General features: G+C 68.3%; 46 protein-coding genes (2 of these 46 cut by a window edge). 22 read left to right on the top strand and 24 right to left on the bottom strand.

Annotation, left to right across the window (positions count from 1 at the left end; translation table 11 throughout):
• The 7 genes from AC5P7U_RS06570 to glnA form a co-directional block, all read right to left on the bottom strand.
• Positions 1–1,831, bottom strand: partial view of a TonB-dependent receptor gene (locus AC5P7U_RS06570; protein ID WP_495220895.1) — the 5' portion only. It extends 215 nt beyond the left edge of the window; 1,831 of the gene's 2,046 nt are visible here — the first part of the coding sequence; it begins with the start codon at positions 1,829–1,831; the stop codon falls past the left edge of the window.
• A 105-nt stretch (positions 1,832–1,936) separates the two neighbouring features.
• Positions 1,937–2,251, bottom strand: a complete 315-nt coding sequence (locus AC5P7U_RS06565) for a hypothetical protein (RefSeq protein ID WP_197563701.1) — start codon at positions 2,249–2,251, stop codon at positions 1,937–1,939.
• Positions 2,252–2,333: 82 nt separating this feature from the next.
• Positions 2,334–3,500 carry a murein transglycosylase A gene (gene mltA, locus AC5P7U_RS06560; RefSeq protein ID WP_495220894.1) on the bottom strand — a complete coding sequence of 389 codons (1,167 nt, stop codon included), beginning with the start codon at positions 3,498–3,500 and terminating at the stop codon, positions 2,334–2,336.
• A 67-nt stretch (positions 3,501–3,567) separates the two neighbouring features.
• Positions 3,568–4,314, bottom strand: coding sequence for an N-acetylmuramoyl-L-alanine amidase (locus tag AC5P7U_RS06555; RefSeq protein WP_312560593.1), 747 nt, complete (start codon positions 4,312–4,314; stop codon positions 3,568–3,570).
• A 215-nt stretch (positions 4,315–4,529) separates the two neighbouring features.
• Positions 4,530–5,960, bottom strand: a complete 1,431-nt coding sequence (locus AC5P7U_RS06550) for an ammonium transporter (RefSeq protein WP_495220893.1) — start codon at positions 5,958–5,960, stop codon at positions 4,530–4,532.
• A gap of 22 nt (positions 5,961–5,982) precedes the next feature.
• Entirely contained in the window at positions 5,983–6,321 is a 339-nt protein-coding gene (locus AC5P7U_RS06545; protein WP_004134334.1) for a P-II family nitrogen regulator, read from the bottom strand.
• A gap of 341 nt (positions 6,322–6,662) precedes the next feature.
• Positions 6,663–8,072 (bottom strand): type I glutamate--ammonia ligase, encoded by a 1,410-nt coding sequence (gene glnA, locus AC5P7U_RS06540; protein WP_004153533.1) that lies wholly within the window; start codon positions 8,070–8,072, stop codon positions 6,663–6,665.
• Positions 8,073–8,295: 223 nt separating this feature from the next.
• Between glnA and AC5P7U_RS06535 the strand changes: the two genes are divergently transcribed.
• The 3 genes from AC5P7U_RS06535 to AC5P7U_RS06525 all read left to right on the top strand — a co-directional run bounded on the left by AC5P7U_RS06535 (position 8,296) and on the right by AC5P7U_RS06525 (position 10,601).
• Positions 8,296–9,090, top strand: a complete 795-nt coding sequence (locus AC5P7U_RS06535; protein ID WP_495220891.1) for an undecaprenyl-diphosphate phosphatase — start codon at positions 8,296–8,298, stop codon at positions 9,088–9,090.
• A gap of 73 nt (positions 9,091–9,163) precedes the next feature.
• On the top strand, positions 9,164–9,991 hold the full coding sequence (locus AC5P7U_RS06530; protein WP_495220890.1) for an META domain-containing protein: 828 nt from the start codon (positions 9,164–9,166) through the stop codon (positions 9,989–9,991).
• A gap of 142 nt (positions 9,992–10,133) precedes the next feature.
• Positions 10,134–10,601, top strand: coding sequence for an META domain-containing protein (locus AC5P7U_RS06525; RefSeq protein WP_004153530.1), 468 nt, complete (start codon positions 10,134–10,136; stop codon positions 10,599–10,601).
• Between the two features lie 85 nt (positions 10,602–10,686).
• Here the strand turns inward: AC5P7U_RS06525 and AC5P7U_RS06520 are convergent, their stop codons facing one another.
• The 9 genes from AC5P7U_RS06520 to AC5P7U_RS06480 all read right to left on the bottom strand — a co-directional run bounded on the left by AC5P7U_RS06520 (position 10,687) and on the right by AC5P7U_RS06480 (position 19,662).
• A complete protein-coding gene (locus AC5P7U_RS06520) occupies positions 10,687–11,298 on the bottom strand; it encodes a YbhB/YbcL family Raf kinase inhibitor-like protein (RefSeq protein ID WP_414554860.1) in 612 nt (203 codons plus the stop codon).
• Positions 11,299–11,308: 10 nt separating this feature from the next.
• Complete coding sequence (locus AC5P7U_RS06515) at positions 11,309–13,378, bottom strand: tetratricopeptide repeat protein (protein ID WP_164241557.1); 2,070 nt, start codon at positions 13,376–13,378, stop codon at positions 11,309–11,311.
• Positions 13,379–13,434: 56 nt separating this feature from the next.
• Entirely contained in the window at positions 13,435–14,469 is a 1,035-nt protein-coding gene (locus AC5P7U_RS06510) for a YheT family hydrolase (protein ID WP_197563706.1), read from the bottom strand.
• Between the two features lie 7 nt (positions 14,470–14,476).
• Positions 14,477–15,268, bottom strand: a complete 792-nt coding sequence (locus AC5P7U_RS06505; RefSeq protein ID WP_197563707.1) for a 1-acyl-sn-glycerol-3-phosphate acyltransferase — start codon at positions 15,266–15,268, stop codon at positions 14,477–14,479.
• A 120-nt stretch (positions 15,269–15,388) separates the two neighbouring features.
• The gene (locus AC5P7U_RS06500) at positions 15,389–15,823 is read right to left on the bottom strand and encodes a hotdog fold thioesterase (RefSeq protein ID WP_004153521.1); all 435 of its coding nucleotides are present in this window, start codon (positions 15,821–15,823) and stop codon (positions 15,389–15,391) included.
• A gap of 10 nt (positions 15,824–15,833) precedes the next feature.
• Positions 15,834–17,888 carry a phospholipase D family protein gene (locus tag AC5P7U_RS06495; protein ID WP_004153520.1) on the bottom strand — a complete coding sequence of 685 codons (2,055 nt, stop codon included), beginning with the start codon at positions 17,886–17,888 and terminating at the stop codon, positions 15,834–15,836.
• Positions 17,885–18,502 (bottom strand): YceI family protein, encoded by a 618-nt coding sequence (locus tag AC5P7U_RS06490; RefSeq protein ID WP_004153519.1) that lies wholly within the window; start codon positions 18,500–18,502, stop codon positions 17,885–17,887. Before AC5P7U_RS06490 ends, AC5P7U_RS06495 begins: the two co-directional genes overlap by 4 nt.
• A 4-nt stretch (positions 18,503–18,506) precedes the next feature.
• Positions 18,507–18,983: a SixA phosphatase family protein gene (locus AC5P7U_RS06485; RefSeq protein ID WP_004153518.1), complete on the bottom strand. Its 477-nt coding sequence runs from the start codon at positions 18,981–18,983 to the stop codon at positions 18,507–18,509.
• 49 nt (positions 18,984–19,032) lie between these two features.
• Complete coding sequence (locus AC5P7U_RS06480; RefSeq protein WP_308309083.1) at positions 19,033–19,662, bottom strand: nucleotide-binding protein; 630 nt, start codon at positions 19,660–19,662, stop codon at positions 19,033–19,035.
• Between the two features lie 123 nt (positions 19,663–19,785).
• On the opposite strand from AC5P7U_RS06480, the gene AC5P7U_RS06475 reads away from it, so the two are divergent.
• Positions 19,786–21,270, top strand: a complete 1,485-nt coding sequence (locus AC5P7U_RS06475; RefSeq protein WP_040006739.1) for an AAA family ATPase — start codon at positions 19,786–19,788, stop codon at positions 21,268–21,270.
• A 659-nt stretch (positions 21,271–21,929) separates the two neighbouring features.
• Here the strand turns inward: AC5P7U_RS06475 and AC5P7U_RS06470 are convergent.
• Positions 21,930–22,565, bottom strand: coding sequence for a tetratricopeptide repeat protein (locus tag AC5P7U_RS06470; RefSeq protein ID WP_197565072.1), 636 nt, complete (start codon positions 22,563–22,565; stop codon positions 21,930–21,932).
• A 171-nt stretch (positions 22,566–22,736) separates the two neighbouring features.
• Between AC5P7U_RS06470 and AC5P7U_RS06465 the strand changes: the two genes are divergently transcribed.
• On the top strand, positions 22,737–26,423 hold the full coding sequence (locus AC5P7U_RS06465) for an indolepyruvate ferredoxin oxidoreductase family protein (RefSeq protein ID WP_495220889.1): 3,687 nt from the start codon (positions 22,737–22,739) through the stop codon (positions 26,421–26,423).
• Positions 26,424–26,507: 84 nt separating this feature from the next.
• On the opposite strand, the gene AC5P7U_RS06460 is transcribed toward AC5P7U_RS06465, so the two are convergent.
• Entirely contained in the window at positions 26,508–27,122 is a 615-nt protein-coding gene (locus tag AC5P7U_RS06460; RefSeq protein WP_197565074.1) for a DUF938 domain-containing protein, read from the bottom strand.
• Positions 27,123–27,758: 636 nt separating this feature from the next.
• Between AC5P7U_RS06460 and AC5P7U_RS06455 the strand changes: the two genes are divergently transcribed.
• From AC5P7U_RS06455 to AC5P7U_RS06415, 9 genes are read left to right on the top strand one after another with little or no spacing between them, the layout of a single operon-like run.
• Positions 27,759–29,390: a TldD/PmbA family protein gene (locus AC5P7U_RS06455; protein WP_004153510.1), complete on the top strand. Its 1,632-nt coding sequence runs from the start codon at positions 27,759–27,761 to the stop codon at positions 29,388–29,390.
• A gap of 30 nt (positions 29,391–29,420) precedes the next feature.
• Positions 29,421–31,055, top strand: coding sequence for a TldD/PmbA family protein (locus AC5P7U_RS06450; RefSeq protein ID WP_495220888.1), 1,635 nt, complete (start codon positions 29,421–29,423; stop codon positions 31,053–31,055).
• Positions 31,056–31,076: 21 nt separating this feature from the next.
• Complete coding sequence (locus AC5P7U_RS06445; RefSeq protein ID WP_414554857.1) at positions 31,077–32,411, top strand: TldD/PmbA family protein; 1,335 nt, start codon at positions 31,077–31,079, stop codon at positions 32,409–32,411.
• Entirely contained in the window at positions 32,411–33,118 is a 708-nt protein-coding gene (locus AC5P7U_RS06440) for a DUF4159 domain-containing protein (protein ID WP_197564653.1), read from the top strand. Before AC5P7U_RS06445 ends, AC5P7U_RS06440 begins: the two co-directional genes overlap by 1 nt.
• 16 nt (positions 33,119–33,134) lie before the next feature.
• Positions 33,135–34,118: an AAA family ATPase gene (locus AC5P7U_RS06435; protein WP_004153501.1), complete on the top strand. Its 984-nt coding sequence runs from the start codon at positions 33,135–33,137 to the stop codon at positions 34,116–34,118.
• Positions 34,119–34,137: 19 nt separating this feature from the next.
• A complete protein-coding gene (locus AC5P7U_RS06430) occupies positions 34,138–35,022 on the top strand; it encodes a DUF58 domain-containing protein (RefSeq protein WP_495220887.1) in 885 nt (294 codons plus the stop codon).
• Positions 35,019–36,140: a BatA domain-containing protein gene (locus tag AC5P7U_RS06425; RefSeq protein ID WP_197564651.1), complete on the top strand. Its 1,122-nt coding sequence runs from the start codon at positions 35,019–35,021 to the stop codon at positions 36,138–36,140. Before AC5P7U_RS06430 ends, AC5P7U_RS06425 begins: the two co-directional genes overlap by 4 nt.
• Positions 36,137–38,311 carry a hypothetical protein gene (locus AC5P7U_RS06420; protein ID WP_495220886.1) on the top strand — a complete coding sequence of 725 codons (2,175 nt, stop codon included), beginning with the start codon at positions 36,137–36,139 and terminating at the stop codon, positions 38,309–38,311. The genes AC5P7U_RS06425 and AC5P7U_RS06420 overlap by 4 nt, the downstream gene beginning before the upstream one ends.
• A complete protein-coding gene (locus AC5P7U_RS06415) occupies positions 38,308–40,113 on the top strand; it encodes a hypothetical protein (protein ID WP_495220885.1) in 1,806 nt (601 codons plus the stop codon). The genes AC5P7U_RS06420 and AC5P7U_RS06415 overlap by 4 nt, the downstream gene beginning before the upstream one ends.
• Before the next feature lie 100 nt (positions 40,114–40,213).
• Here AC5P7U_RS06415 and AC5P7U_RS06410 read toward each other — a convergent pair whose 3' ends face one another.
• Both AC5P7U_RS06410 and AC5P7U_RS06405 read right to left on the bottom strand, forming a co-directional pair.
• Positions 40,214–40,888 (bottom strand): hypothetical protein, encoded by a 675-nt coding sequence (locus tag AC5P7U_RS06410; RefSeq protein WP_495220884.1) that lies wholly within the window; start codon positions 40,886–40,888, stop codon positions 40,214–40,216.
• 40 nt (positions 40,889–40,928) lie between these two features.
• Positions 40,929–41,450, bottom strand: coding sequence for a hypothetical protein (locus AC5P7U_RS06405; protein ID WP_495220883.1), 522 nt, complete (start codon positions 41,448–41,450; stop codon positions 40,929–40,931).
• A 266-nt stretch (positions 41,451–41,716) separates the two neighbouring features.
• On the opposite strand from AC5P7U_RS06405, the gene AC5P7U_RS06400 reads away from it, so the two are divergent.
• The 4 genes from AC5P7U_RS06400 (at position 41,717) to AC5P7U_RS06385 (ending at position 46,107) form a co-directional block, all read left to right on the top strand.
• Positions 41,717–42,115, top strand: coding sequence for a hypothetical protein (locus tag AC5P7U_RS06400; protein WP_495220882.1), 399 nt, complete (start codon positions 41,717–41,719; stop codon positions 42,113–42,115).
• Positions 42,116–42,208: 93 nt separating this feature from the next.
• On the top strand, positions 42,209–44,698 hold the full coding sequence (locus AC5P7U_RS06395; RefSeq protein WP_197564645.1) for a DEAD/DEAH box helicase: 2,490 nt from the start codon (positions 42,209–42,211) through the stop codon (positions 44,696–44,698).
• Positions 44,695–45,717 (top strand): ribonuclease H-like domain-containing protein, encoded by a 1,023-nt coding sequence (locus AC5P7U_RS06390; protein ID WP_197564644.1) that lies wholly within the window; start codon positions 44,695–44,697, stop codon positions 45,715–45,717. Before AC5P7U_RS06395 ends, AC5P7U_RS06390 begins: the two co-directional genes overlap by 4 nt.
• A gap of 75 nt (positions 45,718–45,792) precedes the next feature.
• A complete protein-coding gene (locus AC5P7U_RS06385; protein ID WP_004153484.1) occupies positions 45,793–46,107 on the top strand; it encodes an I78 family peptidase inhibitor in 315 nt (104 codons plus the stop codon).
• Between the two features lie 67 nt (positions 46,108–46,174).
• On the opposite strand, the gene AC5P7U_RS06380 is transcribed toward AC5P7U_RS06385, so the two are convergent.
• Both AC5P7U_RS06380 and AC5P7U_RS06375 read right to left on the bottom strand, forming a co-directional pair.
• Complete coding sequence (locus AC5P7U_RS06380; RefSeq protein WP_197564327.1) at positions 46,175–48,175, bottom strand: M56 family metallopeptidase; 2,001 nt, start codon at positions 48,173–48,175, stop codon at positions 46,175–46,177.
• 3 nt (positions 48,176–48,178) lie between these two features.
• Positions 48,179–48,565 (bottom strand): BlaI/MecI/CopY family transcriptional regulator, encoded by a 387-nt coding sequence (locus tag AC5P7U_RS06375; protein WP_004153481.1) that lies wholly within the window; start codon positions 48,563–48,565, stop codon positions 48,179–48,181.
• A 193-nt stretch (positions 48,566–48,758) separates the two neighbouring features.
• Here AC5P7U_RS06375 and AC5P7U_RS06370 point away from each other — a divergent pair, with 193 nt between their 5' ends.
• Complete coding sequence (locus AC5P7U_RS06370; RefSeq protein ID WP_308308741.1) at positions 48,759–49,826, top strand: serine hydrolase domain-containing protein; 1,068 nt, start codon at positions 48,759–48,761, stop codon at positions 49,824–49,826.
• 33 nt (positions 49,827–49,859) lie between these two features.
• Here the strand turns inward: AC5P7U_RS06370 and AC5P7U_RS06365 are convergent, their stop codons facing one another.
• Entirely contained in the window at positions 49,860–50,966 is a 1,107-nt protein-coding gene (locus AC5P7U_RS06365; protein ID WP_414554849.1) for an SDR family oxidoreductase, read from the bottom strand.
• A 195-nt stretch (positions 50,967–51,161) separates the two neighbouring features.
• Here AC5P7U_RS06365 and AC5P7U_RS06360 point away from each other — a divergent pair, with 195 nt between their 5' ends.
• On the top strand, positions 51,162–51,470 hold the full coding sequence (locus AC5P7U_RS06360; RefSeq protein ID WP_414554848.1) for a hypothetical protein: 309 nt from the start codon (positions 51,162–51,164) through the stop codon (positions 51,468–51,470).
• Positions 51,471–51,503: 33 nt separating this feature from the next.
• Here AC5P7U_RS06360 and AC5P7U_RS06355 read toward each other — a convergent pair whose 3' ends face one another.
• The gene (locus AC5P7U_RS06355) at positions 51,504–52,556 is read right to left on the bottom strand and encodes a DNA topoisomerase IB (RefSeq protein ID WP_414554847.1); all 1,053 of its coding nucleotides are present in this window, start codon (positions 52,554–52,556) and stop codon (positions 51,504–51,506) included.
• Positions 52,557–52,667: 111 nt separating this feature from the next.
• On the opposite strand from AC5P7U_RS06355, the gene AC5P7U_RS06350 reads away from it, so the two are divergent.
• Together AC5P7U_RS06350 and gltB are read left to right on the top strand one after the other, a co-directional pair.
• Positions 52,668–53,057 (top strand): I78 family peptidase inhibitor, encoded by a 390-nt coding sequence (locus tag AC5P7U_RS06350; RefSeq protein ID WP_495220881.1) that lies wholly within the window; start codon positions 52,668–52,670, stop codon positions 53,055–53,057.
• A 175-nt stretch (positions 53,058–53,232) separates the two neighbouring features.
• Positions 53,233–57,671, top strand: the 5' portion of a protein-coding gene (gene gltB / locus AC5P7U_RS06345; protein WP_414554846.1) for a glutamate synthase large subunit. Its footprint extends 16 nt past the window's final position; the window shows 4,439 of its 4,455 coding nt (coding positions 1–4,439); its start codon is at positions 53,233–53,235; its stop codon lies beyond the right edge, outside the window.

Here is a 57,671-nt window from a genome sequence, read left to right as displayed (position 1 = left end):
TGCGTTCTTCCAGGTAGTAATCGCCCTGCGCGCGTGCCTGCAGGCCCAGGCGCAACGCGTCGCTGGCGCGATAGTCCACACCGAGGTTGCTGATGTGGCGCGGGGTGGCGGCCACTTCCCTGCCCTGCAGCGAAATGCTGGCAGCGCGGTCGTCGCGGGTGATCTTCGCCTCCTGATAGGCGTGCGAGGCCCACACCGTCCAGTCGTCGCCCAACTGCAGGCTCAGCTGCGCATCCACGCCGCGGCGGCGGGTCTTGCCCAGAGTGACCGTGGTACCGGTGGCCGGCATGTTGGACACCTCGTTTTCCGCGTCCTGCTGCCACACCGCCAAGCGCGCCTGGCTGCCATGGAAGGGCTGGAACTTCAGGCCCAGCTCCATGCCGGTGTTGGTGGACGGCTGCACCGGCGCCTGCCCCGGGGTGAGGTAGGCCGGTGCGGTGGAGCCGGTGAGCACCTGGAAGGTGCGGCCCCAGTTGGCGTAGACGTGGGTGGTGTCGCCCAGGCTGTGGATGACGCTCAGCTTCGGCTGGCCGATGGTGCCGTAGTCCTGCAGGCGGCCGCTGACGCCGTTCATCAGGTGCGTGCTGCCACTGAAGCGGTCGACGCGGTAGGCCGGCACGATCTTCCATGCCTCGGCCGGCTGGTAGATGGCCTGCACATAGGCACCCCAGTTGTCGAAGCTGTGGCGGTCGTCGTTCTGCACGCGCGCCGGTGCTTGGCTGAAATCGGTGGGTTCGGCGTAGGCGTAGCGCTCGCGGATATAGCCGTTGTCCTGCTGCTCGTAGTTCAGGCCGCCTTCGACGGTGAGCGCGGGGCTGGCCTGCCAGGTGAGCGTGCTGAGCAGGCCGGTCTGGCGTTCATCCCAGACGCGGCGCTGGCGCGGCAGGTTGCCGCTGGGCAGGTCGCTGAAGGTCACGCGGCGGTCGTCTTCGTAGCGGTTGTAGTACAGCCGCGTGCCGAAGGTGAGCGCGTCGGACAGCTTCAGGTCGACGTGCGAGGCGATCTGCCGCATGTCGCGGTCATCGCCATCGTTGCCGTTGCGCAGGTCGCTGCCACGGCGATGCGCGTGCATTTCGTCAGCGGTCATGAAACCGGGTTCGTCGGCTTCGTGGTGGTACGCGCGCGCGGTCAGGCCCACGCGCAGGCCGTCGTCCAGCGAGCCGTAGAACCATTTGCCGCCCAGCGAGTACTTCTTCGAGGTGTCGTGGTCGCGGTAGCCATCGCTGGCCTGGGTGCCGACGAAGTAGTTCTGCGCGAAGCCATCCGCTTCGCGGCCCACCGCCAGCTGCGCGTCGCGGGTGTTGTAGCTTCCGTAGGCCAGCCGCGCATCGGTGTAGTTGCCGCCCTGGCGCGTGCCGAAGTTCACGTTGCCGCCGATGTTGTGCAGGCCGTAGCGCGGGTCGTTGGTCCCGCGCACCACTTCGATGTAGCTGATTTCCAGCGGGAACAGCATGTCGATGAAGCGCTGGTTGCCGCTGTTGACGTTGCTGGGGATGCCGTCGATGAGGGTCTTGATGGCGTTGAGGTAGCCCTCGCCGTTGAAGGCGCGGAAGCTGACCTTGCCCGATTCGGCACCCTGCCGGGTTTCGGTGAGCTGGATGCCGGGCATCTGCCCCAGCAGCTCCCAGCTGTGCGAGACATTGCGGTCTTCGATCTGGTCCGCGCCCAGCACGTCCACCGAGGTCAGGACCTGGTGGGCGCTCAACTGGCCTTCGCCATGCTGGTGCACCTGCACCTTGCCGAGGGTGAGCGCGGCATCGGCCGACTGTGCGAAGGCTTCAGAGGCGAACGGGGCGGTCGCGAGGGCGGCCACCAGCGTGGAGGTTTTCATGGGGGATGGAAGGGCGCGGATGAAATGTAATCATATAACATTTCACGCGTCTGCCATGTAGAGTCGAGCAGGCTCGACGCTACAAAAGCGGGGTGGAGCGGCGGCTTACACCGGGTAGCCGGTGGCTTCCCTGGCTTTCTTCCATGCGCTTTCGAATTCGCGCGCGGAGATCTCGTCGTCCTCGTCGAAATCGAGGAACGACACCGGCTGGTCGGCCAACAGGAAGCGGTCATCGCTGTGGGCATGCTCGTCGGCCCAGACCATCTTGGTGCCGTAGATTTCCACCTGGCGCACGATCTTCTCGCCTCGCGCTTCCATCAGCACGTTGCCCTTGCCCAGGCCCGATTCGGCCCAGTGCTTGTAGTACTTCCTGGCGGCGGATTTCGCGCCGGATCTTGCGTTGTGTTTTGCGTAGGTCATTGCAGGGGTCCTGGCCGCAGGTGCGGCCGGAAAGTTCGGAATGGCGCCATTATCAGGCATCCGGGGGGCAGATCCCTGCCACCTACTGCGGCAGCGCGACGCCCTTCGGCCACAGCATCCAGATGTTGCCCTTCTGCTTCATGTCACCGGCCAGCTTGCCGGCGGCATCGCCACTGCCCCAGTACAGGTCCGCACGCACTTCGCCGGCAATGGCGCCGCCGGTGTCCTGCGCAGCCACCGGGCGCACCACGGGCGTGCCGTCCGGGCGGGTGGTGGACAGCCACAGCAGGCTGCCCAGCGGCACCACGGTGCGGTCCACGGCCACGCTGTAACCGGCGGTGAGTGGCACGTTCAACGAGCCACGCGGGCCTTCCGGGCTGTCCGGGTTGCGCACGAAGAACACGTAGCTGGGGTTGCTGCGCAGCAGTTCCGGCACGCGCGCGGGGTTGGCCCGGGCCCAGGCACGGATCGCGTCCATGGTGACGTCTTCCTTCTTCAGTTGGCCCTGGTCGACCAGCCAGCGGCCGATGGCGCGATAGGGGTGGCCATTCTGTTCCGCATAGGCCAACCGTACCTGCGTGCCGTCAGCCAGGCGCACCCGGCCGGACCCCTGGATCTGCAGCAGTTGCAGGTCCATCGGATCGGTCAGCCAGGCCAGGACTGGCGCCTTGGCGCCTTTGCTGGCAATCGTGCCGGCGTCGTCATACGGCTTGAGCACCTTGCCGTCGACACGGCCGCGCAGCCGCTTGCCCTTCAACTCGGGGTAGAGGCTGTCCAGCTGCACCACGACCAGGTCATCCGGCGTGCCGTACACCGGCACCGTCGCGGTGGCCGTGCGGGTGAGGCTGCCGGGGTAGATCGGTTCGTAGTAGCCGGTGATCAGGCCATCGGCCTGGTGGCCTCCGGCGCGCAGCGCGTAGACATCGAGGTCGCGCTGCAGGAACTGGCGGATCGCGGCCGCGTCCTTGTCTGAAACGGCTGCTGCGGCGGCGCAGGGCCTGGCCCAGACCGCATCGTTCTTCAGGCGGGTGCAGCTGCTGCGCCAGGCAACGAAGCCGGCCTGCAGATCGCTGTCGGAGACTGGCGGCAGCGCGCTCCACGCGGCCTTGGCATAGGTGGCCGCGGGCGGCGTGACCGGCGTCGGCAATTCGGATCCGGTGCGGGGAGCGGTGGTGGAGCAGCCGGCGAGCACGGCCGCTGCCAGCAGGATGCAGTGCCTGCGCTTGAAGAAGGTGGCGGAATCGATCATGCCGCCATGGTGGCGGGCCGGCCGCTGGGCGGCAACCCAGCGTGGGGTCAAGCGTTCATGCGCGTGGTCACGGCATCTGCAGCAGCAGCGAATGCAGGATGCGCGCGTCTTCGGCATCCAGCGTCTTCGGCAGGTCGTCGCGGCCACGGAAGCGGCGGTGGAAGGCGGCGACGGTGGCGTCGCGGTTGTCCAGCGGATAGCCGAAGCGGGCCAGCGCGTTCCACGCATCGAAGCCTTCCGGTGCGGCACCATCGGCGGCGCGCGGCCAGACGCCGAAACCGGCCTCGGCCAGCTGTTGCCACGGGAAGAACCGGCTGGGGTCCTGCTTGCGCGTCGGCGCCAGGTCGGCATGGCCGATCACCTGGCGCGGCGGAATGTTGAGGCGGGTGGTGAGATCGCGCAGCAGCACGATCAGCGATTCGATCTGCGCCGCGCTGAACGGGCTGCGGCCATCGTTGTCGAGCTCGATGCCGATCGAGGCTGAATTGAGATCGGTGATGGTGCCCCAGCGCCCGGCCCCTGCGTGCCAGGCACGGCGCTCATCGGCCACCAGCTGGTAGCGATGGCCATCGGCACCGATCAGGTAGTGCGCGCTGACCGGCCCACCACTGTTGGCGGTGCGCAGCGTACGCAGGCTCTGCTGCACCGATTTCTGCTCGGTGTGGTGGATGACGATGATGACCGGCGTGCGCGCGTTCTGGTTGGGTGACGGCACCCAGGTGGCGAGCGGGTTGTGGGTTTCCTGCGGCGTGGAGGCGCATGCGGCCAGCAGCAGGCAGGCCGAGAGCATCAGGGCGGTGCGGGTCGGGTGCATGGCCCGATTGTGCGCGATCAGGCGCGATGATGCATGCCGCCGTGCCGAGCAAGCTTGGCATCCACCAGAGAGGATGCGGTAGATCCACGCCATGCGTGGATGGGCTACCCGCTGTGCCGACCAACGGTCGGCACCCACCAGGGCAGGAGCCGTGCCAGGCAAGCCTGGCCCCCACCAAACGCAAAGGCGGCCCCGCAGAGCCGCCCGCCATTACCTCAGGCCTCGTAGGCGGACTCGCCATGCGAAGTGACATCGAGGCCGGTGCGCTCCGCTTCCTCGGTGACACGCAGGCCGACCACGCTGCGCACCACCAGCAGGATCAGCGTGGTCACCACCGCCGACCACAGCACGGTGAGGCCGACGCTGACCACCTGCACCCACACCTGATGGGCAATATCCAGATCAGCCTTGGTGCCGCCCAGCGACTGCGCACTGAACACACCGGTGAGGATGGCACCGACGATGCCGCCGACACCGTGCACGCCGAACACGTCAGCGGTGTCATCCACCTTCAGCAGGCGCTTGAGACCGGTCACGCCCCACACGCAGACCACGCCGGCGACGAAACCGATCACGATCGCGCCAAGCGGACCGACCGTACCGCAGGCAGGGGTGATGCCGACCAGGCCGGCCACCGCACCCGAGGCGGCGCCCAGTGCCGACGGCTTGCCCTTGCCAATGGCTTCCACCAGCGTCCAGCCCAGCACGGCAGCGGCGGTGGCCAGCACGGTGTTGAGGAAGGCCAGCGAGGCCACGGTATCGGCCGCAGCAGCGGAGCCGGCATTGAAGCCGAACCAGCCCACCCACAGCAGCATTGCGCCGATATAGGTGAACGGCACGTTGTGCGGCTTCAATGCGGTCTGGCCATAGCCCAGGCGCTTGCCGACGAACCACGCAGCCACCAGGCCGGCCACGCCGGCATTGATGTGGACCACGGTGCCACCGGCGAAATCGATCGCACCCAGTTCACCGAGGTAGCCACCGCCCCAGACGATGTGCGCCATCGGGATGTAGCTGAGGGTGAACCACATCGCCGAGAACAGCAGCACCGCGCGGAACTTGATGCGCTCGGCGAAAGCACCGACGATCAGCGCGGTGGTGATGCCGGCGAACGTCGACTGGAAGGCGACAAACAGGTAGTCCGGCAGGCCCTTGATCGGCGTGTTGCCGACCGAGTCGGGGGTGAAGCCCTTGAGGAAGGCGAATTCGGTGAACGAACCAAAGAACGGATTGCCGGCACTGAACACCGCGCTGTAGCCATACGCCACCCACAGCAGCAGCACCAGCGAGAACACCACGAGGATCTGGCTGAGCACCGACAGCACATTCTTCGAACGCACCAGGCCGCCATAGAACAGGGCCAGGCCCGGTACCACCATCAACAGCACCAGCAGGGTGGAAGTGAGCATCCACGCGACGTCGCCGCGATCATAGGCGGCAGCCGCTTCGGCCACGGCAGGTGCGGCGGTCGCCGCAGCCGGGTCCTGCAACGACTCAACCGCAACGGTTTCGCTGGGCAGCGGTGACACCTGGGCCTGGGCGTGGGCAGTACCCGGCCATGCCCCGGCGGCCAGCGCGCTGAGCAGCATCAACAGGCACACGATATGGAACCGGGCTTGCCACCCGGTGAGAAGGCGCATCTTCATGGGGGAATCTCCGGAAGGGGGATTACAGCGCGTCGGCACCGATCTCGCCGGTGCGGATACGAATGACCTGTTCGACGGCGGTGACGAAGATCTTGCCGTCACCGATCTTGCCAGTACCTGCCGACGACTGGATCGCCTCGATCACCGCATCGGCACGCTCGTCGGTGACTACGGTTTCGATCTTGATCTTGGGCAGGAAGTCGACGACGTACTCGGCGCCGCGATACAGCTCGGTGTGGCCCTTCTGGCGGCCGAAGCCTTTCACTTCGGTCACGGTGATGCCCGACACGCCTGCATCGGAGAGGGCCTCGCGGACCTCGTCGAGCTTGAACGGCCGGATGATGGCGGAGATCAGTTTCATGCGCATGTCCCGAGGGTGGATGGGGCCAGCGCGCCAGCGCGCGTTGGCATCAGGCAACCACGGGCCATCAGGATGATGGCCGTGGCTGTTGCACCGGACACGTACAGGGCCGGGACGGCCGTGCCTCTCTCCTTGCACGACCGACGCGGGAGGGAGGGCGGCCCTGGCGCGTATCCGGTCTCTCTTGCCCCTGTTTCAGCGGGCTGACAGTCCGCTCTACCGCAGCGGGCCAGCGGCCCGCTCTACCACGGCAGGCCGGGCCCGCCGCGCGGCTCCCCAGCCGCGAAGACCGAAGCGATGGCGGCGGGTGGGAGGGGGAAGCCCGCCGCCATCGCCGCCGGTCAGCTGGCGTAGTACAGCTGGTACTCCAGCGGGTGGGTGGCCGCGCGGAACTTGGTCACTTCCTGCATCTTCAGCGCGATGTAGCCGTCGATGAAGTCATCGCTCATCACGCCGCCGGCCTTCAGGAACTCACGGTCCTTGTCCAGCGCTTCCAGCGCCTGGTCCAGCGAGGAGCAGACCTGCGGGATCAGCTTCTCTTCTTCCGGCGGCAGGTCGTACAGGTCCTTGTCGCTCGGTGCGCCCGGGTCGATCTGGTTCTTGATGCCGTCCAGGCCGGCCATCATCAGCGCGGTGAAGGTGAGGTAGCCGGACTGGATCGGATCCGGGAAGCGCATTTCGATGCGGCGCGCCTTCGGGTTGGACACCCACGGAATGCGGCACGAGGCCGAACGGTTGCGCGCCGAGTAGGCCAGCATCACCGGGGCTTCGTAGCCCGGCACCAGGCGCTTGTAGCTGTTGGTGCCCGAGTTGGCGAAGGCATTGATGGCCTTGGCGTGCTTGAAGATGCCGCCGATGTACCACAGCGCCAGCTGGCTCAGGCCGCCGTAGCCGTCACCGGAGAACAGGTTGGTGCCGCCCTTGGACAGCGACTGGTGCACGTGCATGCCGCTGCCGTTGTCACCGACGATCGGCTTGGGCATGAAGGTGACGGTCTTGCCGTTGCGGTGCGCGACGTTTTTGATGACGTACTTCATGCGCAGCAGTTCGTCGGCCTTCTGCACCAGGGTGCTGAACTTGGTGCCGATCTCGCACTGGCCGGCGGTGGCCACTTCGTGGTGCTGCACTTCCACTTCGATGCCGACCTGTTCCAGCGTCTTGCACATTTCAGCGCGCAGGTCGTGCAGGGTGTCGGTCGGCGGGACCGGGAAGTAGCCGCCCTTCACGCCCGGGCGGTAGCCGCTGTTGGCGCCGTCATACTTGGCGCCGCTGTTCCACGCCGCTTCTTCCGAGTCGACCTGGAAGAAGGTGTGGCCCATTTCATTGGCGAAGCGGACCGAGTCGAAGATGAAGAATTCCGGCTCCGGGCCGAAGAACGCGGTTTCGGCGATGCCGGAGGACTTCAGGTAGGCCTCGGCGCGCTTGGCGATGCCGCGCGGGCAGCGGCCATACGGCTGCATGGTGGCCGGGTCGAGGATGTCGCAGCTGATCACGATGGTCGGATCGGCGTAGAACGGGTCGACGTAGGCGCTGGCGGTATCCGGCAGCAGCACCATGTCCGACTCGGCGATGCCCTTCCAGCCGGCAATCGAGCTGCCATCGAACATCTTGCCTTCTTCGAACAGCGACGGCTCGACGATGCTGACCGGGAAGGTCACGTGCTGTTCGACACCACGCATGTCGACAAAGCGCAGGTCGACGAACTCGATCTGGTTGTCCTTGATCAGCTTCTCAACGTTTTCCACGGACATCGGTACGACCTCGGATGGGGATGAATGCCTGCTGAGGTACAGCAATGACCGTGCCAACTTTTCAATGATTGCAAGTCATTGATTTTAAAAAGGGCGTCCCGTCGCGGTGCAAAACGCTGCGCACCAAACGGGTGCACCCGCCACCAGACGCACCCGTTTGGTGCAGCGGGGATCGTCTATCCTCTCGACCTTCTTCCTTCCGCCGCGCGTGCACGCACCGTCCATGTCCGACCTGCTCTCCGCCCTGCTGCTGGGCATCCTCGAAGGCCTCACCGAATTCCTGCCGATCTCCAGCACCGGCCATCTGCTCATCGCCCAGCACTGGCTTGGGGCCCGCTCGGACTTCTTCAACATCGTCATCCAGGCCGGCGCGATCGTGGCCGTGGTCCTGGTGTTCCGCCAGCGCCTGCTGCAGCTGGCCACCGGCTTCAACCAGCGCGAGAACCGCGACTATGTGTTCAAGCTGGGCGCCGCCTTCCTGGTCACCGCCGTGGTCGGCCTGGTGGTGCGCAAGGCCGGCTGGTCACTCCCGGAGACGGTCAGCCCGGTGGCCTGGGCCCTGATCATCGGTGGCGTCTGGATGCTGCTGGTGGAGGCCTACACCGCACGCCTGCCCGACCGCGACCAGGTGACCTGGACGGTGGCGATCGGCGTGGGCCTGGCGCAGGTGGTGGCCGGCGTGTTCCCGGGCACTTCGCGCTCGGCCTCGGCGATCTTCCTGGCCATGCTGCTGGGCCTGAGCCGCCGTGCGGCCGCCGCCGAATTCGTGTTCCTGGTCGGCATTCCCACCATGTTCGCGGCCAGCGCCTACACCTTCCTGGAAATGGCCAAGGACGGAACGCTGGGCAGCGAGAACTGGACCGACGTGGGCGTGGCGTTCCTTGCCGCAGCCGTCACCGGCTTCGTCGTAGTGAAGTGGCTGATGGGCTACATCAAATCGCACAGGTTCACCGCCTTCGCCGTTTACCGCATCGCGCTGGGCGCGGCGCTGCTGCTGTGGTTGCCCTCCGGCAGCTGAACAGCGCCGGGGCACGCTGACCCCATTGCCGGCCCCACCCCGTTTCCCTCACGGTTCCCCAAGGAGAATCACCATGAACCGCAAGCTCACCCTGCTCCTCCCGCTGGCCCTGATGGCCGCCTGCAGCCAGACCCCGGCCCCGGCCGGCACCGGCGGCGACGACGTGGCCCCGGCCGCGGCCAAGGCAGCAGACCAGCAGACGCTGGCGCACCTGGATGCGCAGCGCCTGCAGAGCCAGCACTGGCTGCTGCAGCAGGCCACCGGCGCCGACGGCAAGCGCATCGATGCGCTGTTCGCCCGCGAAGACAAGCCGGTCACCCTGGACTTCGCTGATGGCCGCCTGTCGGTCAGCAACGCCTGCAACCACATGGGCGGCAGCTACAGCCTGGCCGACGGCAAGCTGACCGTGGGCGCGATGGCGTCGACGATGATGGCCTGCACCGACAACGCGCTGATGGCGCTGGACGAGGCCGTGTCGAGCCGCCTGCAGGGCGAGCTGAAGGCCGAGCAGGATGCCAATGGCGCGCTGACCCTGACCACCGCCAAGGGCGACGTGCTGGTGTTCAACCCGGAACCGACCGCTGAAACCCGCTACGGCGGCGCCGGCGAAACCGTGTTCCTGGAAGTGGCCGCCAAGACCGAGAAGTGCTCGCACCCGCTGATCCCGGACTACCAGTGCCTGCAGGTGCGTGAGGTGAAGTTCGACGACAAGGGCCTGAAGCAGGGCGAGCCGGGCAAGTTCGAGAACTTCTACGGCAACATCGAGGGCTACACCCACGAAGACGGCGTGCGCAACGTGGTGCGCGTGAAGCGCTACGAAGTGAAGAACCCGCCGGCCGATGCGCCGTCGCAGGCGTACGTGCTGGACATGGTGGTCGAGTCGGCCGTCGAGAAGAAGTAAGACGACAGAAGGGCGGCCGAGAGGCCGCCCTTCTTCATGGTCGGTAGGGCCTGCCGCTGGCCGGCTGCCCTGCGCGGCACCGCCAACACACGGAGGTTGCCGGCCAGCGGCCGGCACTACCCACTTGCATCGGGAGATCGGCATGAAGCACGTCCCCGTCCTCATCATTGCTGGGCTGCTGGCCGTGTCCGCGGATGTGGCCACTGCCCGCACGCCCAGCAACGATCGGCTTGAAGCACATCTGTGGCAACTGGCGCGCGCCACCGACGCGCAGGGCCGGCGCATTGACGCGTTGTTCGTCCCGGGCCACGCGCCCTACACGCTGCGCTTCCAGTCCGGCTTCATGAGCGAGCTGAACCTGTGCAACCACGCCAGCAGCCAGTACCAGCTGCAGGGCAACCACTTGTTCCTGCGCAACAGCGTGCAGACCACGGCCGAGTGCATCGATCCGAAAATGACCACGCAGCAGAAGCGCGCGCGAATGCTGATGCACGGCGGAGGGGCGGCACCGATGCTCGAGCTGGGCGAGCGGGGCACGCTGACGGTGCGCAACGCGCAGGGCGATACCGCGGTGTTCGAACCGGCATCGCCGCAAGCGGATGGAAGGTAGAGCTGGCCGCTGGCCAGCATCTTCCCTGTGTTGCCGCCGTTTCCTGCAGCAGCCGGCCAGCGGCCGGCTCTACCCAATGTGCCGCTCAGCCCAGTGCGGGGTTCAGCGTGTAGGTTCCGTGCAGTGCCGCTTCGGCCAGTACGTGGCCGTGCATGGCCCGATACGCATCGGCAGCGGTGAAGCGTGCCGGCAGCTCCAGCGAGGCCACGTCCAGCGCGAACACGCGGAAGAAGTAGCGGTGCACGCGCTCGTCGTTGAAGGGCGGATAGGGACCGTCGTAGCCCAGGTAATCACCGGCCATGTCCGGATTGCCGGCAAACCAGCCGGTGAAGTCGTTCAGGCCCTGGCGGCTGCCGTCCGGGCCGGCCGGTGCCGGCTTGCCCTTGACCACGAAGCCGTCGCTGCAGCTGCCGGCGGCAATCTCCTGCACCGTGGCCGGGATATCGGCCATCACCCAGTGCACGAAATCGCAGCGCGGCTGGTCACGCGGCACGCTCATGTCGCTGCGGCCGACCGTGTCCGGCACGGTCGGCACGTCCGGGTCCACGCACACCAGCAGGAACGAACGGGAGCCGGCCGGCGCCCCGCTCCAGGCCAGGTGCGGGTTGCGGTCCGGGGCGAAGCCGTTGGCGTCGCCGGCGGCGAACGCGCGGTCGATGGGCGCGCCGTGGGTCAGGCTGTTGCTGCTCAGCTGCATTGCACTCTCCTCACTCTTCCGGGTAACCCAGGCGCACCGCAACCGGGGTGAGCTGGGCGAAGGCGGCGCTCATCACGTCGCGGTAGTTGCGCCAGTGGCCGGGCGGCAGGCGCGGAGCGCCCAGCTGCGCAGCCGGCGGCATCGGCCGCTCGAACAGGCGGCCCAGCAGTTCGGCCATCGCATGCGGATCATTGCCGATCTGGTCGATGCGCAGCAGCACGTGCGGATACAGGTCTTCCTCGTGCAGCGTGGCGACCTGGGTCAGCGCGCGGGTCAGCCATTCGCTGGCTTCGGCCAGGGAGGTCATCGCCAGCGGTGCGGCGGCACCGTAGGCCACCCAGTCCAGCAGCATGTCGCGCGGATCACGCAGCACCAGCAGCAGGCGCCCCTGCGGCAACTGCGGGCGCAGCGCCCACAGCAGGGCGTTGTCCCACCACAGCAGCCAGTCGATCACGGTGTCGCTCTGCAGGCCACGCGCCGGCAGCTGTTCGCGCCAGCGCTGCACCAGCCGCTCCGGCGTCAGCACACCCGACGCCAGATCCTGCAGCGTGTTGAAGTTCTGGAAGGCGTCATCAGGTGGCGTGTTGGTGTAACGGTCGCTGCGCAGCACCGGGCTGGCGGCGGCCAGGCCGGTCGCCACGCGCTCCACGCCCGAGCCGGGCGCGCCCCACAGGAAGATCGGTGCGGAACTGGCATCGCCATCGATGCTGCCCTTGTCCGGCCAGCTCGGCGGTGCCTTGGCCTGCGGCGGCAGCGGCAAGCGCTGCGGCGCCTGCTCGGCCTGCAGCGACATCCAGGTGCGCAGCGCTTCCTGCGGCTGCCCGGCGCGATCCTGGATCTCGCCCAGCCAGGTCCGCAGGTCGGCACGGTGGGCCTCCGGTGCCTGCTCGATCAGCGCCTGCACGCGCGCGACCGCCGCGGCCGGGTCGCGCTGCAGCAGCCCTTCGACCAGCCGGGTTTCGCCGCTGACGCGGCCCGGTTCCAGGCTGACGATGCGCTCGGCGATCGCCTCGGCCTGCGCGCGCTCGCCCACCATGTCGTGCAGGCGCAGGCGCGCTTCCAGCGCCGGCAGGTGCGCCGGCATCGCCGCCATCCAGCGCTCGACGGCCGCCACTGCGCCTGCGCTGCCCACCTGCTCGATGGCCAGCCGCGCCAGCCACACGTCGTGCAGCTGGTCATGGGCTTCCAGCACTGCATCCAGGCGTGCGCGCGCTTCATCCTCGCGGCCCAGGCGCTGCCACGACATCAGCAGCAGCTGCAGCACCTGGCGGTCTTCCGGCTGGGTGTCCAGCAACGGCAGCAGATGGTCCAGCGCCTGCAGCGGCTGGCTGTTGCGCAGCGCCAGCTCACCGGCCAGGCGACGCATCGCCGGCACGTCCAGCTCCGGCTGCTGCAGGGCGACCTGCACGGCTTCGGCCGCAGCCGGCACGTTGCCCTGGCGCAGCGCCAGCTGCACCACCAGGCCGTGCAACGAGGACAGTGACGGGTTCAGTTCCAGCACGCGGCGGAACGACTGCTCGGCGAATGCCAGCATGTCCTTGCCCAGATACGCGAAGCCCAGTGCGTACAGCACGCGGGTATCGTCCGGCAGCGCCTTGCTGGCGGCCGACAGCAGTGCCAGCGCACGGTCGGCATCGCCACGGCGCAGCGCGACCATGCCGTCGATGGTCAGCAGTTCCGGATGCTCCGGTTCCACGCGCCCGGCCAGGGTCGAGAGGCGCTGGGCTTCGTCGAAGTCGTTGCGGCCGATCGCCAGGTGCGCCTGCATCAGGTAGGCGGAGAAGGCGTTCGGATCCAGGCCAGTGGTACGCAGCAGCGCCTCGTCGGCGCCTTCGAACTGGCGCAGTGCCAGCAGCAGGCCGGCGTGCTGCAGGTGCAGCTGGGCGTCGTCCGGGGCCAGCCGCAGCGCCTGCTGCAATGCCTCCATCGCGGCTTCGGCGTTGCCCTGCTGCTGCAGCGCAAGCGCCAGCCAGCGGTGGGCATCGGCCAGGCCGGGTTCGTCACGGGTCCACGCCTGGGCCAGCTGCACGGCCTGGTCGGCCTGGTTCTGGCGCAACGCTTGGATGATCTGGTCTTGCATGGCAGTCCGCTTCAAGTGCAAACCGGCATTGTAGCGGGCTGCGTGCCGCTGCCGGTTCAGGCCTGCAGGACCCGCTGCAGGCGTTGCGCAACCCAGCGCTCGGAGAAGCCATCGCCCCGCCAGTTCTCGATGAAGCCGCAGTGGCCGCCCCAGCAGGCGGTTTCCAGGTGCGCCTGGCGCGGCAGCTGCCAGTTGTTGAAGGTCGTATACGGAATGACCGGGTCATCCCGTGCCATCAGGATGTCGGCCGGCACCTGCAGCGTGGACAGGCGGTCGCCGGCAATCGAATAGCCGTCGAAGTACGCCTGCAGCGAGCCGAAGCTGGTGTGGCGCTCGACCAGCCAGGCAGTCAGTGCGCGGATGTCCAGCTTCAGCACGCGGTCGTCGCAGTCGCTCAGCTCGGGGAACAGGTCGCGCTTGCGGCGCAGCGAACCGGCCCACTTGCGGCGGAAGTACCAGTCGTACATCGCCGGGCCGTTCTCGATGCTTTCCATGGTCAGTGCCGGGTCCAGCACCGGGCAGACCGAGGCCACGCGCTGCAGCGGCACGCCGGCGGCCGGCGCGCGCAGGGCCAGGCGCAGCACGAAGTTGCCACCCAGCGAGTAGCCGGCCGCCACCAGCGGCAGCTGCGGCCAGCGCTGGGCGATATCGCCCGCGGCATGCACCACTTCGTCGATCAGGTTGGAGTGGAAGATGCCGCGGTTGAGATGATGGGTGTTGCCGTGGTCGCGGAAGTTCAGCCGCACCACGTCGAAGCCCTGTTCCAGCATGCGCGCGGCGGCCATGCGCATGTAGCTGGATTCGGCACTGCCTTCCCAGCCGTGCAGCAGCAACGCCATGCCTTTGGGTTCGCGGCCTTCGACATGGCTGTGCCAGCCCTGCAGGCGCACGCCATCGCCACCATCGAGGATCAGTTCCTCGCTGACCGCACCCGTGGCCGCGAGCAACAGCAGGCCGCGCTGCAGGCGCATGCGGCTGGAGCTGAGCATCGACTGCAGATGCGGGTTGCGCAGCCAGCGAGGCGGCTGGTAGTCAGCCGCATGCAGCGTCGGCGTGCCGGCGTCCAGTACAGGTGGCGGGATCAGGGCCACCGTGCGCTCACCCCGCGCTCATGGCCGCCACGATGCGCGCGCGCGAGGTTTCCGCGATGCGCCGACGGCCTTCCAGGTCCTGCGCACCGATCGGTGCCAGGAAGTGCACTTCCGCACGTCGCGCCGGCTCACCGAGCAGGCGCAGGAAATTGGCGAAGAAGCTCTCGCCGGGGCCGAACGCGACGATGGTCTGTGCGTCGCCCTTCACGCCGTACACCAGTGCCACCGGCTGCACCGGTACGCCGGTCTCGACCGCGGCCTGGAAGATGCGGGCATGGAACGGCCCCACTTCGTGGCCGCCGCGGGTGCGTCCTTCCGGGAACACGCCCACCGCCTTGCCTTCGCGCAGGCGGTCGGCCATCACCTGCATCACCCCACCGAGCGATTCGGTATTGCCGCGCTGGTGGAAAATGGTCTGGCCACGCGCGGCCAGCCAACCGACCAGCGGCCAGCTGGCGATCTCGCGCTTGGCGACGAAGCCCATCATGCGCTGGCTGTGCAGGATGCAGATGTCGACCCAGCTGACGTGGTTGGCGACGAACAGCACCGCGCCGGGCAGCGGCTGGCCGATCTGCGCCAGGCGGAAGCCGAAGATCCACATCAGCCCGCCCTGCCACCAGTTGACCACCTTGGCGCCGAAGGTGGCGTCGCCCACGCGCAGTTCGCCCCACGGCGGCAGCATGCCGATCAGGATGAGCGGCAGGAACACGATGATGTGGACCAACAGCAGCGGTACGCGGTACAGGTAACGGCACACACGCGCCACGCCGCCACGGGGGGCCGGAGTGGGGGAAGTCATCCGCGCACGATACCGGAGGGCCGTCATCGCTGCCAGCCGATTTAGGCCATAACACCGATCGACCGGGGCAATCGGCGGGGAACGCTGGGTTCCGCCGCCGTCAACGCGCCTGCCAGGGGCTCAGCCGTGGCCGGCGGCCACCACCGCCAGGGTCAGCCGCGAGATGCATACCAGGCGGCCCTGCTCGTCCTCGATGCGGATCTCCCACAGCTGGGTGCTGCGGCCCACGTGCAGCGCGCGGGCGGTGCCGGTGACCGTGCCCGAGCGGACCGCACGCACGTGGTTGGCGTTGATCTCCAGGCCCACGCAGATCTGCTTGCCGGTCTCCACGCACAGGTTGCCGGCGCTGCTGCCCAGGGTCTCGGCCAGCACCACCGAGGCGCCGCCGTGCAGGATGCCGTAGGGCTGGCGGGTGCGTTCATCCACCGGCATGGTGGCCTGCAGCCAGTCCTCGCCGGCCGCACTGAAGACGATGCCCAGGGATTCAATCGCCGTGCTGCGGCTGAGCGCGTTGAGCTGCTCGATGGAAACGGCTTCGCGGAATACCTGGGCCATGCGGGTACCTTCAGAGGATGGGAACGAGGCCGGCGCCGAATGCGGTCAGCATGCGCACCAGCAGCCACTTGGGGCCGACGTTGACTTCGGGGAAGTCGCCGACGGCGACGTAGCAGGTGTGGAAGGCCGGGTCCTGCCGCGGCAGCGGCTGCGGGCACTCCGGGCCGGGCTTGAATTCGTAGTCGGTGGCATAGCGCCAGGGCCAGAAATCGAGGATCGGCAGCGCTTCGGACGCCTTGCCGACGCTGTAGTTCAGGCCCGACAGCACCGGCGGCTTGGCCCGTGGCGCCACCGTCCAGGAGTTCTGCGGATGGGTATCGCGCAGGATGCTCTGGGCCAGCTGCTCGGCAAACACCGGGTCATCGATGATCACCGCGCCTTCGGTGTTGTAGTTCTCGCTGCGCGGATCGAAGTTGTGGGTGCCGACCACCCCGATGCGGCGGTCGACCACCAGCGACTTCGCATGCAGGCCCATGCGCGCGCCCTTGCGGGTGACCGGCAGCGGCTTGTTGACCGCCTTGCTGCCGAGGAACGACGGCCGCGTCTCGGTACGCAGCAGGCGCGTCTCCACCTCGCTGCCAGCGGCGCGGCGGCGTTCCCGCGCATTCTGGTAGGCGCTGCCGGTGCGCGGGTGGTTCACCACGGCCTGCTGCTTGCTGGCCGGTAGCGTGCGCCCGGTGCTGCCCCCTCCGGCATTGCTGCCGGCGGCACTGCCGCCGAGCAACGGATTGCGCCCGCCCTCGTCCTCGCCGTCGGGTGCGGTGATCGGGTCGGGCAGCAGGTTGCGGTAGTCGACCGGTGCATCCAGCGGGAACGGCTTGTATTCGAAGATGTTGAAGCCCAGTTCGCGCATGTTGCGCCGCTTGTACTTGTACGACAGCGCATACACGATCGGGTTGTCGGTGGCGGCCAGGCTGTTGCTGGACACCACCACGCGCGGGGGCTGCGGGCGCTTGCGCAGCTCGCGGAACAGTTTCTGCGCCGGCTTGGACAGCACCAGGTAGGGCGTCTGCAGGATCACTTCCTTCTGCGCGCTGGCAATCAGTGCATCCAGCTGCGGTTCGGTCACGTGCTGGCCGGCCAGCGGCGCGTCGGGCTGCTCGCGGCGGTGCTTGCGCGGCAGGTCGGCCACGTAGCGCACCGAGGCCACCGGCAGCGCGGTATCGACGAAGGAACGGGTGACGAACTCGTTGTCGTTGGCCTCGGCGCTGACCCGCTGCACCCGTTCCGGGCGGCGGAAGGTGGCCGGCGGCAGGGTCGGCACTCCCTCGCGCAGCAGGGTGCGGCCGACGTCGTTCAGGCGTTCGGCCGGCACACTGCGGTGGGCGCGCCAGAACGCATCGAAGTTGGCCGCCATCGCACGTGCTTCCGGGCCGGCGATCAGCACGTCGCGGTCACGGAAGTTGTACTCGCGGTCCCAGTCGTAATAGTCGTCCTGGTAATTGCGGCCGCCGACCACGCCGATCGCATCGTCGATCACCAGCAGCTTGTTGTGCATGCGCTGGTTGAAGCGGCGGAAGCAGCACAGCACGCTGCCGGCGTAGTCGAAGTAGTTCAGCCGGGCCTTGCCAAACGTCGGGTTGTAGACCCGCAGCTGGAAGTTCTGGTGCGCACCGGACAACGCGCCGAGGATCTGCAGGTCGGAGATCGCCGAGAGCTGGTCGATCAGCACCCGCACCTTCACCCCGCGGCGCGATGCGGCCAGCAGCTCGTCGATGACCAGCCGGGCGCTGTCGTCCTTGTCGAAGATGTAGGTCTGCAGGTCGATGCTGCGGGTGGCGCTGCGCAGCAGGTTCAGGCGCGCCACCAGGGCACCTTCGCCTTCATCCAGCAGGGTCGCGTAGTGACGCGGCCGTTCCGGGGTGGATTCGGTGAACGCGCGGCCGGCCAGCGCCCGCAGCGGCGAGTCCTGAGCGCAGCGGTCGGCACGCTGGCAATCGACCACGGCCGAGCGCGCCTGCACGGCGATCGCTTCGGCACGGTCGCGCTCGGCATGCGAGAGCGATGCACAACCGCTGCCCAGCAACACGGTTGCCAGCGCCAGTACACGCAGCAGAAGGTTCACGGTTTCGGCGCCTCGCTCAGGCGCGCACGCAATACGAAGGTCACTCGGTCACTCAAGGCAAGCTGCCAGCTGTCCATGCCATACCGGCCTCGCTGCACGGTACCGCGGCTGACGACGTCGCAATCATAGCCGGGTCGGGCGCACTCCGCCTTCTCGACCTTCAGTTTCTCCGGGTGGCTGATCCCGCGCAGGGTCAGGCGGCCATCAATGTCGCCGCCGTTTTCCACGGTTTCCGGCCAGTACGGCAGCGAGTCGAACTCGACCACTGGATGACGGCCGGCATCGAAGAATTCCTCGCCCCGCATCCAGCCGGTATAGCGCGCCTTGCCCGGGATCTCGACCGAGCGCGTGAACATCTTCAGGTGCACCTGGTGCCGGCCATCGGAAAGGATCTCGATGCGGCCCTCGAAGTGCGGGAACACGCCTTCGATGCGTTGCCCGAACCGGGTGCGCACCTCGAAGCCGATCTGCGAACGCGCGGTATCCAGGCGCAGCATGCGCGGGGCTTCGGCCGCCACCGGCGGCAACGGGGTTGGCGGCGGCACCACGGCCCAGGCCGGGCCCAGTGCCAGCAGCGCGGGCAGCAGCAAGCGGCCGCGCCGCGCCAGGCTCATCGGATCACGGCCACCAGAACGCGTTCAGGCTGGCCACACCCGGTTCGATCGCGGCCTCGCGCGGGAAGCCGAGCACGGCGATGCCGGCCGGCGGCATGCCGCGATAGTCGCTGCTGCTGCCGTCGGTCATCAGGGCCACCAGCTGCTCCAGGCCCGGGTTGTGGCCGACGATCAACACCCGGTCCAGGTCACGACGCTCGTCCACCAGCGCCGCCAGGGTACCTGGAGTGGCTTCGTAGATACGGTCTTCCAGGCGCTTTTCGACATAGCCGATGGCCGTCATCACCGCTTCCAGGGTCTCGCGGGTACGTCGCGACGGCGAGCACAACACGCAGTCCGGCAGCAGGTTGTTTTCTTTCAGCCACTTGCCGGCGGCTTCGGCTTCGGCCAGCCCCACCGGCGACAGCGGCCGGTCGAGGTCGGCCTGGCCGGGGGTGGCCGGTTCGGCATGGGCATGGCGCAGCAGGATCAGTTCACGCATCGCGGGTTTCCATGAAGAAGAGGATGCAGCAGGAAAAGTGACGCCGATATCAAAGCTTCAGCCAGGACAGCAGGGGCTCCCAATCGGCCTGGTGTTCACGCACCTGGGCCGACCGGTAGTCGAACAGGCTGCGGCCGAGGCCGGTCATGACCACATAGCTCTGGCTGTCACGCAGCTGCGCGACCACCGGGTAGGGCCATTCGGCCAGCATCTGCAGGGCCTGCTGCGAAGTCTGGGTCCAGGGCTTGGTACGGTTCAGGACCAGCCCGACCGGCAGCTTGCGGCTGTGCACCCGCGGGCTCTGGGCCAGGCTGTTGAGGAAACCGACGATGGCTTCGATGTCCAGCGCCGAAGGCAGCACCGGCACCACCACCGCGTCGGCAGCGTCAAGGAAATGGGGGATATCGTCGGCCAATGCACCCGCCGGCGCATCGATGATGACGGTTTCGGTGCCGTCGGGCAGCTTCTGCGCCCACTGCTTCTTCCGATGCACATCGATGGGGAGCACCGCGCTTTCCAGCCCGGCACGCCGTTGTGCCCAGCGGGTGCTGGAGCCCTGCGGGTCGGCATCGGCGATCACCGTGGCCTTGCCCTGCAATGCCGCGTACGCGGCCAGGTGGGTGGCGATGGTGGTCTTGCCCACCCCGCCCTTGGAACCGGCCACCAGGATCGTCTTCATGCCAGCCTCGCTTCCGGGTACGTGCCCCGAGCGTACACCGGCGGTGGTGACGGGAGGTAGCGCCGCGCTGAACCTGTGCCGCTTGCCTTTGCTATCGTGGCGCCCCCGAAGGATCGAACCGGCATGAGCGAGCTGCAGGACCTGAGCGCACTGATCCGCGCCAACACCCCCCTGATCGTGATCGAGACCCAGGACGAGGGCCGCATCGTCGAGCTGTTCCGGCAGACGCTGATGCACGTGTGGCGGGCGCTGCACCGCTGGTCGATCACCGAGGGCCTGCGCCGCATCGACTTGGACAGCGAAGACCCGCCGGTCGGCCCCCCCGATGCCAGCGCAGCCCTGCAGATGATCCGCCAGGCGGACCAGCGCGGGGTCTACCTGCTGCTCGATTTCCACCCCTACCTGGGCTATGCCAGCCACCAGCGCGCGCTGCGCGACCTGATCCAGCGCCGCCACAGCGAGCCGCACGTCCTGGTGCTGATCGGTGCGAAGGTGGAACTGCCGGCCGAGCTGGAAGCGCTGGCGGTGCGCTTCAACCCGCGCCTGCCCGATGCCAATGCGCTGTTGAAGATGCTGCGCGAGGAGGCCGACGCCTATGCACGCGAGCACGGCGGACGCCGCGTGGAAGTCGACAGCGAGGCGGTGAAGAAGATCCTGAAGAACCTGCAGGGCCTGAGCCTGGTGGATGCCCGGCGCATCGCGCGCCAGCTGATCTACGCCGACGGCGCGCTGCGCGACGACGACCTGCCGCAGCTGGCACGGCTGAAGTTCGAGCTGCTCAACCGCAGCGGGCACCTGTTCTTCGAGCATGACAGCGCGCGCTTCGGCGACGTGGCCGGGGCCAACCGGCTCAAGCGCTGGATCAACCAGCGGCGGGTGGCGTTCATCGCCGGCTCGGCACCGGCCGGGCTGGACCCGCCGCGCGGCATGCTGCTGCTGGGCGTGCAGGGCTGCGGCAAGTCGATGCTGGCCAAGGCCACCGCCGCCGGTTTCGGCGTGCCGCTGCTGCGCCTGGACGTGGGCGCGCTGTACAACAAATACCACGGCGAGACCGAGGCCAACCTGCGCCAGGCGCTGGCCTCGGCCGAACAGCTGGCACCGTGCGTGCTGTGGATGGACGAGATCGAGAAGGGGCTGGCAACCGGTGGCGAGGACGGCGGCGTGTCGCGCCGCGTGCTTGGCTACCTGCTGACCTGGATGGCCGAGCGCAAGGCGCCGGTGTTCATCGTCGCCACCGCCAACCAGGTGCACGAGCTGCCGGCCGAACTGCTGCGCAAGGGCCGTTTCGACGAAATCTTCTTCGTCGACCTGCCCACCCCGGATGTCCGTGTGGAACTGCTGCGACTGCACCTGGGCCGGCGCCAGCTCAACGCCGATGACTTCGCACTGCCGGCGCTGGCCGCGGCGGCGAACGGTTTTTCCGGTGCCGAGATCGAACAGGCGATCGTGGCCGGCCTGTATGCAGCGCATGCGGAAAGCCGGCCGCTGGATACCGAGCTGCTGATGACCGAGATCCGCGCCACGCGGCCGCTGTCGGTGCTGATGGCCGAACAGGTGGAGGCACTGCGCGCATGGGCGTCGGGGCGGACGGTTTCCGCGGACGACTGAGGGGTTTCCCGCGAACGGCGCAGCCCCTCGTGGCGGGTTGGCCGTGAACATCAAAAGCCGCGCCTGGCCGGGCGGGGTGGGTTCGCGGGGGACGCCGTGAACCCCCTCCGGGGCCCGGCCCAGCCGCTGGCGGCTGTGCGTTCGGGCGCTCGCGAAGCAGTGCTTCGCAGGCAAAGCGCCCTCACCCCTGGGGGCTTGGCCGCGGCATCCATGCCGCGGACACCCCCGCGAACCCACCCCGCCCGTCCTCTGACAATTTCCGAGTGCGTCCGCCACGGAAAAGAAAAAAGAAGGTCAAAAGCAAAGCCGGTTGGCTGGCCGCCTCTTGTAGAGCCGAGCCCACGCTCGGCTGCATTTCGATCAGATATCGAATAATCGATTCCGATGCAGATTCATCCACGCATGGCGTGGATACCGTGTCGACCAAGGTCGACACCTACCCACAGCTGCGAGAATCTGTCGAAGGCGGGGCACTGTGGGTTTGCGGGGTGTGAGCCGCATGGATGCGGCGACCAAGCCCCCATGGATGGGTTTACGGCGTCCCCGCAAACCCACAGTGCCCCGCCATCCCACGGGAAGGCCGCTGTTGCTGTTGCTGTTGCTTGGGCTTTGGCCGTTGCCTCTGCGGGTGCCGGGTGCAACCCGGCCGAACCCCTTCCTCAGGGCCAGGCCGGCGGCGCGGCCACCCACGCCTGCTGCACCTCGGCCAGCGACGCGCGCTCATCCTCGCGCCAGTGCGGCAGCAACTGCGCAAACTGCGCCGTGCTGCTCCACTGCGACGGCTCGGTCCGCACCGCGGCCGCGTACCACTGCACCGCCTCCTGCTTCTGCCCCAACCGCCACAGCGCCAGCGCATAGGTCGGCGGCACCCAGCTGGGCTTCGTGCGCGCATTGCCCGCCGAGGCCAGCCACTGTTCCAGGGCCGCCTCCGGCTTGCCCTGGCGAAGCAGGTCCCAGCCGTAGTTCCAACGCACGCTGCGGCCACTGCTGCTCTGGGCCGGCGCCTCTTTCATGGCCTCGCCATACAACTGCTCGGCCAGCTCGCCACGGCCCTGTGCACCGGCCACCATCGCCAGCTGCACCGTGGCTTCAACGGCACGCCTGCCACGTTCACGCAGCTTGAGCAGCTGGGCGACCAGCTCATCGCCCTCGCCCTGCACCGCCACCATCGGCGCAGCGGCCGGATCGCTGTCGAAGTAGAACTCCTGAGGGGCCGGCAACGCCGGCGCCGCCCACGCTGTGGCCGCTCCCGAGGCCAGCAGCATGCTGGCCAGGATCTTTCCTGGAACTGACATCCCTTCTCCCCAGGCTGCAATCGCAGCCTCCCTCTCTCTCTGTCCGATCCTAACCCCAGCAGCGGCGCGGGCGCGAGTGCCGGGGGCATTACGGGGGCGCTGCTACAATCCGCGCCTTTCCCGCCGCGTGCCCGCACGCGGCCGGTGCCAGCCGATCCTACCGGGCCAGCCATGACCAGTACCGCGCAACTCACTTCGCCTTCTTCCGCCGACCTGATCGACCGTGACTACACGCTCGACCACAAGTACACCCGCAACGAGGGGCGGATCTACCTGAGTGGCGTGCAGGCCCTGGTGCGGTTGCCGCTGATGCAGCGCCTGCGCGATGCCGCCGAAGGCATCGACAGCGCCGGCTTCGTCAGTGGCTACCGCGGCAGCCCGCTGGGTGGCTTCGACCTGGAGCTGTGGCGCGCGCGCCAGCACCTGGACGCGGCCAAGGTGAAGTTCACCCCGGGCCTCAACGAGGACCTGGGCGCCACCATGGTGTGGGGCACGCAGCAGACCAACCTGTTCCCGGGCGCCAACGTGCAGGGCGTGTTCGGCATGTGGTACGGCAAGGGCCCCGGCGTGGACCGCTGTGGCGACGTGTTCAAGCATGCCAATGCCGCCGGCACTTCGCGATACGGCGGCGTGCTGGCGCTGGCTGCCGATGACCATGCCTGCCGCAGCTCGACCCTGCCGCATGGCAGCGAGGACGAATTCGTCAGCGCGATGATGCCGGTGCTGAACCCGGCCGGCGTGCAGGACATCCTCGACATGGGCCTGCTGGGCTGGGCGATGAGCCGCTATACCGGCCGCTGGGTCGGCTTCAAGACCATCGCCGAAACGGTGGAATCGTCGGCCTCGGTCGAGGTCGATCCGCTGGCCCGCCGCATCGTGCTGCCCGAAGACTTCGACATGCCCAGCGGGGGCCTCAACATCCGCTGGCCGGACCCGCCGCTGGACCAGGAAATGCGCCTGCACCGCTATGCGGTGAAGGCCGCGCAGGCCTTTGCCCGCGCCAACGGCATCGACAAGGTGGTGATGGATGCGCCGCGCGCGCGGCTGGGCATCGTCACCACCGGCAAGAGCTACCTGGATGTGCTGCAGGCGCTGGAATACCTGGGCCTGGACGAAGTGGCCTGCGCCGACATCGGCATCCGCGTGTACAAGGTCGGCATGACCTGGCCGCTGGAGCCGGAGGGCATTGCCCGCTTCGCGCAGGGCCTGGAAGACATCATCGTGGTGGAGGAGAAGCGGGCCTTCATCGAGCGCCAGATGAAGGAACAGTTCTTCAACTGGCCGGCCAGCTGGGGCCAGCGCCCGTCCATCGTCGGCAAGTACGACGAGAGCGGTGAATGGATCCTGCCGTCCACCGGCGAACTGACCCCGGCCACCATCGCCGGCGTGATCGGCCGCCGCATCCAGAAGTTCTTCAACAACGACTCGATCGAGCAGCGCCTGCACTGGATGCAGGAGAAGGAAGCCGAGCTTGCGCTACCGCGCGCCAGCTTCCCGCGCGTGCCGCACTACTGCTCGGGCTGCCCGCACAACACCTCCACCCAGGTGCCGGAAGGTTCGCGTGCGCTGGCCGGCATCGGTTGCCATTACATGGTGACCTGGATGGACCGCAGCACCGACACCTTCACCCACATGGGCGGTGAAGGCGTGACCTGGGCCGGGCAGGCGCCGTTCACCGATACGCCGCACGTGTTCCAGAACCTGGGCGATGGCACCTATTTCCACAGTGGTTCGCTGGCGATCCGCCAGGCGGTGGCGGCCGGCGTCAACATCACCTACAAGATCCTCTACAACGATGCGGTGGCGATGACCGGCGGCCAGCCGGTGGACGGCCCGCTGAGCGTGCCGGACATCGCAAGGCAGATGCGCGCCGAGGGCATCCACACCATCGTGGTGCTGTCGGACAACATCGGCAAGTGGACCGGCCAGCGCGAGCACTTCCCCAGCGATGTCGAGTTCCATGACCGCAGCGAACTGGATGCCGTGCAGAAGCGCCTGCGCGAAGTGAAGGGTGTTTCCATCCTGATCTATGAGCAGACCTGCGCCACCGAGAAGCGCCGCCGCCGCAAGCGCGGCAAGCTGGAAGACCCGCAGAAGCGGGTGATGATCAATTCGCTGGTCTGCGAAGGCTGCGGCGACTGTGGCAAGAAGAGCTTCTGCGTGTCGGTGCTGCCGAAGGAAACCGAATTCGGGCGCAAGCGCGAGATCGACCAGTCCAACTGCAACAAGGACTATTCGTGCGTGAACGGCTTCTGCCCGAGCTTCGTCACCGTGCACGGTGGCCAGCCGCGCAAGGGCAGCAAGCGCGATGCCTCCACCCTGCTGGACAACCTGCCGGCGCCGGTGGTGCGCGGTACGCTGGAACAGCCCTGGAACATCCTGATCACCGGCGTCGGCGGTACCGGCGTGGTGACCATCGGCGCCCTGCTGGGCATGGCCGGCCACCTGGAAGGCAAGGGCGCGACCGTGCTCGACCAGACCGGCCTGGCGCAGAAGGGTGGCGCGGTGACCACGCACATCCGCATCGCTCGCCGGCCCGACGACATCCACGCCGTGCGCATCGCCGCCGGCGAGGCCGACCTGGTTCTGGGCTGCGACATGGTGGTGGTGAACGACTACTGGGCGCTGTCGAAGGTGCGCGCCGGCCGTTCGCAGGTGGTGCTGAACACCTACGAGGCGATGCCGGGCACCTTCACCACCCGCCCGGACATGCAGTTCCCCGCCGCCGACATCATTGCCGGCGTGCGCGTGGCGCTGGGCGGCCAGGAACCGCTGCTGCTCGATGCCACCCAGCTGGCCACCGCGCTGCTGGGCGATGCCATCGCCGCCAACCTGTTCATCCTCGGCTATGCGTGGCAGCAGGGCCTGGTACCGCTGTCGTTCGACTCGCTGATGCGTGCCATCGAACTCAACGGCGCCGCCGTGGCAATGAACCAGCAGGCGTTCGCCTGGGGCCGCCTGGCCGTGGTCGACCCGCAGGCCGTGCAGCAGGCGGCCGGCCTGGTGCGCAACCGCCACACCGATACCGAATCGACCCCGGGCCCGCTGCATCCGCTGCCGCCGGGCGAGTGGGAGGGTAACGAATGGGGTGCCACCGCCGCGCCACGCAACACCGGCGACGAACGTGAACTGCGTGGCCTGCCCTCGCACGGTGGCGATGTGGCGTTCCTGCCGCTGGACGACGCCCGCCTGTCGCGCTCACTGGATGAGATGATCGAGCGCCGCGCCGCGTTCCTGGTCGAGTACCAGGATGCCGCCTATGCCAACCGCTATCGCGATCTGGTGTCGCGCGTGCGCGCCGCCGAAGCCGAGCGCATCGGCGGCTCCACCGCGCTGACCGAGACGGTGGCCCGTTACCTGTTCAAGCTGATGGCCTACAAGGACGAATACGAAGTGGCCCGCCTGTACACCAGTGGCGACTTCCAGCGCCGCCTGCAGCAGCAGTTCGAGGGCGATTACCAGCTGCGCTTCCACCTCGCGCCGCCGCTGTTCGCCAGGAAGGACGAGCACGGCCGGTTGCTGAAGAAGGAATACGGCCCGTGGATGTTCAAGGCGTTCGGCCTGCTGGCGAAGCTGAAGTTCCTGCGTGGCGGCCGCTTCGATGTGTTCGGGCGCACTGAAGAGCGCCGCATGGAGCGCAAGCTGATCGGTGACTACGAGGCGACCGTGCAGGTGCTGCTGGACGGCCTGGAAGACGGCCGCCTGGCCCTGGCGGTGGAAATCGCCAGCATTCCCGAGCACATCCGCGGCTACGGCCACGTCAAGGAAGCGCACTTCGCGCAGGCCAAGGCGCGTGAGGTTGCCCTGCTGGCGCAGTGGCGCAATCCGAAGGCGCTGCACATCGTGCAGGTGGCGTAACGTCGCGAAACAGGTAGTGCCGGCCGCTGGCCGGCATCCATCCAGGCAACCGGTTGCCGGCCAGCGGCCGGCACTACCGCCGGTTTACCCCAGCCGCCACAGCAGCAGGCGGTTGTTGGCCGGCATCGCCACGTCGCGCAGGCGGGTGAAGCCGTTGTCCTCGGCCAGCGCCTGCACCGCTTCACTATCGCGGATGCCGCTGCGCGGATCACGCGCCTTCAGCCAGGCATCGAACTGCGCATTGCTGTCACTGGTGTAGCGGCCGCCATAGTTGAATGGGCCGTACACCGCCAGCAGCGCGCCATGGCGCAGCACCGGCGGCAGCGCGGCGAACAGCGCCTGCACGTGTTCCCAGCCCATGATGTGCAGCGTGTTGGCGCTGAATGCGGCGTCGAACGTGCTGCCCTGCGGCAGGCTGAGGCCGGGTGCCGGCGGCAGTTCCACCTGCAGCGCCAGCGGCGGCAACAGGTTCAGCAAGGCCGCTTCGGCGCGCCACGCCTCGATGCCAGGCAGGTGGTCGGGATGATCACTGGGCTGCCAGCGCAGCCACGGCCAGCGCTCGGCAAAGAAGGCTGCGTGCTGGCCGGTGCCACTGCCGATTTCCAGCAGCCGGTGGCGGTCGCCCATCCACGGGTCGAGTGCGGTGGCGATCGGTTCGCGGTTGCGCTCGCAGGCTTCTGAATACGGCTTGCTCGACATCAGGACGGTGTCCAGGCGGGGTCGGCTCCATTGTGCACGAGGGGGGATTACTGAGCAGGGCTGCGCCCTGCACCCGCTCAGAGCCAGAGCCGGAGCGGGAGCAACAGCAAAGGCAGAAGCGGGCTTCCTGTGGGATGGCGGGATGGGTCCGGTTGCGGGGGACGCCGTAAACCCGTCCTTGGGGGCTTGGCCGCGGCATCCATGCCGCGGACACCCCCGCAACCGGACCCATCCCGCCTTCGACAATTTCCGGAGATCTGTCAGATCTCATTCGATTCATTTCGATATCTGACAGATGTGTCGACCAAGGTCGACACCTACCAACAGCACAGGGAATCTGTCAGAGGCGGGGCGGTGTCGGAGTGCGGGGTGTCAGCCGCATGGATGCGGCTGCCAAGCCTACACGGACGTACTTGCGGCGTCCCCGCACTCCGACACCGCCCCGCCACCCCTCGGAATGCCAGCTTTTGACGTTGGCGTTGATTCGGCGGGTGCAGGGCTGCAAGCCCTGCCGAAACCCTCCCCAACCATGACTGCAGTCACTTGCCCGGACGTGCTGCGCTGGCGAAAGTCGAGGGGTTGACGTGATCGGCTTGGCCCATTGCCAACCGCACGCAAGCGAGAGAGAGAAACGCTGTGCAACGACGTGAGTTCCTGGCTGTTTCCGGTCTGGGCCTGGCCGGCCTGCTGCTGCCGCATTCCCGAGCCATCGCTGCCGAGCAGCTGCTGGCCCCGGTCGATACCGCCCAGCGCCGGCGCCTGGCCGAGGTCGCCCTGGCCACCGCGCGCAGCGCCAAGGCCAGCTACTGCGACGTCCGCATCGGCCGTTACCTCAACCAGTCGGTCATCACCCGCGAGCACCAGGTCGGCAATGTGACCAACCGCGAGTCGTCCGGCGTGGGCGTGCGGGTGATCGTCAATGGCGCCTGGGGCTTTGCCGCCACTCATCAGCAGACGGAGGCGGCGGTGCGCGCGGCGGTCGAGCAGGCCACTGCGATTGCCCGTGCCAACGCCAGCATACAGACCCGTCCGGTGCAGCTGGCACCGACGCCGTCGGTGGGTGAGGTGCGCTGGCAGACGCCGATCCGCCGCAATGCCATGCAAGTGCCGATCCAGGACAAGGTCGAGCTGCTGCTGTCGCTCAATGCCGCCGCGCTGAATGCGGGCGCCGACTACATCAATTCCACGTTGTTCCTGGTCAACGAACAGAAGTACTTCGCCTCCAGTGATGGCTCGTTCATCGACCAGGACATCCACCGCATCTGGCTGCCGTTCACCGCCACCGCCATCGACAAGGCCAGCGGCAAATTCCGCACCCGCGCCGGCCTGTCCTCGCCGATGGGCATGGGCTACGAGTTCCTCGATGGCGATGCGCGCGGCAAGGTCCAGCTGCCCGGTGGCATCACCGCCTACCGCGATTCCTACGACCCGGTCGAGGACGCCATCGCCGCTGCCCGCCATGCCCGCGAGAAGCTGAAGGCGCCGTCGGTGAAGCCGGGCAAGTACGACCTGGTACTGGACCCGTCCAACCTGTTCCTGACCATCCACGAGAACGTCGGCCACCCGCTGGAGCTGGACCGCGTGCTCGGCTACGAAGCCAACTACGCCGGCACCAGCTTCGCCACGCTGGACAAGCGCGATGCCGGCTTCCGCTGGGGCAGCGACATCGTCACCTTCTTCGCCGACAAGACCCAACCGGGCAGCCTCGGCGCGGTCGGCTATGACGACGAAGGGGTGAAGACACAGCGCTGGGACCTGGTGCGCGACGGCATCCTGGTCGATTACCAGGCCACCCGCGATGAAGCCCATATCCTCGGCCGCGATGCGTCGCATGGCTGCAGCTATGCTGATTCCTGGGCCAGCGTGCAGTTCCAGCGCATGGCCAATGTCTCGCTGGCGCCGGGCAAGCAGCCGCTCAGCGTCGAGGACATGATCAAGGACGTGGAGAACGGCATCTGGATCCACGGCCGCGGTTCGTATTCGATCGACCAGCAGCGCTACAACGCGCAGTTCGGCGGCCAGCTGTACTACCAGATCAAGGATGGAAAGATCGCCGGCATGGTCGAGGATGCGGCCTACCAGATCCGCACGCCGGAGTTCTGGAACGCCTGCACCGCCATCTGCGATGAGCGCGATTTCCGCCTCGGCGGTTCGTTCTTCGACGGCAAGGGCCAACCCGGCCAGGTCTCGGCGGTTTCGCACGGCTCGTCCACCACCCGCTTCAACGGCATCAACATCATCAATACCGCGCGCAGTCTCGGCGCTTGAGCCACCCATCCTTCGACATGGAGAGCAGCCTTGCAAAGACGTGACTTCCTGGCCCTGACCGGGCTTACCGCGGGCGGGCTGATCGTGCCCTCCTTCTTCGGCAAGGTGATCGCCGCCGAGCAACTGCAGAGCACGCTGGACCTGGGGCTGAAGAAGCGCCTGGCCGATGCGGCGCTGGCCGCCGCCCGCCAGGCTGGTGCCACCTACTGCGACGTGCGCATCGGCCGCTACCTGCGGCAGTTCGTGATCACCCGCGAGGACAAGGTGCAGAACGTGGTGAACACCGAGTCCACCGGCGTGGGCATCCGCGTGATCGTCAACGGTGCCTGGGGCTTCGCCGCCACCAATGCGCTGGGCACCGCCGACGTGGCCAGGGCGGCGCAGCAGGCCGCGGCCATCGCCAAGGCCAACGCCGGCGTGCAGACCGCGCCGGTACAGCTGGCCAAGGCACCGGGCGTGGGCGAGGTGAGCTGGCGCACGCCGATCCGCAAGAATGCGATGGAAGTGCCGATCAAGGACAAGGTCGGCCTGCTGCTGGATGTCAACGCCGCCGCGATGGGCGCCGGTGCCAGCTTCGTCAATTCGATGCTGTTCCTGGTCAACGAGCAGAAGTACTTCGCCTCCACCGATGGTTCCTACATCGACCAGGACGTGCACCGCATCTGGGCACCGATGACGGTCACTGCCATCGACAAGGCCAGCGGCAAGTTCCGCACCCGCTCGGGCCTGTCCTCGCCGATGGGCCTGGGCTACGAGTACCTCGATGGCGCCACCGCCGGCAAGGTGGTCAGCCCCAATGGCGTGGTCAACTACAGTTCTTCCTACGACATGAAGGAAGACGCCATCGCGGCGGCCAGGCAGGCGCAGGAGAAGTTGAAGGCACCGTCGGTGAAGCCGGGCAAGTACGACCTGGTGCTCGACCCGTCGCACACCTGGCTGACCATCCACGAGTCGATCGGCCACCCGCTGGAACTGGACCGCGTGCTCGGCTACGAAGCCAACTACGCCGGCACCAGCTTCGCCACCCTGGACAAGCGCGAGCAGCATTTCCAGTACGGCAGCGAGCTGGTCAACATCTTCGCCGACAAGACCCAGCCGGGCAGCCTCGGCGCGGTGGCGTACGACGATGAAGGCGTGAAGTGCAAGCGCTGGGACCTGATCAGCAACGGCAAGCTGGTGGACTACCAGACCATCCGCGACCAGGCCCACATCCTCGATAAGTCCGAGTCCGACGGCTGCTGCTATGCCGACTCGTGGTCCAGCGTGCAGTTCCAGCGCATGGCCAACGTGTCAATGGCACCGGGCAAGAAGCCACTGAGCGTGCCCGACCTGATCAAGGACGTGGAGAATGGCATCTACATCATCGGTGACGGTTCGTTCTCGATCGACCAGCAGCGCTACAACGCGCAGTTCGGCGGCCAGCTGTTTTACGAGATCAAGAACGGCCAGATCACCCGCATGCTGGAAGACGTGGCCTACCAGATCCGCACGCCAGAGTTCTGGAATGCCTGCACCGCCGTGGCCGACGAGCGCGACTACCGCCTGGGCGGTTCGTTCTTCGACGGCAAGGGCCAGCCCGGCCAGGTCTCGGCGGTCTCGCACGGTTCGTCGACCGCGCGCTTCAACGGCATCAACGTCATCAACACCGCACGCAGCCTCGGCTGACCGGTCAGGAGCCCTTACACCATGAGTATCTTCACCGAAGCCCAGGCCAAGGCCATCCTCGACAAGGTCATCGCCCTGTCCAAGGCCGACGAGTGCACCGCCGTGCTGGCCGGCGCGATCAGCGGCAACATCCGTTTCGCGCTGAACAACGTGTCCACCAGCGGCATCGTCGACAACACCGAGCTGGCGGTCACCGTTGCCTTCGGCAGGCGCGTCGGCACCGCCTCGATCAACGAGTTCGACGATGCCGCGCTGGAACGCGTGGTGCGTCGTGCCGAGGACCTGGCGCGCCTGGCCCCGGAAAACCCGGAGTTCATGCCGGCCATCGGCAAGCAGAGCTACCGCGCCAGCCCGACCTTCAGCGAATCCACCGCGGCGATCGACCCGGCGTTCCGTGCCAAGGTTGCCGCCGATTCGATCGCGCCGTGCCGTGGGCATGGCCTGATTGCCGCCGGCTTCCTCGAGGACGGCCAAGGCTTCCAGGCTACCGCCAACAGCAACGGCAATTTCGCCTACCAGCGCACCACCAACTTCGATTACACCTGCACGGTGCGCACCGAAGATGGCCGCGGTTCGGGCTGGGTCGGCCGCAACCTGAAGGACGCGGCGGACTTCAAGGCCGACCAGGACATCCGCATCGCCATGCGCAAGGCCACCGAATCGGCCGAAGCCAAGGCGCTGGAGCCAGGCAAGTACACGGTGATCCTGGAACCAGCGGCGGCCGCGGGCCTGATCAGCTTCATGATGAACTTCTTCAGTGCCCGCTCGGCCGATGAAGGCCGCAGCTTCCTGTCGAAGAAGGGCGGTGGCAACAAGCTGGGCGAGCAGGTCTACGACCCGCGCGTAAGCATGTATGCCGACCCCTGGCATGCCGAAGCACCGGTGCTGCCGTGGGATGGCGAAGGCATGCCGCGCGAGCGCATGGCGATCATCGAGAACGGAAAGATCGCCAACCTGGACTACTCGCGCTTCTGGGCCCAGAAGCAGGGCAAGACCGCCAAGGCCACCCCGGGCAACCTGCTGATGAGCGGTGGCGACAAGAGCACCGCCGAACTGGTGCGTGGCACCCAGAAGGGCATCCTGGTCACCCGCACCTGGTACATCCGCATGGTTGATCCGCAGACCGTGCTGCTGACCGGCCTGACCCGCGACGGCACCTTCTACATCGAGAACGGCCAGATCAAGCACCCGGTGAAGAACTTCCGCTTCAACGAGTCGCCGGTGATCATGCTCAACAACATCGAAGAGCTGGGCAAGCCGGTGCGCGTGGCCGGTGATGAGTCCAGCTACGTGATGATGATCCCGCCGATGAAGCTGCGCGATTTCACCTTCACCTCGCTGTCCGACGCGGTCTGATGGATCGCCGGGCCTGCCTGCGCTGGTTGGCCGCTGCCGCTTCGGCGGCGGCGCTGCCGGCCTGGGCACAGGCAGGCCCGCGCAGTTCGCGCTACGACTTCTGGTTCACCCGCCTGCAGTACGACTCCGGTGACTGGGACGTGGACGCGCGCATGCCGTCCAACCTGATCACCTCGCTGATCGACTACACCTCGCTGCGCGTGGACCCGCAGGAGCACGTGGTGGCACTGGCCGACCCGCGCATGCTGGAAGCGCCGTTCTGCTACCTGGCCGGGCACACGCTGGTGGAGTTCAACGCCGCCGAGCGGCAGAACTTCGTGCGTTACGTGCGCAATGGCGGCTTCGTCTTCGTCGACGACTGCAACCACGACATCGATGGCCTGTTCGCCACCTCGTTCGAGGCGCAGATGGGCCGCCTGTTCGGGCCGAAAGCCCTGCAGAAGCTGCCCAACACCCATGCGCTGTATCGCAGCTTCTTCCGCTTCCCGGACGGCCCGCCCGCCACCGGCTTCGAGCTCAACGGCTGGGGCGACGACCTGGTGCACGACTACCTGAAGGGCATCGAGGTCGATGGCCGCCTGGGCCTGCTCTACAGCAACAAGGACTACGGCTGCGAGTGGGACTACGACTGGCGCAACAAGCGTTTCCTGGCCGAAGACAACACCCGCTTCGGCGTCAACATCGTGATGTACGCGCTGAACAACTGACAGGACCTGCACGCCCATGACCACCCTCGACCTCGATTCCCTGCTGCCGCGCCTGGATGCGCTGCGCGGCGCCCTGGCCCGTGCCGTGGTCGGCCAGCACAGCGTGGTCGAACAGCTGTTGATCGGCCTGCTGGCCGGCGGCCATTGCCTGCTGGAAGGTGCGCCCGGGCTCGGCAAGACCCTGCTGGTGCGCTCGCTCGGGCAGGCCCTGGAACTGCAGTTCCGGCGCGTGCAGTTCACGCCCGACCTGATGCCCAGCGACATTCTCGGCACCGAACTGCTGGAAGAAGACCACGGCACCGGCCATCGCCATTTCCGCTTCCAGCAGGGCCCGATCTTCACCAACCTGCTGCTGGCCGACGAACTCAACCGCACCCCGCCCAAGACCCAGGCCGCGCTGCTGGAGGCGATGCAGGAACGCACGGTCAGCTACGCAGGCACCACCTACGCATTGCCTGCGCCGTTCTTCGTGCTGGCCACGCAGAACCCGATCGAGCAGGCCGGCACCTACCCGCTGCCGGAAGCGCAGCTGGACCGCTTCCTGCTGCACGTGCTGGTGGATTACCCCAGCGAGGACGAGGAACGCCAGATCCTGGAGCAGACCACCGGCGGCGCCACCGACGCAGTACCGAAGGTGATGGACGCAGAGGCGGTGATCGCTTTGCAGGCCGCTGTGCGCCAGGTGCATGTCAGCCCCGACGTGCTGGCCTGGATCACCCGCCTGGTGCGCGCCAGCCGCCCCGGCGACGGCGCGCCGGCGGCGATCAACCAGTGGGTGAAGTGGGGCGCCGGCCCGCGCGCCGGGCAGTCACTGGTGCTGGCGGCGAAAGCACGCGCACTGCTGCAGGGCCGCTTCGCTGCCACCCGCGAGGATGTGCAGGCGCTGGCCGCACCGGTGATGCGCCACCGACTGCTGCTGTCGTTCGCCGCCGAGGCCGAGCAGAAGCGCGCCGACGATGTGGTCGCCGCTCTTCTGCAGGCCGTGCCGTTCCCCGGTTGATCCTGGCGTGAGTGCAGGCATGCCGCTGACGTTGCCACCGGAACTGCGTGCGCGCCTGCGCATCCTGCGGTTGCGGCCGCGCCTGGCCAGTGGTGCCAGCGGTATCGGCCAGCATGCCAGCCGCAGCCGCGGTGCCGGCCTCGAATTCGCCCAGTACCGGGCCTACGAACCAGGCGACGAGCTGCGCCAGATCGACTGGAAGCTGTACGCACGCTCGGACCGCTTCTTCGTGCGCGAATCCGAACGCGAGAGCCCGATCACGGTCTGGCTGCTGCTCGACGCCACCGCCTCGGCCGGCCAAGCTGATCGCGCGGCACCACAGCGCACGCGCCTGGACCACATGCGCGGCGTGGCCGCCTGCGTGGTGGAGCTGGCCCTGCAGCAGGGCGACCGTTTCGGCCTGCTGGCGATCAATGGCGACGGGCTTCAACTGGTGCCCACCGCCAGCGGTGCACGCCAGCGCGACCGGGTGCATCTGCAACTGCATGCGCTGCAGGCGCGCGGCAGCTGGCCCGCCGCCGAGCGAGTGCGTCCCCTGTGGGAACGCGTGCGCCCGGGCGACCTGCTGCTGGCAATCGGCGATGGCTTCGACGAGGCAGGCATCGTCCTGCTGGAACAGCTGGCCAGCGCGCGCCGCGAGGTGGGGCTGCTGCAGATCCTGACGGCCGACGAGCGGGATTTCCCGTTTGATGCCGGCCATCGTTTCCGCGATCCCGAGACCGGCGAAGAACTGCTGGGCGATGGTGCGGCGATCCGCGCCGACTACCTGCAGCGCTTTGCCGCTGCACACACCGCCTTGCAGGCGCGGCTGCAGGCCGGCGGCATCGCGCATGCGACCGGCTGGCTCGACCAGCCGCTGGACCAACCGCTGCAGGCGCTGTTCGGCCGTGGGAGCGGCGCATGAACCTGTTGTTCCCGCTGGGCCTGGCCGCGCTGGCCGCCTGGCTGTTGCCGCTGCTGATCCACCTGGCCCGGCGCCATCCGTATACGCCGCTGGATTTCGCTGCGCTGCGCTGGTTGCGCGCGCAGATCCGGCCGCGCCAGCGCATCCGCTTCGATGATTGGCCGCTGCTGCTGGTGCGCCTGCTGTTGCTGGCCGCGCTGGCGCTGTTGCTGGCGCGGCCCGCGTTGACCGGCCCCGCACCCGCGCCCAGTGCATGGATCGTGGTGGCGCCAGGCCTGGACCCCGCTGCGCTACGGGGCACAGCACAGGATGGCAACTGGCACTGGTTGGCGCCCGGCTTCCCGCGCATCGATCAGGCGCCGCCCGCCTCCAGCGCTTCCGTTTCCAGCCTGCTGCGCGAACTGGATGCACAGCTACCCACTGACACAGCACTGACCGTACATGTTCCCGACCCGCTGCCCGGCCTGGATGGCGCCCGCCTGCAGCTGTCGCGCGACGTGCAATGGCACACGCAGCCGATGCCGGTCACATCGCCGCAGACGGTAGTGGCACTGCCTCGACTACGCGTGCACGGCGAGGCATCCGCCACTGCCCAGCACTGGTTGAACGCACTGCAGCGCGCGTGGGGCGTGCAGGCACTGCCCTCGCCCTTGGCGGAGGATGCTGTGCCCGAACACGGCGAGATTGGCGTGTGGAGCCGCAACGATGCACTGCCGGCGAACTGGCAGGCGTGGCTGCGCGACGGCGGTCTTGTCATGCGTGCCGGCAAGCCTGCTGCCAGCGCCCGCATCCTGTTGCGCGACGCCGAGGGCGTACCGCTGCTATTGCAGCAACGCATCGGCCAAGGCCAACTGCTGTCGTTGCCCGGCGACTGGAATGCCGCCAGCAACGCTGCGCTGCGCGATCCGCAATTGCCGCGTGCCCTGCTGCTGGCGCTGCAGCCGCCCACGGCTCCGCGTCTGGGCGATGCACGTGACCAGGCACCGCACCGGGCCGCATTGCCTGCTGTAACACCACCGCCGCGTGAGCCGACGCCTTGGCTGTTGCTGGCCATCGTGCTGCTGTTCGCGCTGGAACGCTGGATGGCCAGCAGTGCCCGACGCAGGGTGGCCGCATGAACACCCTGCAGCACGCCTGGCAACGCGCGCGCCGCCGCCGTGCGCTCATCACCCTGCTGCTGGGCCTGCCGTGGGCGCTGGCCGCCACGGTGCTGGCGCTGCGCCTGGCCGGCTTCGATGTCGCCTGCGTGGTTGGCACGGTCAGTCTGCTCGCCTGCGCGGCCTTCGCCACGGCACGTACCCGCCAGCTGGACCGGCAATGGCTGCAGCGCCAGCTCGATGGCAGCGGTGCCAGCGAGGACAGTGCCGACCTGCTGTTCGCCGATGCCGCCACTCTCAATCCGCTGCAGCAGCGCCAGCGTGCGCATGTGCTGGCCACGCTGGAACGTGCGATGCCCGAGCTGCGTCCACGCTGGCCGCGTGGGACACTGGCGCTGTGCTGGATCGCAGGCTTGGCCATCGTTGCACTGGCAGTCGGCTGGCCACGTTCCAGCCCCGGCTCCGCGCCAGCCCGTACGGCGGCACCTGGCAGCACGGCTGCCGCGGGCCCACTGCACCTGCAGTCCACCCGCCTGCGCATCGACGCGCCGGCCTATACCGGCCAGGCCACGCTTACCCAGAATGCCTTGGACGCCAAGGTCGCCGCCGACAGCCGGCTGTCCTGGTCGCTGCGCTTCGACCGCGCACCGGACAAGGCATGGCTGCAGTTCCACGATGGTCACCGGTTGCCGCTGAGCGAACACGATGGCCAGTGGCAGGCGCAGGATGTGGCACGCACGCCGGTGCTGTACCGCGTGGTGAGCGAACCGGCGATGGCAGAGACCCGCCTGCATCGGCTGGACGTGGTCGCCGACCGTGCCCCCAGCGTGCGCGTGCTGGAACCGGCCACCAGCCTGGTGCTGGGCACGCCCGGACAGCGCCAGTGGGCGCTGCGCTTCGAGGCCAGCGACGACTACGGTGTCGCGGCGCAGGCGACGCTGTCGATCACCACCACCCAGGGCAGTGGCGAGAACATCACCTTCGTGAAGCGCAGCGTCGGCCTCACCGGCAGCGGCGAACCCACGGCGCGCCGTTTCGCGCATACGCTCGACCTTGCCGCGCTGGGTGCGCAACCCGGCAACGATGTGATCGCGCAGCTGGAGGTGCGTGACAACCACGCGCCGACGGCGCAGACCGGCCGCAGCAGCAGCGTGATCCTGCGCCTGCCCAGCGCCGAGGTGGCACTCGGTGCCGAACTGGAAGGCCGCATCAAGAAAACCCTGCCAGCCTATTTCCGCAGCCAGCGGCAGATCATCATCGACGCCGAAGCGTTGATCCGGCAGCGTCGTGGCCTGGCCGCGGATGACTTCGTGAAACGCAGTGATGCGATCGGTGTCGACCAGCGCATCCTGCGCCTGCGCTACGGCCAGTTCCTGGGCGAGGAGAGCGAGGGTGCGCCGAAGCCGCCGCCGACCAGCGACCTGCCCACCAGCGATACGCCGGCCGCCGGCGACCACGACGATGATCACGATCACGATCACGACCATGCTGCCGATGCCGAAACGCACGGCGGGCATGGCCATGATCACGGTGGCAAGTCTGCCAACGCCGATACGCCACCGGTGTTCGGCAGCGCCACCGACGTGCTCTCCGAGTACGGGCATACCCACGACCATGCCGAAGCGGCCACCCTGCTCGACCCACAGACCCGTGCCACGCTGAAGGCCGCGCTGGACCAGATGTGGTCGGCCGAAGGCGAGCTGCGCCAGGGCCGACCGGAGCAGGCGCTGCCGTTCGCCTACAAGGCACTGGGTTTCATCAAGCAGGTGCAGCAGGCCGAGCGTATCTACCTGGCCCGGGTCGGACCGGAACTGCCACCGATCGATGAAGGCCGCCGGCTCGGCGGTGATCGGGCTGGATTGGCCAGTCGGGAACTGCCGTTGGCCGCGCGGCCCCCACCCGATCCGGCCATCGTTGAGGCCTGGCAGCGCCTCGGTGATGACAACGGCGCACCGGATCTGGATGCGCTTGCGGCCTGGCAGCAGCGCAACGCGGCCTACCTGCCCGATGCATTGGATCTGGCTGCGGCCATCGAGCAGCTGCGCATCGAGCCCGACTGCGGCGACTGTCGCCAGCGCCTGCGCGCGCAGCTGTGGCGGGCGCTGCAGCGTCCGCTGCCGCAGGCGATGCGGCGCAGTGCCGCCGATGCGATGGGGCAGCGTTACCTTGATGCGCTGGAGGCGCAGCCATGAACGCCTCCGCTGTGAACCTGTGGATTGCACTGGCACTCGCCCTGATCGTGGTCATCGCCAGCGTGCGCCAGCTGCGTGGAAACACCGCGCACCCTGGCCGCCGGTGGATCGTGATCGCACTGCAGGTCATCGCCGCCACGCTGCTGTATTTCTGCCTGGTGCCGCCCACCCGCCAGCAACCCGCAGGCGGGCTGGTCGTGCTCGGAATCGATGCCGACAGGGCTGGCGTACTCCCTGCCAGCGCAGGCCCGCTGCTGCTGTTGCCGGAAGCCTCCGATGTGCCCGGTGCGCAGCGCGTTCCCGACCTGGCCACCGCGCTGCGCCAGCATCCGGCGTCCACACTGACACTGGTCGGTGCGGGTCTGGCCGCACGTGATCGCGATGCGTTGTTGCCGCCGGATGTACGTTGGCAGGCGGCACCGGAGCCGCGTGGCTGGATCGCGCTGCAACCACCGGCCGATGTCGCTCCCGGTGCTCGTTTTGACGTCCAGGCACAGGCGCGTGGCGTGGCCAAAGCGAAAGCAGAGGTGCTCGACCCCGCCGACAGCGTGGTTGATCGCACGGACGTTGCCGAGGACGGGCGCGTGAAGCTCAGCGGCATCGCCCGCGCCGAAGGCCGCAGCGTGTTCCAGCTGCGCCTGCTCGACGCTGAAGGCCATGTGGTGGACAGCCTGCCGGTACCACAACAGACCGTGCCGGCGTCGCCCGTGCGGCTGCTGGTCCGTGCCAGCGCGCCCGGACCGGAACTGAAGTACCTGCGCCGCTGGGCCGCCGATGCCGGCATCCGCGTGCAGGTGCAGGCCGATACCGGCGCCGGGCTCAGCGTGGGTGATGGCGCGGTTTCGCTCGATGCTGCAACACTGGCACGCAGCGACCTGCTGCTGCTGGACGAACGCAGCCTGGCAGCGTTGAGTGCAGGCCAGCTGGCCACCGTGCGCCAAGCGCTGCGCGAGGGACTCGGCGTGATGGTGCGCAGTGCAGGCGCGCCTTCGGCCAGCGCGCGCCAGCGACTGCACGATCTGGGCCTGCCGGTGCAGGGCGATGGCAGCAGCCGCCTCCTTGAACTTCCCGGCGATGGCGAGAGCACGATCCTCGCCGCACGACGCGGCCCGCTCGCCGCCGGCACGTTGCCGACCGGCTACGGTGAGGAGGCCGACCGCCGTTCGCACAGTGCCTCCCTACCCGCGCTGGAAGTCCTGGCGCTGCAGGTGCCGGGCAGCAGCGCGCTTCTGCAGGATCGTGCTGGCACCGCCATCGGCGGCTGGCGCGCGGCTGGCAAGGGCCGCATCGGCCTGCTGCCACTGACTGACAGCTGGCGCTGGGTGCTGGCCGGCCGCGATGACCGCCACGGCGAACTGTGGAGCAGTGTGGTCGCCACGCTGGCGCGCGCACAGGGCGGTGGTGATGCGCTGTGGTCGCCGCAGCCGATCAGCTGGGCAGGCGAACGGCAGGCGTTGTGCGGTGCGCAGGCACCGCTGCGGGCGTTCACTGCGCGTGGCGACGACGTACCGCTCGTTGTCGACGGCACAACCTTGCCCCTGCGCTGCGCCGGCTGGTGGCCGCGCGACGCAGGGTGGCAGCGCCTGCAGCACGGTGACAGCATCGTCTGGCGCTACGTGTTCGATCCGAAGGAGGCAGCTGCACTGCATCGGCAGGCGATGATCGATGCGACCTCGCAGGCCCTGGCCTCCGCCACGCCGATAAACGCACCGATGCAGTCCGTTCCGGGCTCGCGCTGGCCCTGGTGGCTGGCCTTCGTGCTGTGCGCCTCACTGCTGTGGTGGCTGGAACGACGGCGCTGAACCCAGCGATGGGATCGCAGACAGCATCCACGCATGGCGTGGATCTACCGACCGGTTTCCCTGGTGGATGCCAACCTTGGTTGGCGCCTTTCCGTAGAGGTCAACGCTTGCCGGCGCGCCGGTACACGCCATTGAAACGCACGTTCATGCCACCGCACCCGCTGTTGTCGGACACGATCAGTACGTCTCCCAGCGAATGCACGCGCACCCTGCAGGTGTCCTCGGCAAACTCCACATCCGCACCGCGCGGGATCGCGTGCGCTTCCACCTGGCCGAGGTTCGGCCCATACGGGCGCTGTTCCGGCGTGGGGTTGGCCGAGGGCCAGTAGGCATCGCCTTCCACCTGCAGCTGCCCACCCTGCACCGAAATGCGCAGGCCGTTGTCGCCATCCTTCCAGTGACCCACCCAGTCCTGCAGCGAGGGGGTCGCTACCGGCAACGGCTGCAGTTTGCTGCGCTCCACCCAGCCCGCACTGCCGCCCACCTTGTTCGGGAAGAACGCGCAGCGGTAGCGGCCGAGGTCGCGCCCGGTCACCACGACATCGCCGTTCACTACGTAGCTGCGCTGGCGGCAGGCCGGCTCGCCCTTGGCCGGGCAGCCGTCCATGTCACCGAGCAGGTACAGGCGTTGCGTGCCCACCACCCGCGCCAGTGCGAACCGGCTCTGTTCGGAGGGGAATGCACCGTTGCGGCAGGCACCGTCGCCGGCGATGCCGGCAGCGAAGGCAGGGATCGGCAGCACGGCCGCCAGCAGGACGAACGAACGCAGCAACATGGCAACGCCCCCATGGAGAAGGCCGAAGGATATACCGTCGCTAGTTCACCGGAGGCGCATCGCCGGCATCCTGCTGCTGGGAGAAGCGCAGCGCGCGCTGCCGCTGCTCGGCGCTGAGCTCCGGCGGTGGCCGCGCGACCGCTGCCTGGATCTGCGAAGGCCCGCCGGTCAGCTTGTTGACGCCCTTGGCGGCCGCCATCACACCCTTGACCACGCCCATCATGATGTAGCCGCCGCTCATGCTGACCTGCTCCGGCGACGGCGGCTCGCTCCAGTCGCGGCTGAAGCGGTTGTCACCGAACTTCACCGGGTTCCTGAAGCGGTACAGGTCCAGCGGCTGGTCGTCTTCGGGCTTGAGCGCCCGCACTTCGCCGAGGGTGGTGACGTTGTCCTGCGGCGGGGTGGTGGACACCGGCGCGGTGGTTGCCGCCGCAGCATCTGCAGGGGCAACGGGCGCGGGATCGGGCACCGGCACGGCCTGCTGCGCATGCGCACGCACAAGCCCAACCAGCACCAGACCAGCCAGCAGTACGCCCTGCGATCCACGTCCTGCCACCGCCATCCACCCTGTTGGTTGCGTCCTGTGAACAAGGATACGGATGCCGGCTTCAGATTTCGTTGGCGTCGGCAGAGGCATTCAGGGTGGGTCACGCCTGGCCGATGCGCGGCCAGCGCCGCCGAAGTTTGCAACGAACTTCATTCCCCCCGCGGGGCGGGACCTGCATCCTGTGCTGTTCCCGCTACGGCAATCCCCATGTCAGCTCCCTCCACCCTCCTACCGCCGCAGCCGTTCGCCTGCTGATGTCGCGCGCAGCAGTGCTGGTTGGCGTGGCAATCCTGCTGGCGATGGTCGTGGCGGCCATTGCCGAATGGACGGCACGCGTGTGCAGCAGGCTGCGTGCGCTGCGCAGGGCCCGCGTGCTACGCACACTGAACGCTGACGAGCACGCCGCTCTGGCGCCCCTGCGCGCAATGACCGGCGTCGTCCACGGCGATCAGGTTCGATTGCTGCACGGCGCGTTCATACCGGGCGCTTACCGCCCCAGGCACCCGTTCAACGATGGCATGCTGGGTGGCATTCCCGTGCTGTTTCCGTCCGCTGCACGCGACCACATGGCCGCCTGGAACGAAGCGGAGGTGGTGCTTGCCGACCATTGGGCGGTCATTGTCCGCCTCAACGGCGTGCAGATCGCCACCCGGTCACGCTCACGGCGCGTCCGGCACTGAACGGTTCACGCCCTTCGCGCGCGATGTCTCACATCCTGAGACGTGAATGTGGTGCCATGTGACCCCTCGTAAACCGTCCCGGCTCCACTTTCCATGGCCTACGAACTCGCCAAGCGCACCGCCGACGCCGAGCAGAAGCTCGCTACCCGCGACGGCCTGCCCGCCCGCGACGGTGCCCTGCTCAGTGCGCGCCTGCAGCGCCGCTACCAGGACCGCATCACCGGCAGCTTCGCCATTCCCGGCCGCGAAGGCCGCTACGCGCCTATTCCCGATGCGGTACCGCCTGCCCTGGCTGCAGCCTTGAAGGCACGCGGCATCGAGCAGCTCTACAGCCACCAGGCCGAGGCCTGGGAGGCCAGCCAGCGCGGCGAGCATGTGGCCATCGTCACCCCCACCGCCAGCGGCAAGTCGCTGTGCTACACCCTGCCGGTGGTCAGCGCGGCGATGCAGGACAAAGCCAAGGCGCTTTATCTGTTCCCGACCAAGGCGCTGGCCCAGGACCAGGTGGCCGAGCTGCTGGAGCTCAACCGCGCCGGCGATCTGGGGGTGAAAGCCTTCACCTTCGACGGCGACACCCCCGGCGACGCGCGCCAGGCGATCCGCCTGCACGGCGACATCGTGGTGTCCAACCCGGACATGCTGCACCAGGCGATCCTGCCGCATCACACCAAGTGGGCGCAGTTCTTCGAGAATCTGCGTTACATTGTCATCGACGAAGTGCATACCTACCGTGGCGTGTTCGGCAGCCACGTCACCAACGTGCTGCGCCGGCTCAAGCGCATCTGCGCGTTCTACGGCGTGCAACCGCAGTTCATCCTGTGCTCGGCCACCATCGGCAATCCGCAGGCGCATGCCGAGGCACTCATCGAGGCGCCGGTCACCGCCATCACCGAGTCCGGCGCGCCCAGCGGGCCGAAGCAGGTGCTGCTGTGGAACCCACCGGTGATCAACCCGGACCTGGGCCTGCGTGCCTCGGCGCGTTCGCAGAGCAACCGCATCGCGCGCATCGCGATCAAGTCCGGGCTGAAGACCCTGGTGTTCGCGCAGACGCGGCTGATGGTCGAGGTGCTGACCAAGTACCTGAAGGACATCTTCGACCACGACCCACGCAAGCCGCCGCGCATCCGTGCCTACCGCGGTGGCTACCTGCCCACCGAACGCCGCGAGACCGAGCGTGCGATGCGCGCGGGCAGCATCGACGGTATCGTCAGCACCTCGGCGCTGGAGCTGGGCGTGGATATCGGCAGCCTGGACGTGGTGATCCTCAACGGCTACCCCGGCAGCGTGGCGGCCACCTGGCAGCGCTTCGGCCGCGCCGGCCGCCGCCAGCAGCCCGCACTGGGCGTGATGGTGGCCAGCTCGCAACCGCTGGACCAGTACGTGGTGCGCCATCCGGATTTCTTCGCCGAGGCCTCGCCCGAACACGCCCGCATCGCGCCGGACCAGCCGCTGATCCTGTTCGACCACATCCGCTGCGCGGCGTTCGAGCTGCCGTTCCGGGTCGGCGATGGCTTCGGCCCGATCGACCCGGAAGTGTTCCTGGAAGCGCTGGCCGAGACCGAGGTGATCCACCGCGAAGGCGAGCGCTGGGAATGGATCGCCGACAGCTATCCGGCCAACGCGGTCAGCCTGCGTGCGGTGGCCGATGGCAACTTCGTGGTGGTCGACCGCAGCGATGGCCGCCAGCAGATCATCGCCGAGGTCGACTATTCCGCGGCCGCGCTCACGTTGTACGAAGGCGCGATCCACATGGTGCAGTCCACGCCCTACCAGGTGGAAACACTGGACTGGGAGGGCCGCAAGGCCTACGTCACCCGCACCCACGTGGACTACTACACCGACAGCATCGACTTCACCAAGCTCAAGGTGCTGGACCGCTTCGATGGCGGCGTGGCCGGCCGTGGCGATGCGCACCATGGCGAGGTGCACGTGGTGCGCCGCGTCGCCGGCTACAAGAAGATCCGCTACTACACGCACGAGAACATCGGCTATGGGCCGGTGAATCTGCCCGACCAGGAACTGCATACCACCGCGGTGTGGTGGCAGCTGCCGCAGGCGCTGCTGCTGCGCGCGTTCGCCAGCAAGCAGGATGCGCTGGACGGCTTCCTCGGCGCGGCCTACGCGCTGCACATCGTCGCCACGGTGGCGGTGATGGCCGATGCGCGCGACCTGCAGAAGTCGGTCGGCAACGGCGATGGTTCCTGGTTCGCGATCGCCGACCAGAGCGGCCGTGGCCAGCTGCGCGGCAGCGAGGGCGATCCTGGCGTTGTCGAGCTGCTGCAGGAGTTCGTGCCCACTGTTTACCTGTACGACAACTTCCCCGGTGGCGTTGGCCTCAGCGAGCCGCTGTGGCAGCGCCAGGCCGAGCTGGTGCAGCGCGCGCGCGAACTGGTGCAGCGCTGCGACTGCAAGGCCGGCTGCCCGGCCTGCGTCGGCCCGGTGCTGGCCGCGCAGGAAGAGGATGAGACTTCACCGCGTGCGCTGGCACTGCGCGTGCTCGACCTGTTCGACGGCGAAGCCTGCCAGCACGTACCCGACGTGGTGGTGACCGCCCGCGACCCGATGGCGCTGCTGGCCCCGTGAGCCTGAGCCTGGACAAGCTGCGCCTGCTGCGGAAGCAGGCCGGCGACCCGAAGGCGAACACGCCGGCCGTGCCCGGGCCACCGCCCACGGCGCCGGCCCCGGTGGCCGCCAACGATGCACGGCAGCCGCCGGCCGAGCGCTCGGTGTTCGCCTGGGTCGAACAGGAGATCCGCCACAAGCCGACCGGCGCGGCGGCGCCGGTTGCGCCCCCCGCACCGCTGCGTCGGCCCGAGGTGGGCAGCCTGCATCGCCTGCTCGGCCTGCGCACACGCAGCGGTTCCGCACCGGCGCGAGCCAGTGCGCAGGATCGCCAGCTGCCCGGAGAGGAAATCGCGCCGGGCCTGTTCCTGATCGAGTCGCTGCAGCCGCAGCCGATTCCGGCACAGCCGCTGTCGCTGGATTTCGCCCGCCGCGAAGGCGAACACGTATCCCCGCGTGACCTGCTGTTCTTCGATACCGAAACCACCGGCCTGGCCGGCGGCACCGGCACCCGCGCCTTCATGATCGGGGCCGCCGACTGGCATGTGTGCCCGCAACGCGGCGAAGGCCTGCGCATCCGCCAGCTGCTGATGGCGACGATGGCCGCCGAGGACGCGATGCTGGCCACCTTCGCCAGCTGGCTGCAGCCGTCCACCGTGTTCTGCAGCTACAACGGCCGCAGCTACGACGCGCCGTTGCTGAAGGCGCGCTACCGGTTGGCACGCCAGCGTTGCCCGATCAGCGCGCTGGACCATGTCGATCTGCTCTACCCCACGCGCCGCCGCTATCGTGGCACGTGGGAGAACTGCAAGCTGTCCACCATCGAACGCCAGCTGCTGCGCGTGGTGCGCGAAGACGACCTGCCAGGCTCGGAAGCCCCGGGCGCATGGCTGCGTTTCCTGCGCGGTGGCGATGCAGTCAACCTGCGCCGGGTGGCCGACCACAACCACCAGGACGTGGTGACCCTGGCCCTGCTGCTGCAGCGGCTGGTGCGCGAGGAACAGCGCGAGCGCGAGACGTTGGCATTGGTCGGGCAGTAGCGTGAAACCCCGTTGACATGCCCTGACGGGGAGGGCGGCGACACTGGCGCCACCATCCACGCCTGGAGCCCGACAATGCGCCTCAGCCCCCTTGCCCTGCTTGCCATCCTGCCTTTGGCCGCCTGCAGCCACGCCGGCAGTAGCACCACCCACGATGCCGCGCCAGCGCCAGTGGCCGACGCCACGCACGAATGCAGGCCGGAGGCGCTTGAGGCCTTCACCGGCAAGACCGCCGACGAGGCCACCCTCAAGCAGCTGGTGAGCGCCAGCGGCGCACGCAATGCGCGGATGGTCAAGCCGGGCATGGCGGTGACCATGGACTTCCGCCAGGACCGCGTGACCGTCCAGGTGGACGCGCAGAACAGGATCGAGCGCGCCAGCTGCGGTTGATCGCCCCAGGGTAGTGCCGGCCGCTGGCCGGCACTCCTCGTTGCCGGCCAGCGGCCGGCACTACCGATCAGAGGCGCTCGGCCTTGCCACTGGCCAATGCACGGGCGATCACCTGCTGCGCCTGCTCCGCGGCCTGCGCATGCACCTGCGCCTGGCGCTCGCCCAGTGCGGCCTGCTGGCTGCCCAGCGCCGCCTGTCGGCTGGCCAGTTCGGCCTGCTGGCTGGCCAAACGGTTCATGTCGCGGGTGCGGCTGGACTGTGCGGCCTGGCTGCGGGCTTCCTGCATCGCACGACGTGCCTCGGCAGCGGCCTCACGTGCGGCCTCACGCGCAACCGCGGCGTCACCGGTCGCCCCCCGCGCCGCCTTCGCGGCTTCTGCGGCGGCTTCGCGATTGATGTCGTGCGCGCTCATCGCACTGCGCGCGGCCTCGGCCGCCGCCAACGCGATACGGCGCGCCTCCTCACCCTGCAAGCGGCCCATCTCGCCCATCTGTTTGCCGAGTGCGCTCTGCTCGCGACCGAGCACGCTCTGCTGACGGCCCAGTGCGCTCTGCTGCTGCCCCAGGTCGAACGCACCGGCGTAGGCGCGCTGCAGCGACTGGACCAGCATCGGGTCACGCACGATGTAGCGCTTGTCACCCTGGCGGAACCACAACGCCGGGCCCTTGCCAAGCTGCTTGCGGGCCAGCGTCACATCCTCGATGCCGCCGTTGGCGAAGGTTGAATCGCCATCGACCAGCACGAACGCCTGCGGCGGCGACTTGCCCAGGTCCAGGCGGCCATAGGTGGTGATGGAGGTGGTGTGGGAGCTCGTGCGTTCACCGTGCATGCCGGTATCGACATCGACATCGACATCCACGTCGACCGCCACATCCGCATCGTCCGGACCTGACAGCGCCTCGACATCCGCCGGCTCGGCCGGAGCCGCCGGGGCCACTGGCGTGGCCGGCACCCGCGCGGATGCGGGCGGCGCCGGCGGTGCTTTTGGCGCTTTCGGCGGAGGCGGCACCACGGCCTTCGGTGCCGCCGGCGGCGCGGGCGGTGCCGGCGGCACGGGCGCGGCAACCAGGCGCATCGGCGCCACGCCCACCACCAGCACCACAGCGGTCAACGCCATCGCCAGGATGCGCGGACAGGCCCGGCGCGGTTGCAGCGACATCAGGCGGCGCTTGAGACTGGTGGTGCTCGGCGCGGCACTGGCCACGCCCAGGTGCGGCTGCGGTGCCACGCCCAACTGCAGCAGCAGGCGACCATAGGCTTGGCGGCTGGCACCGTGCTGGCCGACCACTGCCGCATCCACCGCTTCCTCGCGGGCCTGGGCGTACTCGCGTACCGACAGGCGCAACAGCGGATGGAAGAAGAACAGATGCTGGGCCAGCGCTGGCAGCAGGCCCCATTGCAGGTCACGCCGCTGCAGATGCTGAAGTTCGTGGGTCAGCGCCAGGTCCAGCGCATCACCCTGCAGGGCATTGTCGCCGGCCGGCAGCAGCAGTACCGGACGGAACGGCCCGACCAGCTGCGGCGAGTCCACCTGCGTGCTCATCCACAGGCGCGGCGCAGGGCGCACCCCGTGCGCTTCGGAGGCCAACTGCAGGGCCTGTACCAGCGCCTCGTCCTGGCAGGGATAGGCCGCCGCCAGCAGCGCGCGGCACTGGCGCCACTCACCGAAGGTGCGCCATGCCATCAGCAGCACGCCGGACACCCACAGCGCGGCCAGCGCAACGGCCCACCACGCCACCGCCGGCACGTCCGCGGCAGGCATCGGCATCGCGGCCAGCAGCTGTGCAGAGGCTTCCGGGGCCAGCGGGTAGATCATGTCGGCAGCCACATCGGTGGCGGTCATCGCCACTGCCTGCGGTGCCGGCAACCAGGCCAGCTGCAGCGGCTGGCTCCAGAACAGGCCGAGCACGGCCTGCAGCGACACCAGCCACCACAGGCGGCAGCGGGTCGCCGCCGACAGCGACGGCAATGCGCGGCACACGCCGTACACCAGGGCCACCAGCAGCACGGTCTGCAGGCTGGTCCAGCCCAGCCGTTCCAACATCGGGATCAGCATCGTGGTGTCCATGGCTCAGCCCTCGTGGCGACGCGATTGGAGTTGGGCGACCAGTGCTTCCAGCTCGGCCAGTTCGTTGTCGCTGACCTGCTGGCGCTGCGACAGGTAGGCCACGAACGGCGACACCGAGCCCTGCAGGGTGTTGTCGACGAACTGGGCCACCGCGCCCTGCAGCACGCTCTCCGGGCCACGGGTGGCCTGGTAGCGGTAGACGCCCTCCTGCTGCCGGCGCTGAAGATACCCCTTCGCGCGCAGCCGCTCCATCATCGTCAGCACGGTGGAGCGGGCCAGGCCACGGGCTTCCCCATAACCACTGGCGACCTCGCCGACGCTGGCCGGCGCATGTTCATCGATGTACTGCAGCAGGGCCAGTTCCTGGTCCCCGATCGTCTTGCCACGCATGACACCACTCCCTTGACTACACGTGTCGTCACTGTCAGCGTGACGACAACTGTAGTCAACCCCCCGGAAGTCATGGTCCGACGAACGGTAGGCCGACCCGGGGCGGTTAAACCTTTTTGCGCATCCGCTGCATCCGACCCTCGACGCCCTCCCGGAATCCCGCATGTTCCGCCCAACGCTTCGAGTCGTGCTCATGCTCATCAGTGCCCTGCCCTTTGCCGCGATGTCCGCCAGCCAGGACCAGGCCAACGACCAGACCCGTCGCATGATCCGCCAGATCATGCTGGACGAGCGCATCCCCGGCCTGCAGCTGGCCGTGGTCAAGGACGGGCAGATCGTGCTTTCCGAAGCCTACGGCCTGGCCAATGTGGAAAACGGCGTGCTCGTCTCGCGCGACACCCGCTTCCCGCTCAATTCGGCCACCAAGGCCTTCACCGGGGTCGCCATCGCACAGCTGGCAGAACAAGGGCGAGTGGATCTGGATGCCCCCGCCTCGCGCTACCTGGACGGTCTTCCGGCGGCATGGCAGGACGTACGCGTGCGCCAGCTGCTGGCACACACCTCGGGCCTGCCGGACATCCTGGATGCGAATGGCCTGCTGGGCGGTGGTTCCGAAGCGCAGGCCTGGACGGCGGTCACCGCGCGCCCGGTCGAAGCCGCTCCCGGCCAGCGCTTCGCCTACAACCAGACCAACTATGTGCTGCTGGCACGGATCATCGCGCAGCAATCAGGCATGCCCTACGACCGCTACCTCGCCACCGGCCAGTTCAGCACCGCACGCATGGCACGCACCACCTTCGGCGACAGCTATGACCTGATTCCGGATGCCGCGACGATGTACAGCCTGGCGCCGCGCGCGACCGATGCGGCCGACGCTCCGCGACGCCTGTCGCACTGGTTCTACGACATGCCGCCCAGCCTGTGGGCCGGTGGCGGCATCCTCACCACCGCCGACGACACCGCACGCTGGCTGGTCGCACTGAGCGAGGGTCACCTGCTGCAGGACGCGGCACGGCAGCGCATGTGGACAGCCGAGCGCTTGGCCGATGGCCGCACCGGTCCATGGGCTGGCGGCTGGCCGGTGCTGCACGCCTCCCCCGACCTGCAGGTGGCCGGCATTGGGGGCGCGCGCTCGGCCTTCGTGGTCTATCCCGAGCGCGGCGTGGCGGTGGTGGTGCTGACCAACCTGGTCGGTGCCAATCCGCAGCAGTTCATTCCACGCATTGCTGATCTCCATGCGCCTGCGGTGACCGTGCCCTGAGGCTGCCGGCCAGCGGCCGGCTGTTCCGTCGGCTCAGCCCCGCGGCCCGCCCATCACCGGCAGGATCACCCCGCTGATGTAGCTGGCACAGGCCGGCGAGGCCAGGAACACATAGGCCGGCGACAGTTCTTCGGGCTGTGCGGGCCGGCCCATGTCGCTGTCCTTGCCGAACTCGGCGACGTCCTCGGCCTGCTTGTCGGCCGGGTTCAGCGGCGTCCACACCGGGCCTGGCGCCACGCAGTTGACCCGGATCCCACGCGGCAGCAGTTGGCTGGCCAATGCCTTGGTGAAGGCATGGATCGCGCCCTTGGTGGCCGAGTAGTCGATCAGCGCCTTGCTGCCGAACAGCCCGGTTTCCGAGCCCGTGTTGATGATGCTGGCACCCTCGCCCAGATGCGGCAGCACCGCACGCGCCATCTGGATGTAGCCACCGATGTTGGTCTGCAGGGTTTCCTGCAGGTGCGCGTCTTCCAGATCCTCCAGGCGCTCGCAGTGCAGCTGGAACGCGGCATTGTTGACCAGGATGTCGATGCCGCCAAAGGCTTTCGCCACTTGCTTCACCGCCCGGTTGCAGAAGCGCGGATCGCGCACGTCGCCGGCGATCACCACGCAGCGTCCGCCCTCGCGTTCCACGTGTTGGCGGGTGATCTCGGCATCTTCGGCTTCATCCAGATGCAGCACTGCAACATCCGCCCCCTCACGTGCGAACAGCACCGCCACCGCACGGCCGATGCCGGAATCGCCACCGGTGATGACCGCGCGCAGGCCCTGCAGCTTGCCGCTTCCAGCGTAGTCCGGCGCAAGGAAGCGTGGCGCCAGCTCAAGTTGGTGTTCATGCCCGGGCTTGGCCAGCTGCTGTGCGGGCATGGCCTCAGGTTGCCTGCGTGCACCGGCCTGGGTGGCGGTCTTCTTCGTGGCCTTCTTCGCTGCGCGCGCGTCCTTGGCCTTCTCCTGGTCCTGCAGGCGCCGCTGCCGGGCCGCGACGCGCGCTGCGCGTGGATCGCTGGCGGCCGCCTTACGGGTGGCGGTCTTCACCACGCGCGGGCGATCGGGGGCGGCGACAGTCTTGCTTGCGGTGCTGCCTTTGCGGACCTTGGGCGAGGCTTTGCGGCGGACGGGGGCTTTCTTGGTGGTGGCCATGCAGGTCTCCTCGGGAGGGAAAGGGGCTGCCGGCCAGCGGCCGGCACTACCGGGGGCGGCCCTTGCCGCTCCTGCAGTGTCTCCACCCACGCTGTTGGCGGCGGTGAGCGCGCCGTGTCCACGATGTGCACGGCATTCATTCCGCCACCACATCTGACGTCGCACCCTGCACGCAATCAAACAAGGAACGCCTCCATGAAACTTGCCATCGCCGCCGCCGCCGTCTGCTTTGCCCTCGCCGCCTGCAGCAGCACGCCGATGGCCCAGGTACAGCCGATCGACGGCGTGATTTCCGGCCAGTGCCACAGCGACATGGTGCGCGGCGCGCTGGGCCTGGCCGCTTCGGATGCCACCGTTGCGCGTGCCCGCGTGGACAGCGACAGCCTGCACGTGCGGGTGCTGCGTCACGACGGTCCGCGGGTGCCGCCGGCCAGCGAAGGCGGTGACCGCCTGACCATCGAGAAGGGCCGCACCAACAACATCACCGCGATCTACTGCGGATAACAGCCGTCGAGCAAGCTCGACGCTACCGAGGGTTCAGGCGCTGCGCTTGGCCAGCCGCCGCGCCCGGCGCAGCACTTTCAGCGTGGCCTGCTCCCACTGGCGCGGGCCGCGCAGGCCGGCCAGCGCAGCCAGTTCGCCGCGCTCCCAGCCGGCAAACACGCAGGGGTCGATGTAGGCCTTGCGGCACACCGCCGGCGTGTTGCCCAACCGCGCGGCTACCTGGCACACCACCTCGCGCTGTGCCTTGGCCAGCGCGCGCTGGGTGGCCGGTTCCGGCAGCTCGGTGGCGGCAAAGGTCTGCACCGCCGCCAGGGTGCCGCCCCAGGTGCGGAAGTCCTTGGCGGTGAAGTCTTCCCCCATCACCTCGCGCAGGTAGTCATTCACCGCGCCCGAATCGACCGGCTGGATGACGCCCTCATCGTCGCGGTACTGGAACAGCGCCTGGCCCGGCAGCTGCTGCACACCGCGTACCAGCGTGCCCAGCCTGCGGTCACCGACGGTCACCTCATGCAGCTGGCCGGACTTGCCACGGAAGCGCATGCGCACCCGGCCGCCGCGCAGCAGGTCCAGGTGCCGGTTGCGCAGCGTGGTCAGGCCATAGGACTTGTTCTCCTTGGCGTAGGTTTCATTGCCCACCCGCACCAGGGTGTCGGCCAGCAGCGCGACCACCACCGCCAGCACTTTCCCGCGCGGGAAGCCCCGCTGCTTGAGGTCACGGCTGAGCCGCCTGCGCAGGCCCGGCAGCGCTTCGCCGAAGGCGATGGTGCGGTCGAACTTGCCCGAATCGCGCACCGCTGCCCAGTCGGCGTGGTAGCGGTACTGCTTGCGTCCACGCGCATCGCGACCGGTGGCCTGCAGGTGGCCGTTGGCATGGGCGCAGATCCATACCGCGGTATAGGCCGGCGGGATCGCCAGCGCACGGATGCGCTGCAGGGTGGCGGCATCACGCAGCGCGTGGCCGTCGGCATCGCGGTAGCTGAAGCCCTTGCCGGCGCGGCGGCGGCTGAAGCCGGGCTGGGTGTCATCGACATAACGCAGGCCAGCGGCGCGCGCGGCCTGTTGTTCCGGAGTGGAGGGCGTTGGCATGCGCTGAGTGTCGCGGGTGCGGCGCGGTGATCCTGTCGATAACGCAAGACAAACACGTGAGGGTCGGTTCGCCGCTATGCTCGGGTCCTCACAACCCCTTCCGGAGTCATGATGTCGTTTCAGATTCGCGCCCGTTCGCTCTCCGCCCTGTTGCTGCCGGCCGTACTGGCCCTGACCGCCTGCCAGGCACCGGCGCTGGATGAACAGGATTCGGCCACCGCCCACGCCCAGCAGGCCGCCGAAGCCGCCAAGGCGCCGGCCGACGACGCAGGCAAGGCGACCGAGGCGCCGCCGGTCGGCACCTGCGACGCCAGCCAGGTGCAGAGCCTGGTCGGCCATGCCTACACCGACGCGCTCGGCAAGCAGGCGCAGGAAGACGCTGGCGCCAGCCAGGTGCGCGTGCTCAAGCCCAACGACGTGGCCACGATGGAGTTCCTCGGCGACCGCCTCAACATCGAAGTGGACGACAAAGGCACAGTGAGCGGCACGCGCTGCGGCTGAGTCCGGCCCCGCGCCGGCACAGGCGTGCCGGCGCTTTCTGTTGCAGCTGCAACCGTGTATTGCGGCGCTGCAGCAACCTGTGATCTAGTCGAGGCATCCGGTGGCCTCACGATGCGCTCCAGGGATTGGGCGGGCTTGAGTGTCCCCGTCCAATTCATCCCGCATCGAGGTAGAGATGGCCCCCCGCAACCGCCAAGGGCTTTACGACCCGCGCTCCGAGCGCGATGCCTGTGGATTCGGCATGGTCGCCCAGCTCGACGATCAACCTTCGCGCCTGTTGGTTGATACCGCCATCGCCGCGCTCTCGCGCATGACCCACCGTGGCGGCGTCGCCGCCGACGGCCTGACCGGCGATGGCTGCGGCCTGCTGCTGCGCCGCCCTGATGCTTTCCTGAAACTGCTGGCCAACGAAGCCGGCGTCGTCGTCGCCGCGCGCTTCGCCGCCGGCCTGGTGTTCCTGCCGCACGATGCCGACGCCGCGCAGGCCTGCCGCACCCAGCTGCAGGCGCAGGTGGAAGCCGTGGGCTGCAAGGTGGCCGGCTGGCGCGAGGTGCCCACCGACGACAGCGTCTGTGGCCAGCTGGCACGCGACACGCTGCCGCGCATCGAACAGGTATTCGTTGACGCCGGCACCGGCCAGGACGATGCCGGTTTCGCGCTGGCCCTGTTCCTGGCCCGGCGCCGTAGCGAACAGCAGCTGCGCGCGCACGCCGACTTCTACGTCACCACGCTCACCCCGGATGCGATCAGCTACAAGGGCATGGTGCTGCCGGACAAGCTCAGCCGCTTCTACCCGGACCTGCAACGCCGCGAACTGGCCTCCAGCGCCATCGTGTTCCACCAGCGCTTCTCCACCAACACGCTGCCGCGCTGGCCGCTGGCGCACCCGTTCCGCATGCTCGCCCACAACGGCGAGATCAACACCATCGAAGGCAACCGGCGCTGGGCTCAGGCGCGCAGCAAGGTGTGGAAGACCCCGCGCTTCGACATCGCCGAGTTCGACCCGGTGATCTCCATGCACGGTTCGGACTCGCAGAGCCTGGACAACATGCTGGAGCTGATGGTCGCCGGTGGCATGGAACTGATCCAGGCGCTGCGCATCCTGGTGCCGCCGGCCACCCAGTCGCTGGAGTTCAAGGACCCGGACCTGGCCGCGTTCTACGAATTCCATGGCCTCAACAGCGAGCCTTGGGACGGCCCCGCCGGCATCGTCGCCTGCGACAGCCGCTACGCCGTGTGTACGCTCGACCGCAATGGCCTGCGCCCGGCACGCTGGATGCTGACCGCCGACCGCCACTTCCTCGTCGCCTCCGAAGCAGGGGTGTGGGAAGTACCCACCGAGCGCGTGGTGCGCAAGGGCAAGCTCGGCCCAGGCGAAATGGTGGCCATCGACCTCAAGCGCGGCGACCTGCTCGACTCCGACGCGGTGGATCGCATCAATCGCGGCCGCGCGCCGTACAAGCAGTGGCTGCAGCAGGGCGTCACCTACCTGCAGACCGAACTGATCGACCCGTCACTGGTGGAAGAGCCCTTCGACGAAGGCACCCTGCGCAGCTACCACAAGCTCTACCAGCTCAGCAGCGAAGAGGTGGAGCAGGTGCTGCGGCCGCTGGCCGAGACCGAACAGGAAGCCACCGGCTCGATGGGCGATGACACGCCGATGGCGGTGCTGAGCCAGCGCAGCCGTCCGCTCTACGACTACTTCCGCCAGGCCTTCGCGCAGGTCACCAACCCGCCGATCGACCCGCTGCGCGAAGACTGCGCGATGTCCCTGTCCACCCAGCTCGGCAAGGAGACCAACATCTTCCACGCCGGCCCGGAGACGGTGAACCACGTCATCCTCAACTCGCCTGTGCTCAGCCAGCGCAAGCTGCGCCAGCTGCTGAAGATGGACCAGTACGTGCAGGCCAACCGCCTGCTCGACCTGTCCTACAGCGAGGACGAAGGCCTGCGTGCCGGTATCGAGCGCATCTGTGCCGAGGCCGAACAGGCCGCGCGCGACGGCATGGTGATGCTGCTGCTGTCCGACCGCTACCCGGTGGCCGGGCGGCCGATGGTGCACGCCCTGCTGGCCACCAGCGCCATCCACCACCACCTCTCGCGGCTGGGCCTGCGCTGCGACGTCAACCTGATCGTCGAGACCGGCACCGCACGCGACCCGCACCACATGGCCTGCCTGCTCGGCTTCGGTGCCACCGCGGTGTACCCGTACCTGGCCTACCAGACCCTGTTCGACCTGGGCCGTCGCGGCATCCTCAAGCTCAGCAAGGGCGGCGAGCAGTCGCAGATCGGCCGCCGCTACCGCAAGGGCGTGTACAAGGGCCTGTCCAAGATCATCTCGAAGATGGGCATCTGCACCGTGGCCAGCTACCGCGGCGCGCAGCTGTTCGAGATCATCGGCCTGGAACCGGAGGTGGTCGACCTGTGCTTCCCCGATACCGCCTCGCGCATCGGTGGCGCCGGTTTCCCACGCCTGGATGCCGACGCGCGCGAGCTTTGCGCGCAGGCCTGGGACGCGCAGCAGGACGTGGATGTCGGCGGCCTGCTGAAGTACGTGCACGGCGGCGAGTACCACATGTACAACCCGGACGTGGTGACCACCCTGCAGCGCGCGGCGCGCAGTGGCGACCCGCGTGCCTGGCAGCAGTACTGCGATGCCGTGCATGCACGGCCGCCGTCGGCACTGCGCGACCTGCTGGAACTGGTGCCGGCCGCCACGCCCACGCCGCTCGATGAAGTGGCACCGGCCAGCGAACTGTTCCCGCGCTTCGATACCGCAGCGATCAGCCTGGGTGCGCTGTCACCGGAAGCGCATGAGGCGCTGGCGATTGCCATGAACCGCCTCGGTGGCCGCAGCAATTCCGGCGAAGGTGGCGAGGACCCCGCGCGCTACGGCACCGCCAAGCGCAGCAAGATCAAGCAGGTCGCCTCGGGGCGCTTCGGCGTCACCGCCGAATACCTGGTCAATGCCGAGGTGCTGCAGATCAAGGTCGCGCAGGGCGCCAAGCCCGGCGAAGGCGGCCAGCTGCCCGGCCACAAGGTCAACGAACTGATCGCGCGCCTGCGCTATGCGCGCCCGGGCATCGGCCTGATCTCGCCGCCGCCGCACCACGACATCTATTCGATTGAAGACCTGGCGCAGCTGATCTACGACCTCAAGCAGGTCAACCCGACCGCGCTGGTGTCGGTGAAGCTGGTCAGCCATGCCGGCGTCGGCACGATTGCCGCCGGCGTGGTCAAGGCCGGTGCGGACCTGATCACCATCTCCGGCCACGACGGCGGCACCGGCGCCTCGCCGGTCAGCTCCATCCGCTATGCCGGCGTGCCGTGGGAACTGGGCGTGGCCGAAGCGCACCAGGCGCTGCTGGCCAACGACCTGCGCGGGCGCACCCTGCTGCAGACCGATGGTGGCCTGAAAACCGGCCTGGACGTGGTCAAGGCGGCGCTGCTGGGTGCGGACAGCTTCGGCTTCGGCACCGCACCGATGATCGTGCTGGGCTGCAAATACCTGCGCATCTGCCACCTCAACAACTGCGCCACCGGCGTGGCCACCCAGGACGAGCGCCTGCGCGAGAACCATTTCACCGGCCAGCCCGAGCGCGTGGAGAACTTCTTCCGCCTGCTGGCCGAGGAAGTGCGTGGCTGGCTGTCGTACCTGGGTGCGCGTTCGCTGGAGGAAATCGTCGGCCGCACCGACCTGCTGCGGCAGATCGAGGCCGCACCGCGCGAGGGTGTGCGCGTGGACCTGTCGCGCCTGCTGGCCGATGCCCGTTACGAAGGCAGCCACTGCGCCGCGCAGCGCCTGTACGAATCGCCGGACAGCCTGGCCACCCAGATGGATGGCCTGCTGGCCCCGGCCATCGAGCACAGGCGCGGTGGCGAGCACCGCTTCCTGATCCACAACACCGACCGCAGCATCGGCACGCGCCTGGCCGGTGCGGTGGCACGCGCGCATGGCAACCAGGGCATGGCCGAGGCACCGCTGGAGCTGCGCTTCCGTGGCAGTGCCGGGCAGAGCTTCGGCGCCTTCAATGTCGGCGGCCTGCACCTGGAAGTGGAAGGCGAGGCCAACGACTACGTCGGCAAGGGCATGGCCGGGGGCCGCCTGGTAGTGCGCCCGCCGCGTGGCGCGCGCTTCGAGGCACGCAGCACCGCCATCATCGGCAACACCTGCCTGTACGGCGCCACCGGTGGCGAACTGTTTGCCGCCGGCCGCGCGGGCGAACGCTTCGCGGTGCGCAATTCCGGCGCACTGGCGGTGGTGGAAGGTGCCGGCGACCACTGCTGTGAGTACATGACCGACGGCGTGGTGCTGGTACTGGGCAAGGTCGGCCTGAACTTCGGCGCCGGTTTCACCGGTGGCCTGGCCTATGTGCTGGACGTGGACCGTGATTTCGTCGATCGCTACAACCACGAACTGATCGACATCCATCGCGTGTCCGCCGAGGGCTTCGAAAACTACCGCCAGCACCTGCATCGCCTGATCGGTCGCCACCGCGAGCTGACCGGCAGCATCTGGGCGCAGCAGATCCTCGACGAATTCCGCGATTACATCGGCAAGTTCTGGCTGGTCAAACCCAAGGCCGCCAGCATCGAGTCGCTGACAGAAACCCT

The organism is Stenotrophomonas sp. YJH_SMC_57 (assembly GCF_059369755.1).
Note: the sequence above shows the minus strand (reverse complement) of the source record. Positions and strands in the feature narration are given on the sequence as shown.

Excerpts from the sequence above, each read along its gene's own strand:
- AC5P7U_RS06385 (WP_004153484.1), top strand. The coding sequence starts at position 45,793 with ATGCGCCTCAGCCCCCTTGCCCTGCTTGCCATCCTGCCTTTGGCCGCC.
- AC5P7U_RS06460 (WP_197565074.1), bottom strand. The coding sequence starts at position 27,122 with ATGTCGAGCAAGCCGTATTCAGAAGCCTGCGAGCGCAACCGCGAACCG.
- AC5P7U_RS06470 (WP_197565072.1), bottom strand. The coding sequence starts at position 22,565 with ATGTCAGTTCCAGGAAAGATCCTGGCCAGCATGCTGCTGGCCTCGGGA.
- AC5P7U_RS06425 (WP_197564651.1), top strand. The coding sequence starts at position 35,019 with ATGAACCTGTTGTTCCCGCTGGGCCTGGCCGCGCTGGCCGCCTGGCTG.
- AC5P7U_RS06375 (WP_004153481.1), bottom strand. The coding sequence starts at position 48,565 with ATGCGTGGCAAGACGATCGGGGACCAGGAACTGGCCCTGCTGCAGTAC.
- AC5P7U_RS06565 (WP_197563701.1), bottom strand. The coding sequence starts at position 2,251 with ATGACCTACGCAAAACACAACGCAAGATCCGGCGCGAAATCCGCCGCC.
- AC5P7U_RS06415 (WP_495220885.1), top strand. The coding sequence starts at position 38,308 with ATGAACGCCTCCGCTGTGAACCTGTGGATTGCACTGGCACTCGCCCTG.
- AC5P7U_RS06480 (WP_308309083.1), bottom strand. The coding sequence starts at position 19,662 with ATGAAGACGATCCTGGTGGCCGGTTCCAAGGGCGGGGTGGGCAAGACC.
- mltA (WP_495220894.1), bottom strand. The coding sequence starts at position 3,500 with ATGATCGATTCCGCCACCTTCTTCAAGCGCAGGCACTGCATCCTGCTG.
- AC5P7U_RS06435 (WP_004153501.1), top strand. The coding sequence starts at position 33,135 with ATGACCACCCTCGACCTCGATTCCCTGCTGCCGCGCCTGGATGCGCTG.
- AC5P7U_RS06410 (WP_495220884.1), bottom strand. The coding sequence starts at position 40,888 with ATGTTGCTGCGTTCGTTCGTCCTGCTGGCGGCCGTGCTGCCGATCCCT.
- AC5P7U_RS06365 (WP_414554849.1), bottom strand. The coding sequence starts at position 50,966 with ATGGCCACCACCAAGAAAGCCCCCGTCCGCCGCAAAGCCTCGCCCAAG.
- AC5P7U_RS06395 (WP_197564645.1), top strand. The coding sequence starts at position 42,209 with ATGGCCTACGAACTCGCCAAGCGCACCGCCGACGCCGAGCAGAAGCTC.
- AC5P7U_RS06485 (WP_004153518.1), bottom strand. The coding sequence starts at position 18,983 with ATGCGTGAACTGATCCTGCTGCGCCATGCCCATGCCGAACCGGCCACC.
- AC5P7U_RS06350 (WP_495220881.1), top strand. The coding sequence starts at position 52,668 with ATGTCGTTTCAGATTCGCGCCCGTTCGCTCTCCGCCCTGTTGCTGCCG.
- AC5P7U_RS06555 (WP_312560593.1), bottom strand. The coding sequence starts at position 4,314 with ATGCACCCGACCCGCACCGCCCTGATGCTCTCGGCCTGCCTGCTGCTG.
- AC5P7U_RS06405 (WP_495220883.1), bottom strand. The coding sequence starts at position 41,450 with ATGGCGGTGGCAGGACGTGGATCGCAGGGCGTACTGCTGGCTGGTCTG.
- AC5P7U_RS06445 (WP_414554857.1), top strand. The coding sequence starts at position 31,077 with ATGAGTATCTTCACCGAAGCCCAGGCCAAGGCCATCCTCGACAAGGTC.
- AC5P7U_RS06440 (WP_197564653.1), top strand. The coding sequence starts at position 32,411 with ATGGATCGCCGGGCCTGCCTGCGCTGGTTGGCCGCTGCCGCTTCGGCG.
- AC5P7U_RS06380 (WP_197564327.1), bottom strand. The coding sequence starts at position 48,175 with ATGGACACCACGATGCTGATCCCGATGTTGGAACGGCTGGGCTGGACC.
- AC5P7U_RS06355 (WP_414554847.1), bottom strand. The coding sequence starts at position 52,556 with ATGCCAACGCCCTCCACTCCGGAACAACAGGCCGCGCGCGCCGCTGGC.
- AC5P7U_RS06420 (WP_495220886.1), top strand. The coding sequence starts at position 36,137 with ATGAACACCCTGCAGCACGCCTGGCAACGCGCGCGCCGCCGCCGTGCG.
- AC5P7U_RS06515 (WP_164241557.1), bottom strand. The coding sequence starts at position 13,378 with ATGCAAGACCAGATCATCCAAGCGTTGCGCCAGAACCAGGCCGACCAG.
- AC5P7U_RS06430 (WP_495220887.1), top strand. The coding sequence starts at position 34,138 with ATGCCGCTGACGTTGCCACCGGAACTGCGTGCGCGCCTGCGCATCCTG.
- AC5P7U_RS06465 (WP_495220889.1), top strand. The coding sequence starts at position 22,737 with ATGACCAGTACCGCGCAACTCACTTCGCCTTCTTCCGCCGACCTGATC.
- AC5P7U_RS06525 (WP_004153530.1), top strand. The coding sequence starts at position 10,134 with ATGAAGCACGTCCCCGTCCTCATCATTGCTGGGCTGCTGGCCGTGTCC.
- AC5P7U_RS06550 (WP_495220893.1), bottom strand. The coding sequence starts at position 5,960 with ATGAAGATGCGCCTTCTCACCGGGTGGCAAGCCCGGTTCCATATCGTG.
- AC5P7U_RS06490 (WP_004153519.1), bottom strand. The coding sequence starts at position 18,502 with ATGAGCCTGGCGCGGCGCGGCCGCTTGCTGCTGCCCGCGCTGCTGGCA.
- AC5P7U_RS06545 (WP_004134334.1), bottom strand. The coding sequence starts at position 6,321 with ATGAAACTGATCTCCGCCATCATCCGGCCGTTCAAGCTCGACGAGGTC.
- AC5P7U_RS06500 (WP_004153521.1), bottom strand. The coding sequence starts at position 15,823 with ATGGCCCAGGTATTCCGCGAAGCCGTTTCCATCGAGCAGCTCAACGCG.
- AC5P7U_RS06535 (WP_495220891.1), top strand. The coding sequence starts at position 8,296 with ATGTCCGACCTGCTCTCCGCCCTGCTGCTGGGCATCCTCGAAGGCCTC.
- AC5P7U_RS06475 (WP_040006739.1), top strand. The coding sequence starts at position 19,786 with ATGAGCGAGCTGCAGGACCTGAGCGCACTGATCCGCGCCAACACCCCC.
- AC5P7U_RS06360 (WP_414554848.1), top strand. The coding sequence starts at position 51,162 with ATGAAACTTGCCATCGCCGCCGCCGCCGTCTGCTTTGCCCTCGCCGCC.
- AC5P7U_RS06505 (WP_197563707.1), bottom strand. The coding sequence starts at position 15,268 with ATGACTTCCCCCACTCCGGCCCCCCGTGGCGGCGTGGCGCGTGTGTGC.
- glnA (WP_004153533.1), bottom strand. The coding sequence starts at position 8,072 with ATGTCCGTGGAAAACGTTGAGAAGCTGATCAAGGACAACCAGATCGAG.
- AC5P7U_RS06520 (WP_414554860.1), bottom strand. The coding sequence starts at position 11,298 with ATGCAGCTGAGCAGCAACAGCCTGACCCACGGCGCGCCCATCGACCGC.
- AC5P7U_RS06370 (WP_308308741.1), top strand. The coding sequence starts at position 48,759 with ATGCTCATCAGTGCCCTGCCCTTTGCCGCGATGTCCGCCAGCCAGGAC.
- AC5P7U_RS06530 (WP_495220890.1), top strand. The coding sequence starts at position 9,164 with ATGAACCGCAAGCTCACCCTGCTCCTCCCGCTGGCCCTGATGGCCGCC.